Source organism: Pseudomonas reactans (assembly GCF_013385825.1).
Classification (GTDB): Bacteria; Pseudomonadota; Gammaproteobacteria; order Pseudomonadales; family Pseudomonadaceae; genus Aquipseudomonas; species Aquipseudomonas reactans.
Map to the genome: position 1 here is coordinate 196,864 of NZ_JACAPG010000005.1, position 54,497 is coordinate 251,360.

Here is a 54,497-nt window from a genome sequence, read left to right on the forward strand (position 1 = left end):
CCGAGTTTATCGGTACTTTCTGGCTGACGTTTGGCGGCTGTGGCAGCGCCATCCTGGCGGCGGCTTTTCCGGAATTGGGCATTGGGTTTGTCGGCGTTTCGCTGGCGTTCGGGCTCACGGTGCTGACCATGGCCTATGCGGTGGGCGGTATTTCCGGTGGGCATTTCAACCCAGCGGTGACCCTGGGTTTATGGGCGGGGCGTCGTGTGGCCGGTGGTGATGTGCTGCCGTATATCGCGGCGCAGGTGGCCGGTGCGCTTGGCGCTTCTGCGGCGTTGTACCTGATTGCCAATGGGCAGGCGGATTTCGCCGTAGGTGGTTTTGCCGCCAACGGTTATGGCCCATTGAGCCCTGGCCTCTTTGATATGAAGGCCGCGTTGCTCGCGGAATTCATCGCCACGTTCTTTTTCTTGTTCATCATCATGCGCGTGACCGCAGCGGGCGCGGTGCCGGGCTTTGCGCCGATTGCGATTGGGCTGGCCTTGACCTTGATTCACCTTGTGTTGATTCCGGTAACCAATACCTCGGTGAACCCTGCGCGCAGCACCGGGCCCGCGTTGTTTGCCGGCGGCGAGTACCTGGCGCAGCTTTGGCTGTTCTGGCTCGCGCCGATGGTAGGCGGAGTGATGGGGGCCTTGGCGGCGTATTCGTTGGGTGCGTGCGCAAAAAAAACGCCCGCCTAACAATTATCGGCGGGCGCTCGGGAATGACCGGGTCAGCAAGGAGTGAGCTGGCCGATGTAGGGCGTACGGGGATCAGGCCACCGGAATCAACGGGTCTGCCGCCGCCAGCGCCACCGCACGATCAGCGGCCGGTGGGTAGATCCACACGGTGTTGATCTGGTGCTTGAGGTCCTTGGCTTCCTGGCCGACCAGTTTCAGCTGACGGTCCCAGCCTTCGGTGAACACGGCGCCCCAGGCGCCGAGGTCGAGGCAGGTCACGTACTTGGGCTGGCTATAGGTCATCGGCGCGACGCCGATCAGGTCGGCGGCCACGTTGTTGCCGGCATAGCGACCCAGGGCGATGGCGTGCTGGCAGGACATGCCGGCGAAGTTGCCCAAATCATCGGTGGCGGCGTAGGCCACGTCGCCAGCGGCGAACACGTCGGCCTGGCCCTTGACCTTGAGGGTGCCGTCCACATGCAGGCGGCCCTGAGGATCACGAGTGCCGCTGACCTGTTCGGTGAGCGGGTTGGCCCGGAAACCGATGGTCCAGATCACGGTGCTGGATTCGATCCGCTGCCCATTCGCCAGGGTCACGCCGCCCGCATCCACCGAGGCGACCGAGGTGTTGAGCACCCAATCCAGGCCCAATTCCGTGCTCGCTTCGATGATCGAGGGGCGAATGCCATCACCCATGGATGCGGCGATCTGCGGGCCACGGTCGACCACTACGACGCGAATGTCAGCCTGGTCACCCAGTGCTTCACGCAGGCGGGCCGGCATTTCGGTGGCGGTCTCGATACCGGTAAAACCACCCCCGGCGACCACCACGGTATTGCGCGCCGCGCTGTCAGGCAGGTTCTTCAAGGCCTTGATATGCGCTTCGAGGCGCGTGGCGTCTTCGATCTGGTCCACATCGAAGACATGCTCGATGCCTGGCATCTGCGGGCGATTCAGACGGCTGCCGGCGGCCAGCACCAGGCGGTCGTACTGGATGGTGTTGGAGGTGCCAGCTGCGTTGCGGTAGGTCACTTGCTTACCGTTTTCGTCGATGCTATCCGCTGCGCCTTCAATGAACTTCACGTTCACCGCGTCGAACAATGGGCCCAGCGGCGCCATCATGGTGTGCACGTCGGGCTCGTAGAAACGTGGGCGGATGCGCAGTTCCGGTTGCGGGGCGAGCAGGCTGATCTGCACGTCGTTGCGGTCATGTTTGTCCAGCAGGCGGGCCGCGCTCAATGCGCTCCAGACACCACCGAACCCTGCGCCAATAATAAGAATGTGCTGTTTCATGGTTTGCTCCTGGAGAGGCGTTGTTGCCTGAGTGGGACTGTGTGGAGCCAGACTACCCAGGCCGTCTGCCTTGAACACTTCTACCTAGGGTCAGTGCAGGCATGCATAGGTGTGAGGTGGCTATACCAAGGTATTAGCGGCCCAGCACATCGGCGAGGCAGGCCATCAGTTGGGCGCAGGAAAACGGCTTGGGAAAGAATGCAATCGGCGGCGGCAATGCCGGGTCGATGCTGGGCGGCGGGCCGGGGTAACCGGTGATGAAAATCACCGGCAGTGAGACGCCATCGGCGTGCAGGGTTTCGTAGAGCTGGATGCCGGTGAGGCCAGGCATCTGGATGTCGCTGATCAGGCAGGCGGTAGTGCGGGGGGCATCCGAGCCGAGAAAGGCTTCGGCATTCGCATAGAGCCGGACGCTGTAGTCGTTGGAGCGCAGCAGCCCATCCAGTGCCAGGCGAACGGACTCATCATCATCGACGATGGCAATTATCTTCGTGTCGGACATTTCGTTACCTGGAGGCTATCGGGCTGCACATGGAAGCAACCCGCCATCACCCCACGATACGCCGTCCACACCGGCAACATACTATACGTGCGTATACCCAGCCTGTTGCTTGACCGGGATGCCGAGGGCCTGGGCCATACGCACCAGATCGGCGAAAGAGCGTGCAAGCATCTTGCGCATCGCCTGGCCGCGATGGATCTTCACGGTGATTTCACTCAGGCCGATTTCGCTGGCAATCTGTTTGTTCATCAGGCCGGAAACCGCCAGCGCCATCACCGTTTGCTCGCGGGGGGTGAGGGTGGCGTAGCGGCTGCGCAGTTCATCATCGCCGCGCTCGGCTTCACGCCGCGCCTTGTCCTTGGCGTGGGCGGCGCACACCGCGTCGATCAGGTCCTGCTCGCGGAACGGCTTGGCCAGAAAGTCCACGGCACCGGCTTTCATCGCGCGCACGGTCATGGCGATGTCGCCGTGGCCGGTCATGAACACGATCGGCAGGTTGATCCGCGCCGCCACTAATTCATTCTGGAAATCCAGGCCGCTGGTGCCTTGCAGGCGTACGTCGAGCACCAGGCAGCTGGGCAGGTCGGGGCGTGGGAAATGCATGAACTCGGCGGCCGAAACAAACAACTGGACCTGCAGGCCCACCGAGCGCAACAGGCTGCCGAGGGATTCGCGCAGCGGCCGATCATCATCGACGATATACACCCAGGGTTCCTGGCTGATCACGCGGTTCATCGGGTGAAGGTCGTTCATGGCGCCTCCTTGGCCAAAAGTGGCAGTGAGCAGGTGAATGCGGTGCCCGCGCCGGGCGTGCTGGTCGCCCAGAGGCGGCCACCGTGAAAGTCGATGATCGAACGGCAGATCGACAGGCCCATGCCCAAGCCATCGGGTTTGGTGGTGAAGAAAGGTTGGAACAACGTGGGCAGGTCCTTGGCGTCAATGCCAATGCCCTGGTCGGCCACTTCGAGCAAGACGTTATCGCCGTCCACCCAGGTGCGCACCCGCAGCAGGCGCTGGCGCGGGGCGACGGTTTCCATGGCGTGGCAGGCATTGATGATCAAGTTGATCAGCACCTGTTGCAGCTGCACGCGGTCGGCGTTGATCTGTGCGTCGAGCACGCCCAGCTCCACGCGGCTGCGCACCTTATGGCGCGACAGTTCGTGCTGCACCAGGCCCAGGGTTTCATTGACGATGGCGTCCAGCGACTCGGGTTTGCGCAGCGGGTCGCACTTGCGTGACAGCGCGCGAATGCGGCTGATCACCTCGCTGGCGCGGCAGGCGCTGGAGACGATGCGGTCGAGGGATTGGCGGGCTTCATTGAGGTCGGGTTCGGCGCGGTCGAGCCAGCGCCGACAGGCTTCGCCACTGCTGGTGATGGCGGTCAGCGGCTGGTTCACCTCATGGGCAATCGAGGCGGCCAATTCTCCCAGGGAGGTGATACGGGTGACGTGAGCCAGTTGGCTCTGCGCATGGAACAACGCCTCTTCGGCGAGCTTGTCGGTGGTGACGTCCTTCACCGCGCCCAGGTACTCGAAATGCCCACGGCTTTCGACGGGGCTGGCGATCATATGCAGGTGCTTGACGCGCCCATCCGGCATCAGCAGGCGGTGCTTGACCTCAATCAGCGGCTCGCGGTTCAGGGCCTTGGCGAAAACCTCGCGGGCCAGGTGGCGGTCGTCAGGATGGGTGCGCTCCAGCACCATCGCTGCAGTGGGTGCCTGGTGGTGTGGGTATTCGAAGATCCGCGCCAATTCCTCGGACCAGGACATGGCATCGCTGTCGCCACGAAAGCTCACGCTGCCGGTCTGGCTCAGGCGCTGGGCGCCCACCAGGTAAGCCTCGTTGTGCCGCAGGCTGTCCGCCGCGTACTTGCTGCGCAGGGCAAGAAAGGTGATGGCGGACAGCGCCGTGAGGCAGCGGAAGAAACCGGTGATCGATTCCCAGCGCTCATAGTTGCCGTTGTAGAGAAACAGCGCAGTGAGCAGCGCGATGGAAAACAGCGCGACGCCAATCACCACATTGATTGAAAACAGGTTGGCCGCCATCAACAGCAGCGTGATGTACAGCAGCGTCGGCGCCCAGTCAGTATGGGTTTCGGAGTTGATCACGAAAATGCCGCAGGCCACGACCAGCCCGACCACCCAACCCAGGGCGTTGATCGCTGGGGTTGGGCTGATGCCAAACGCGGCGCGTGCTTGGGGCTGGCGGGGTGTGAACACCAGCCGATCCCAGAGGCCGGTCAACCATGACTGTTCGCGGCGCGCGCTCGCGGGAACGTTGATTTTCATGGTGTTCAGGCACTCCATTGGTGTGATCGAGGGTGGAGCAGGGGTCACTTACTTTAAAAGCATCCGTTCTCACCGAGTAGGACACAAAACCCTGAAATCCTGCCAAGCCCTATACCCAGGTATGAGCGCGCTGACCCCAGGTAGGAGAGACGCACCACCCGCGCCGCCATAACCTGAGGCCTCTCACTCCTCTCCAAGGCCCTGCGGCCGGGTGGCTAACATGATGAACAGAAATGACCTGCGTCGTGCTGACATCAATCTGCTGGTGGTGTTCGAGTCGATGATGCATGAGCGCAATGTCAGCCGGGTCGGCGAGAAATTGTTCCTCGGCCAGCCGACCATCAGCAGTGCCCTCGGCCGCTTGCGGTTGATGTTCGATGACCCGCTGTTCATTCGCGCTGGGCGGCTGATGCAACCCACGTCCCGTGCCGAGGAAATCTTCAGCAATCTCGGCCCGGCGCTGGACAGCATTGCGGCAGCGCTGAGTCGCTGCCAGGCGTTCAACCCGGCGACCAGCGAGGCCGCTTTTCATATCGGCCTGTCCGACGACGTGGAATACGCCTTGCTGCCCAGCCTGTTGCGGCGCCTGCGTATCGAGGCACCCAACATGACCCTGGTGGTGCGCCGTGCCGATCACTGGCAGATGTCGCAACTGCTCACCAGTGGTGAGATCTCCCTGGGCATCAGCCACACCCAGGAACTGCCGGCCAATGCGCGCCGCAAAAGCCTGCGGCCGATGCGTCCGATGCTGCTGCGCGCCGATCACCGGCCAGGGGACGTGGGACTGGACGAGTTCTGCCAGCGGCCCCACGCGGTGGTGTCGTCCATGGGCAATGTGATCGATGACTCCGACCGCGCCCTGGGCCTGATCGGGCGCCAGCGCAAAGTGGTGCTCACCGTGCCGCAGTTCAGCGCGTTGCCGGTGCTGCTGGCCGACAGCGACATGCTCGCCATCGTGCCCGACTATGTGGCGCGCGCCATGGCCGGAGTGGGTGGCCTTCGTGCGCAGTGTGCGCCGCTGGACTTGCCTGAGCAGGAGCTGGCGTTGGTGTGGCGCGGCACCACCCATAACGATCCGGGGGAGCGCTGGTTGCGGGCGCGCTGCAGTGTGTTCCTGGGTGAGCCGGTGATGCTTGCGGTAGCCAGCTGATGAACCTCTACACCCATCCCTTGCTGCTCGGCGGCGTGCTGATCTTGCTGGACCTGGTGCTGTGGCAAGGACTCGGCCCAGCGCGGCGCACCTTGCGCAGCGGAGTGCGGGTGCTGGTGTTCGCGCTGTTTTGCTGGGGCATGGTAGCGGCCGGCGTCAGCCCCTTACAGCCACCACTTTGGCCGGACGACGCGGTGCTCAACTTGATGGCCACCGTACTGGGTATCGGCTGGTGGTTGTTCGCCGCACGCACCCTGACCGTGATCCTCGGCCACGGCCTCACCACTCGTGTGGGGCAGAGCGCGCGCTTGCTGCATGACGTGCTGGGGGCGGTGATCTTCCTGGTCGCCATCGTCGGCGCGGCGGCCTATGTGCTGCAACTGCCGGTCAAGGGCCTGCTGGCGACCTCGGGCGCGATGGCAATCATCCTCGGCCTGGCGTTGCAAAGCACCTTGAGCGATGTGTTCAGCGGCATCGTGATCAATACCACCAAGCCCTATCAGATCGACGACTGGGTCAGCATCGATGGGGTGGAAGGCAAGGTGCTGGAAATCGACTGGCGTTCGACTCATCTGCAGACGGAAGCGGGCAGCACCGCTGTGCTGCCCAACTCCCTGGCAGCCAAGGCCAAGGTCCTCAATCACAGCCGTCCTGGCGGGGCGCACCGCGTCAGTGTCAGCCTGGCGGTGCCCAGTGGCATCGCGCCTCGCCTGGCATTGGAGGCGTTGGAAAAAGCCTTGCAGGGCACTCATGCATTGCTGCCGGGGCCCAAGGTCTCGATCAACAGTTCGCAACTGGAATTCAACGAGTACGAACTCAAGGGCTTCGTCGCCTCACGCTCGGCCCGCAGCGGCGTGCGTAACTTGATGTTTGACCTGGCCCATCGACACCTTGAAGCGGCTGGGCTGACCTGGGGCGAAGGCTCCAACACCAAGGCTTGGAGCCGCCAGCGGCAATTGCTGGAGGAAGTCCGGGTGATGCGTGCCCTCAGCCTTGAGGAGCGCGACCGCCTGGCCGACGCCATGACCCCCGTGGACTTCCAGGCCAACCAGGTGCTGCTGGCCTTCGATGAAGTCGCCGATAGCCTGATGATCATCGCCACGGGCGTGGTGTCGGCAGCGATCCATGATGGTGACCGCGTGGTCGAAGCCGGCCGCATGGGCCCCGGCGAAGTGATGGGCGAGGAGGGGATCCTGGCCGATGGACGTTCCCGAGGGCAGTTCCGCAGCCTCACCAGCGGGCGGTTGTTCCGCATCGAAAAATCACTGCTGGGCGCGCAGTTGCAGCACAGCAGTGATTTGTTGATGGCATTGGACCGGTTGCAGCATCAGCGCGAAGACATCCGTGATGCGGTGGTGCTGAAGAAACCTGCGCCAGTCAAGAGAAGTACTTTGCTGCGGTGGCTCCAAAAACACTGATCCAACTGTGGTGAGCGGGCAAGCGAGATGACTACAACAATTCAGATCACCTCAACAACCTAGCGGGAAAACCGCTCCCGATACTCCCGCGGCGAAATCGTCAGGTGGCGGTGAAAGGTATACCGCATCCGCTCCTCATCGCCGAACCCACACAGCCGGGCAATCTGGTCGATATTGCGGTCGGAATCCTCCAGCAGGCGGCGCGCCGCTTCCATGCGAAACAACTCGATGGCCTTGGCCGGTGTGCGCCCGGTGCGTTGTTTGTAGACCCGCGCAAAGTTGCGCGGGCTCATCTGGGCCTGGTGTGCCAGACGCTCCACTGACAGCTCCGAGTCCTGCAAGTTGTCGGCGATCCACAGGTGCAGCTCATCGAAACCCGCACTCTCGTCGGTCTGCGCCTGCAACAGTTGGCTGAATTGCGCCTGCCCGCCGGGGCGCTTGAGGAACACCACCAACTCCCGTGCCACTTGCAACGCCACATCGCGGCCGCAGTCGATCTCGACCAGGGCCAATGCCAGGTCGATCCCAGCCGTCACACCGGCCGAGGTCCATACATTGCCCTGTTGGATGAAGATTGCGTCCATGTCCACCACGATGGCCGGGAAGCCGTGCTTGAGCATGTCGCACATGGCCCAGTGAGTGGCGGCGCGGCGACCGTCGAGCAAACCGGCCATCGCCAGCAGAAAGGTGCCGCTGCACACCGAGGCGGTGCGGCCGGCAGTGGCGGAGGCTATGCGCAGCCATTCCACCAGCTCGGTATTGGCCGCCATTGCCTGTTGAATGGCCGGCGCGCCAGGCACGATCAGGGTGTCGATGGGCGTATCAGCCAATTGCCCGAGTGCCACCGTGTCTACGCTCAAGCCTTCGGCGGTCTGCATCAAGCCTCCAGCCAGGCTGGCGGTGTGCATCATGTAACCCGGCAAGCCGCGTTCGGCCATGGCCTTGGTGGCGGCCCAGAACACGGTCTGGGCACCGGTCAGGTCAAGAAGACCCATTTGCGGGTAGGCCAGGAATACCAGGGTGCGCGTTTGAGCGAGTGGAGCGATCGGTGACATGGGGGCGGTATCCTGGAGACGGGGAGCAAGGCTCAGCCGTTGTACCACTTACCGCACTCCTTGCTCACCCCCTCAAGGCTTCCAGGTTTGCACATCCTTGGCATCCACGGCCTTGGGCAGTAGTCCTGCCTTGAAGAACGCATCGGCGATTTTCTGCTGCTCGCCCAGTTGGTCGAGCGTCACCGGCTGCACCTGGTAACTGCGGTGTGCATTGGCGGCTTCAACGGTGGCCGCATCCAGGTTGCCCCACAGCGGGCCGAGAATCTTGGCCGCGCCCTGTGGGTTGGTTTTCACCCACTGGCCGGCCTTTTCCAGCTGTTCATACACCACCTTCAACACCTCAGGATGCGCCTTGGCGTAGGGCGTGCCCGTCAGGTAATAGCGCTTGTAACTGGCCAGGCCTGCGCCGTCGGCCAGGGTGCGCGTCGGCAGTTGGCGCTGCACGCTGGTGAGGAAGGGTTCCCAGGTGACCCAGGCATCGACCTTGTTGTTCTCGAACGCCGCGCGACCATCGGCGGGTGTCAGGTAAGCCGGTGTGATATCCGAAAATTCCAGGCCTGCCTTGGCCAGCGCGGCAATCAGCAAGTAGTGGGTGCCCGCCGCCTTGGTCACGGCGATTTTCTTGCCTTTGAGGTCGGCCAACTGCTGGATCGGCGAGTCTTTGCGCACCACGATGGCCTGGGCTGACGGCGAGGGCGCTTCCTGGGCAAAGTAGGTGAGTTTGGCCTGGGCGGCCTGGGCGAAGATCGGCACGGTGTCGGCCACGTCGGCACTGATGTCGACGTTGCCCACGTTGAGCGCTTCGAGCAGTGGCAGGCCGCTGGGGAACTCATGCCAGCTCACGTCGATGTTGTCGGCCTTGAGGGCTTTTTCCAGGGTGCCTTGGGTTTTCAGCAGGGTGATCAGGGTAGAGGACTTCTGGTAACCGATGCGCACGGTTTCCTGGGCCTCGGCGCTCGCGGCGACGGAAAAGGCCAGCAACCCGAGTACTGCGGCGAGGGGGCGACGTATGGACATGGCGAGCTCGATCTTCAACGAAATAGCGTCGAGCTTAAAGTTCTAAAAACCATTCGTTAAATACTCTTTCGATCTTAGCTTAGGGCGCTTTTTCCTGGATCCGACGAATTGGGCATAACCATAGAATTATAAGATTCTTTCATCATTTCTCGTCGTTAATATAATCGAATGAGTTTTTCTGCCAGGCCTTACGCGGTTTTTTGGCATATGCAGCTCCTTCTATTTCTCTCACGCCAAGGCCTTCCATGACGTTCAAGAAACTTATCGTTGCCGCCAGTCTGCTATTCGCTGCGGCGGCGGCCCATGCCGAGCAAACCCTGGACATCAGCTACCAGCGTTCGTCCACCTTGTGGATCCTGCTCAAGCAAAATGGCCATTTGGAACAGCGCCTCAAACCGCTGGGCTTTACCGTGAACTGGCATGAATTCAGCACTGGTTTGCTCAGTTCCTTGAACGCCGGCAGCGTCGACCTCCATGCCGATGTGGCCGATGCCTTTGCACTGTTCACCCAGGCCGCCGACGCGCCGTTGACCTACTACGCCCAGGAAAACGCATCGCCGGGCGCCCAGGCGATCATCGTGCAGGACCAATCGCCGATCCACAGCATCGCAGACCTCAAGGGCAAGACCGTCGCCGTGTCCAAGGGATCGGGCAGCAATTACCTGCTGATCTCCGCGCTGAAGAAAGCCGGCCTGACCCTGGCCGATATCACCCCACGCTACCTGGAAGCACCAGACGGCGGTGCCGCCTTCGCCAATGGCAGCGTGGACGCGTGGGTAATCTGGGACCCGTTCCTCGCCACCCAGCAACTGGATCACCACGTGCGGGTGATTGCCGATGGCAAGGACGGCCTGGCCGACTACAACCGTTTCTACCTGGCGACCACTAAATTCGCCAACGCTCACCCGGACGTGTTGCAGGTGACCTTCGACACCCTGCGCGAGACCGGCCAATTGGTGAAGGCCCACCCCAAGGAAGCTGCCGAAATCCTCGGCCCGCTGTGGGGCAACATCGCTCCGGCTACGGTCGAGCGCGCCAATAGCCGTCGCAGCTACGACATTATCCCGGTCAAGCTGGAAAACCTCGCCGAGCAACAGCGCATCGCCGACACCTACTACGCCGCCAAGCTGATTCCCAAGCCGTTGAAGGTCAGTGCAATCACCCTGTGGACACCCAAACCATGAGCCGCCAAATTCATTTGTCCGCGTTCCTGTTGAGCGGGCCGGTAGTACACAGCCACGCGGTGTGGCGCCATCCGGAAACCGTCGGCAATTACCTCGACCCCGAATATTACGCGCGCGTGGCCAAGGTGGTAGAAGAGGGGTTGTTCGACTTCCTGTTCTTCGCCGATCGCCTGGCCGTGGGTGACCAGATGGGCGGCTCCCGCGAGTTCGCCCTGCGCTACGGCGCCCAGGACGCCACGCGATTGGACCCGTTGCCGATCCTCTCTTACCTGGTCGGCAAGACCTCCAAGCTGGGGCTCGGAGCGACCCGTTCCACCACTTATTACGAACCGGCGCACATCGCCCGTGAATTCGCCACGCTCGACCACCTGTCCAAGGGCCGTGCAGCCTGGAATATCGTCACCTCGATGAACGACAGCGAAGGGCGCCTGTTCGGCAAGGACAAGCACCTGGAGCACGACCTGCGTTACGACCGCGCCGATGAGTTTGTCGAAGTCGCGCTGAAGCTCTGGAACAGCTGGGGCAAGGACGCGCTGAAGCTGGATCGAGAAAGCGGCGTGCTGGCGGACCCCGAGTTGATCCGTTCGGTGCAGCATCAGGGCGAGTGGTTCCGGGTTGAAGGCCCGTTGAATATTCCGCGCACGCCCCAGGGACGACCGGTGCTGATCCAGGCCGGTTCGTCCGGGCGGGGCCGGCGCTTCGGCGCGCGGTGGGCCGAGGCGATTTTCACCATTCACCCGCATTTGGCGGCCATGCGTGCGTTTCGCGATGACGTGCGTGCGCAGGTGGTGCAGCAAGGCCGTGAGGCTGACAGTTGCAAGGTGCTGACGGCGGTGATGCCGTTTATTGGGGGCAGCGAGGCCGAAGCCCGGGCCAAGCGCGACAAACACAACGCTTTGGCGCGACCTGAATTGGGGCTGGTGACATTGGCTTCACAGTTGAATGTGGACCTGTCGCCATTCCCGCTTACGGCGACGCTGGCTGAGATCGCCCAGTCGCCGCTGATCCACCCGGCAGCCGCCGAAAAGCTGTTGATGCAGGGGCCGGAAACCACCCTGGAACAACTCGGGCGCATCTTCGCCAGCAGCGTGCGGGTGCCGCAGTTGGTGGGCACGGGGGCACAGGTTGCCGATCAATTGGCCGAACTGTTTGAGCAGGGTGGGTGCGATGGGTTTGTGATTTCACCGGGGTATCTGCCGGGCTCGTTCACCGAGTTTGTCGAGAGCGTGATTCCACATTTGCAGCGCAAGGGATTGTTTCGCACGGCGTACGAAGGGGCGACGTTGCGCGAGCATTTGGGATTGGCTGATCTCAACAACAGAATTGATAAAAAGGATATTTCGCATGGCTGATTTCGATCATTTAACCCGCCGCCGCCTACTCGGCCTGGCCGGTATCACCCTGGCCAGCCTGTCGCTGCCACGCCTGGGGTTCGCCGCTGACGAACACGCTGGCCATAACACTTCACAGGAACCCGCCGGCACCGGCGAGTTCATTCGCCTCGACGCGCCACGCAAGTTGAAACTGGCAGTCAACCTCAACGCCGTGTGCCTGGCGCCCGTAGTAATCGCCCACGGCCAGGGCTTTTTTACCAAGCACAATCTGGACGTGGAGTTGGTCAACTTCGGCAACTCCACCGAGGTGCTGCTGGAGGCCATCGCCACCGGTAAAGCCGACGCGGGCGTGGGCATGGCGCTGCGTTGGCTCAAGGCGCTGGAGCAGGGGTTCGACGTGAAACTCACGGCGGGCACCCACGGCGGTTGCCTGCGTCTGCTCAGTGCGGTGAATGGCGGCGTGACCAAACTCGAAGACCTCAAGGGCAAGGCCATCGGCGTGACCGACATGGCCAGTCCGGATCGCAATTTCTTCTCGATCCTGCTGAAGAAACACGGCGTGGACCCGGTGCGCGACGTCGAGTGGCGCCTGTACCCGGCCGACCTGCTCGGCACTGCCCTTGAGCGCGGCGAAGTGCAGGCGGTGAGTGGCAGTGACCCGTTCATGTACCGCCTGATCAAATCCGGCGTGGCCCGTGAACTGTCCACCAACCTGGTGGAGGAGTACGCCAACCTCAGTTGCTGCGTGGTCGGCGTCACCGGCAAACTGGTGCGCGAAGACAAACGCGTGGTCGCGGCCTTGACCCAGGCAATTCTGGAGGCCCACGACTATTCCGTGCAGCACCCCGAAGAAGTTGCCAAAGGCTTCCAGGCCCATGCGTTGAATACGTCGGTAGAGGAAGTGCAGGCAATCCTCCACGACCACACCCACGGGCACCATGCGGTAGGCGCGGCGCTGACCCAGGAAATCCTCACCTACGTGACCGACCTGAAAACCGTCGAAGTGATCAGCAAGAGCACCGACCCGGTGGAGTTTGCCAAGGAGATCACCGCCGATGTCTTCAGTTGATGCGGCAACCCTCAACCCGTCCCTGGCGTTTAAGGTCTGGTGGCAGGGCGTGGCGGTGGTGGGGGCCTGGTTGGCCGTCGCGCTGCTGATCAGCTACTGGCCCAACGCGACGCGCAACTGGCCGATGACCCAAGGCCTGGCCAATCTGTGCGTGGGCATCGCGGCGCTGTTCATCGTATTGAGCCTGCTGGGGCGCAAGATAGTGAGGTTGGGCCAGCGCCTGCGCAACGCAGGTCCCTGGCTGATCGCCTTGCCGGTGCTGCTGGGTGTCTGGGAGCTACTTACCGCCAAACTCGCGCTGTTGCCGGTGCCGTTTTTTGCACCGCCACAGGCGTTGTTGGCCGTGTATATCGAAGACTACCCACGGCTGGCCGACAGCCTGTTGCACTCGGCGTTGCTGCTGGGCTCGGGCGTGGCGCTGGGCGCGATCACCGGGTTTATCGCGGGGGTGGCGATCGGTTGGTCCACGCGCATCGGCTACTGGCTGCACCCGGTGTTGCGCATTCTCGGTCCGGTGCCGTCGACGGCGTTGTTGCCGCTGTGCTTCTTTCTGTTTCCCAGCAGTTGGAGCGCCAGTGTATTTCTGATCGCCCTGGCTACCTGGTTCCCGGTCACGGTGCTCACGTGGTCCGGCGTGGCGAGTGTGGACAAAGCCTATTACGACGTAGCCCGTACCCTCGGTGCCAAGCAAGGCTTTCTGATTTTCAAGGTAGCGATTCCCGCTGCATTGCCTCACGTATTTGTCGGCCTGTTCATGGGCCTGGGCGCCTCGTTTTCGACCCTGGTGGTGGCGGAGATGATGGGCGTCAAATCCGGTATCGGGTGGTACCTGCAATGGGCCCAGGGCTGGGCCGCCTACGCGAATATGTACGCTGCCTTGCTGATCATGGCGCTCGCGTGTTCGGGGTTGATCACCGGATTGTTCCTGGTGCGTGACCGGTTGTTGGCCTGGCAGAAAGGATCGATGAAATGGTAGCCCTGGCACACGCAGTATCGGCGTCGGAAGGTTTGGCGCTGCGCATAGAAAACCTCAGCCATGGCTTTGCCCTGGATGGCCAGCACCTGCCGGTGTTGGAGCGTGTGTCGTTGGACGTGGCGCCCGGCGAGTTCGTGGCCTTGCTCGGGCCTTCAGGATGCGGCAAGTCGACCTTGCTGCGCTTGGTGGCCGGCCTGGAACCGGCGGACGCTGGCCGCTTGCTGGCGGACGGTGACGCGATCATCGGCCCGGACCCTAGCCGCGTGGTGGTGTTCCAGGACCCGACGCTCTACCCGTGGCGCCGCGTGTGGGACAACGTCGCCGTTGGCCTGGAAGCGCAGGGGCTGCTCAAGACGCATTCGGCCAAGGTCGACGAAGCCCTGGAAAAAGTCGGCCTCAGCCAGTTCGCTCGCGCTTTTCCACGGCAGTTGTCCGGTGGCATGGCGCAACGGGTGGCGCTGGCCCGCGCACTGGTCAATCAACCCCGCCTGCTGATCCTCGACGAGCCGTTGGGCAAGCTCGACTCCCTGACCCGTATCACTATGCAAAAGGAACTGATCGACTTGTGGCAGCGCCAGGGCTATACGGCCTTGCTGGTGACCCACGATGTGGAAGAAGCCTTGTTGCTGGCCAATCGGGTGGTGGTGTTCAGCGACCGCCCGGCGAACATCCTCGCGCAGTTGACGATTGACCGGCCGTACCCCCGACACCGGGATGATCCTTATCTGGTGGACTTACGACGACAGATTCTGGGCCTGCTGGGGCTGGGGGAAAGCTGGTAGCCAGATACGTTCGTGCGCCGGCGTTTGCCTACCCGGCATGATTCATCGGCGTAGCTGCACTTCGCCCTCGATGCAGGCCACCAGAAATTCCATCACCACTTTTACCAAGGGCGACCGGCGCATATCCGGGTATACCGTGAGCCAGATGTCCCGTAACGGGCCGTCGGTTGCGGTGGGTAGACGGGCCAGCAGCGGGTCGTGATCGCCCACCAGGGTCGGCAATACCACGGCGCCTACCTGGGCGCGTGCCGCCATCTGTTGGGTGATCAGGTCGCTGGCGGCAAAGGCGATTTCGCGGTGGCCGCGCAGCTGATGCATCCAGACCTGCTGAGGCAGGTGATCGCGGCTGCTGTCGTAGGCGATAAATGTCCATCGTTCGGCGGGCTTTTGCAGGAAATCTGGCGGCCCATACAGCCCGAATCGCACCACACCGACCTTCCTGCGCACCAATGCCTCTTCATCGGGACGCACGGTACGCAGGGCAATATCCGCCTCGCCTTTGTCCAGTGCGGCCAATTGCGTGGAGGGCATCAACACCAGATTCAATTGTGGGTAGTCGGCGCGCAAGCGTGCCACATGGGGCGCGATGCAGTGGTTGGCAATGGACGGTGGGCAACTGACCCGAACGGTGCCGGCCATTTGGATGGACGCCACCCGCGACAAACGCATGACCTGTGTGGCCAGGTCACCCATGCCCGCCGCCCGTTCAGCCAGGGCGATGCCCTGTGCGGTGAGAGGGCGGCTGCGCGGCAGACGGTCCACCAGTTTTACGCCCAGGGATTTTTCCAGGGCATCTACGCGGCGGCCGACCGTGGCGTGCTCCACCTGCAATTCACGGGCGGCGGCCGACAGCGACTGAGTGCGTGCCAGTACGGTGAAGTAATACAGATCCTGCCAGTCGAACATCGGGTTATTTCCGCACAGAGGCTGGGATAGTTTGGGGGATTTTCACGCTGATGCTGTCCTTTTACCATGGCCGCTTTCCAGTGCAAACGGAGTTGTTCCCAATGAAAGCCATCACCCTGCAAACCTACGGCGGCCCGCAAGTCGCGCAATTACAGCTGGATGTGCCCAAACCGCAGTTGTTGGCGGGCCACGTGCTGATCAAAGTGGCGTGCGCCGGGATCAATTTCATGGACATTCATACGCGCCAGGGCAAATACGCCCAGTCGACGACCTACCCAGTGCGTCTGCCTTGCACCTTGGGCATGGAGGGCGCGGGCGTGGTGGTGGAAGTGGGCGAAGGTGTCGATCATCTGGCTATGGGTGACCGGGTCGCCTGGTGCATCGCCTGGGGTGCCTACGCCGAATATGCGCTGGTTCCCGCCGACAAGGTCGCGCAGATTCCTAATGCCATCGCCTTCGATCAGGCGGCTGCGGCGATGTTCCAGGGCTGCACCGCGCATTATCTGATAGATGATGTGGCCCGTCTTGGCGCTGGCAGCACCTGCCTGGTGCACGCCGCCTCCGGCAGCATCGGCCAACTGTTGGTGCAGATGGCCCGGCACTTGGGCGCTACGGTGTTCGCCACCGCAAGCACCGCCGAAAAGTGTGCGATTGCCCGTGAACGTGGCGCCCATCAAGCCTGGCTGTACGACGACGGTCGCTTCGCCGACCGGGCATTGCAGGTCACGAATGGGCGGGGCGTGGATGTGGTCTTTGATTCCCTGGGCAAAAGTACGTTACGCGGCAGTTTTCGCGCTTGCCGCACACGTGGTTTGATCGTCAATTACGGCAATGTATCGGGTTCACTGACGGATCTGGACCCGATTGAACTGGGCGAAGCCGGTTCATTGTTTCTGACGCGCCCCCGGTTGGCGGACCACATGGCCGATGGCGCTACCGTGCAGCGACGGGCCAATGCCGTGTTTGCGGCGATGCTCGAAGGCGCGTTGACGGTGGAGATCGAGGGGCACTACACGTTGGAAACCGTTCAGCAGGTGCACGCACGCATCGAAGCGCGGCAACAGATTGGCAAGGCGGTGCTGTGGGTCGACCGCGACCTGCATTAATCGAGGGCAAAAAAAACCGGCTGATCAGGCCGGTTTGGGGTTCCCGCCAGCAGCGCGGGGTTAAACGTTGTTGCCTTGCAGGCGATCAGCGCCACCTTCGGCTAGACCACGTTCTTGCAGGCGATCAGCACCACCTTCGGCCAGACCACGTTCTTGCAGGCGATCAGCACCGCCTTCGGCCAGACCACGTTCTTGCAGGCGATCAGCGCCGCCTTCAGCCAGACCGCGTTCTTGCAGGCGATCAGCACCACCTTCGGCGACACGACGTTCCAGCAAGCGGTCCGAACCGTTTTCGGCAACGCGGTTACCTTGCAGGCGGTCTGAGCCACCTTCTGCAACACGGCTTTCGATCAGGCGATCCGAGCCGCCTTCAGCGACAACTGGGTGAGCAAATGCGTTTGCAGCAAGTACCGAGAAAGCGAGGCTAAGCAAGATTTGGCGTTTCATGTTGGTGTGCTCCGAGTGTTTTAGTTGGGGTGTTGCTGGTATGGAGTTGATGTTACGCGTTGCATTTTTTAAGAGAACTTCATTGGGCTGATGGTGACTATCGACGCCAGCGATGGCTCGTTGCGACGAGCCATCGCACGCCTGGTCATGGCATCTGCGGCAGCTCTTGCGGGCGCAGATCGAACACCAGCACTTCGGCGTCCTCACCGTGGCCCAGGCGGATCTGCCGTTCATCCCGCACGCGGGCGCCGTCGCCTTCCTGCAAGCGCTGGCCGTTGACTTCAGCGCTGCCTCGGGCCACATGGATGTACACATGACGATCCGGCGCCAGGTCCAGGGTGGCGGCTTCGTCGCCGTTGAACAGCCCGGCATACACCCGTGCGTCCTGGCGCACGCTGAGGGAACCGTCGTTGCCGTCCGGCGAGATGATCAACTGCAAGCGCCCACGTTTCTGCGCCTCGCTGAAGTGCTCCTGCTGATAACGCGGTTCGGCGCCGGCTTCATTCGGCACGATCCAGATCTGCAGGAAGTGCACGCCACGGGTCTGGCTGTGGTTGAACTCGCTGTGGGCCACGCCGCTGCCGGCGCTCATCAGTTGCACATCGCCGGGGCGGATCACCGAGCCGGTGCCCAGGGTGTCTTTGTGTTCCAGCGCGCCTTCCAGCACATAGGAGAAAATCTCCATGTCGCGGTGGGGGTGTTGGCCAAAGCCTTTACCGGCTGCAACACGGTCATCGTTGATCACCAGCAGGTCGGAAAAGCCTTGTTCTTTCGGGTTCCAGTAGTTGGCGAACGAGAAGGTGTGAAACGACTTCAACCAACCGTGATTGGCGGCGCCGCGTTCGGAAGCTTTGCGAAGGGTCAGCATGGTCTTGTCCTCAAGTGGGAGCGGGCTGCGGCATGCAGGGCTCCGGCGTTGAGAAGAAGGTTAATAGTTATTGTAGGATTCATTAAGAAGCTGAAATATGAATAACTGTCTCCTTTAGGTTGACAGTTATGAACGTGCAATAATGGCGGCCGCATTCCTTCTCGATGGACTTTTCTCGCTATGAAAACCGTGGCCATGGCGCTGTTTCCGGACTTCCTCCTGCTCGACATGGCCGGGCCGCTCGAAGTGTTTTCCATTGCCAACCGCTACCTCCCAGCGGCGGATCACTATCAGATCCTTACCCTCGGTACCGAGCCTGGCCGGTTGCGCGCCTCCAATGGTGTCGCGGTACACACCGACTTGCTGCTGGACCAGGCCCAGGATGCCTACGATCTGCTGCTGGTGCCCGGCGGTCCTGGTGCCTACAACGAATGCCACCCGGCGTTGTTACCCTGGCTCAGGGCCGCCGCGCCACGGGCACGGCGCTTCGGCTCCATTTGCACCGGCGCCTTTGTACTCGGGCATGCAGGGCTTTTGGATGGTCACCGCGTGACCACCCACTGGCACTACACCGATCGGCTGATCAAGGCGTTCCCCAAGGCTGTTGTGGAAACCGACCGTATCTATTTGCAGGACGGGCGCCTGATCACCTCGGGTGGCGTCACCGCGGGTATCGACCTGGCGCTGTCGGTGGTGGCCCAGGACCACGGCAAGCATGTCGCCGTGGAAGTGGCCAAGGTGTTGCTGGTGGTGATGAAACGCCAGGGCGGCCAGGCCCAATTCAGTCCGATGACGGCGGCGGTGGCGCCTCAGGAAACGGCGATCACCCGCGTGCAGAAGCATGTGCTGGAGCATCTCGATCAACCGTTCACCATCGAGTCCATGGCCGAACTGGCCGGCATGAGCGCGCGCCACTTTGCGCGGTTGTTTGCCAAGGAGGTGCAGATGACCCCCATGGCATTCCTGCAGGGCGCGCGCATCGACCGCGCCCGGCAATTGCTGGAAACCACCGACTTGCCGCTCAAGACCGTGGCGTTCCACGCGGGCTTTGGCAGCGTGCGGCACATGCGCTTTCTGTTCAGCGAAAAACTGGGCCTCAACCCGACCCAATACCGACAGCAGTTCAGTTAACGACAAAATGTCCGTCTGGCGCACCCGAATGTCCGTATCGCTCCCCGTGCCAGCATTGTCCTGTTATCGCCAACTGGCAAGATAGCGGCAAGCCCATGGAAAAGGATGCGCGAACGCCCAAGGCCGGGTGTTTCAGCGCTTTTACACAGATGAATACCCCTCAGGCGATTGAGGCTGAAGGCACGGTGCGCTTCGGCGCCTATGTCTTTCACCGGCAACAGCGTCTGGTCAGCAAGGCAGGCTGGCCGGTGCCTCTGGGCGGGCGGGCGCTGGATATCCTCACGGTGCTGCTTGAAGCGCCTGGTCAGTACATCAGCAAGGCCACCTTGATCGAGCGTGTCTGGCCGAACAGCGTGGTGGAAGAAAACAACCTGCGGGTGCACATCGCTGCACTGCGTCGCGCCCTTGACGGGCAGCGCTTCATTCTCAACGATCCGCAGCGTGGCTACTGTTTCGCCGCCGCCGTGCACGGCGTTGTGCCGGCCACGTTACCCCGGCATAACCTCGCCGTACGCCTTAGCCCGGTGATGGGCTGCGATGAACTGTTGGGTGTGCTGGTGCGACGCCTGTCCGGTCAACGCCTGATGACGCTCACTGGGTGTGCCGGCGTGGGCAAGAGCAGCCTGGCCCTGGCGTTGGCTGAGCGAGTGTTGCCGCGTTATCGGGACGGCGTGTGGTGGGTCGACCTGGCTACGGTGGAAGCGCCGATGAGCATGCTGCGCCACCTGGCTTCGGTGCTGCACCTTGAACCCTGCGCCAGTGCCGCTGAACTGGGGCGCCAATTGGCGGCCCGCCAGTTGCTGCTGGTGCTTGACGGCGCCGACCTGCTACTCGGTGCCTGCCGTCACCTGGTGCGCGTGCTACGCGAAGCGGCGCCTCAGGTCAGCGTGTTGGTCAGCAGTCGTGAAGCCCTGCAAGTCCCCGGCGAATGGGTGCAACGCGTGCCTCGGCTGGCGGTGCCTGCGCCATCGACGTTGAGCCGTGTCGAAGAAGCGATGGCTTACCCGGCGGTGCAAGTGTTCGTCGCCCGAGTACGTGCTGCTCAGCAAGGCTTTGTGCTGCGACCCCAAGACTTGGCCCCGCTGCGTGACATCTGTCGACGCCTGGATGGCATTCCCCTGGCCCTGGAGCTGGCGGCCGCTCAAGTGGATGCCCTTGGCGTGCGTGGATTGCAGCAGCAACTGTGCAAAGGCGTGCAAGTGCTGAGCCGGGGCCGGCGCACGGCGGTGGAACGTCATCAATCCCTGAACGCGGCCCTGGACTGGAGCTACCAGCGCCTGAGCCTGCCGGAGCGCTGGCTGTTCCTGCAATTGGGGTTGTTCAAGATGGCGGTCACCTTGCCCACCTTGAGTGAACTGGTCGCTGGTACCGAGCTGGAACATGCCGACTTGGCCTACCTGCTGGGGCGTCTGGTGAGCACTTCGTTGCTGACCCTCGAACCCGGCCCCGGCAATGCCCGTTACCGCCTGCTCAACTGCGTGCGCAGCTATGCACTCGCGCAGTTACGCGACCCGATGCAGGTCGCGCGCTTGCAGCAGGGCTATGGGCATTACCTGGGGCCGTTTTCAGGCCGGCCGTTTGTCCTGCAACTCGTCGAGCAGGCCGCGTACGCGGACTAGGTCCTGGGTGGCAAAGCCCTCCGTGAACCGCGTGTAGACCGAACTCAGCAGATCGCGGGCCGGCCGCACGCGGCCTTGCGCCTGCCACAGCCGTGCCAACGACGCCGCACAGCGCAGCTCCCAGGCCAGCGCGCCTTGCTGGTGAGCCAGGCCCAAAGCTTCCAGCAACAGCGCTTCGGCCGCACGGGCATCGGTCATGCTTTCGGCGCGTATCCGCAGGATCTCAGGGGTGCACCAACCCGCGTCGCCCGCGCGGGCGCGTTCGAACCCAGGCTCGTCCAGTGCATGGGAACCCAGCGTGACCAGGATATCCTCAATCAACCCCAGGCCTTGCAGGTCCTTGCGCCCAAGGATTCCTGCGTAGTGACCGGCCCACGTCTTGAACAACTGCACCGAATGCTTGTGGGCATGTTCCAACAGCAGTGCCTGCAGGGTCTGGGCGGTGTCTTCGTCACCGTTGTAACGGGCGATGACCACGCCTGCCAACGCCAGGGTGTAGCAGATGGAGGTGCCATGATTGATCTGCTGCGCCAGTTCCAACGCTTGGTTGGCGGTGCGCCAGGCTTGCTCGGGAAAGCCTTGCAACCACAGGATTCGCGCCAGCACCGTGAGTGAGGCAACGCTCTGGTCGTATTGCACACCGATGCCGTGGGCAAATCGGTTGAGGTGGCCGCTGTGCGCCATGCGTTGGATCACTTGCTCGGCATTGTGCCGGGCGAGTGCCTGGTTGCCGTTGTAATGCTGGGCCAGCACCCGCAGACGCTGGGCGCTGATATCCAGTTGCGGGTCGGTGCGTGGGTCGAGGCGATCAAACTGCACGCTTTGCACCAGCGCCTGACGATACTGGCCTGCGCACAGGTTCACCGCCATATGCCCGGAGACCGCGCGCAGTTGCCCCGCGACATCCTCGCGCGCTTCGGCCAGGTGCCGCGCATGGACGAACGCGGCAATGGTCTGCGGGGCCCCGCCCATGGCGTGATAGGACAGGCTGCCCAGCGCCAATTGCAGTTGCATCGACAAACGGGGGCAGGGCGATACGGCCTGGTCCATCAACGCCAGCGCTTTGTTCACGTACAAGCGGTGTTCCCTGAGCAACGACAACTCTTGCCACAATGGCATTGCGCTGACGGTCAAGCGGATTGCCAGCAGGTGTTCGCCCCCCTGCGCGAGCCCCCAGTCGAGGGCTGCGCGGATATCTTCACACAGCGGCGCGTAACGGTCGATCCAGGGCTGGGTGGCGACCGAATCCCAATCGTCGCGCGCCTGTTCCATCAGCGCCAGGCAACGCTCGGCATGGCGTTCGCGGGTGGCGTCAAGCTCTTGGGCGACGCTGAGCTTTTCCAGGGCGTAGGTACGGGTGATGTCCAGCAGGCGATACACCATCTCGTCATCACCGGCCTCGACATTGAGCAAGGATTTGGCGACCAGTTGAGTGATTGAGCCCAGCACTTCGGCGGGTGCTACCTGCTCCCCGGCAATCACCGCCGCCGCACTGGCCAGGCTGAAACCGCCGCGAAACACCGCCAGGCGACGCAGGCAGATCTGTTCGCAGGCGGTCAGCAGTTCAAAGCTCCAGTCCAGCGTGGCGCGCAAGGTTTGATGGCGGGGCAGGGCGTTGCGCCGACCACGGGTCAGCAGGCGGAAATTGTCCTCCATCTGCACCAATAGCCCTGGCAAGCCAAAGCGCTCGATCTGCGCAGCTACCAACTCGATCGCCAAGGGAATGCCGTCCAGGCGCTGGCAGATATCAATCGCCAGCGGCAGTTCGGTTTCGCTCAGCTCAAAGCTGTCCTGATGGGACATGGCCCGCTCGATCAACAATTGCAGGGCCGGGTAGCCCAACGCCTGGGCGCGATTGCCGGTGACGGGCGGGCAGGCCAGGGGCTCCAGGCGCTGCACGGATTCGCCTTCGGCGCGCAATGCCTCGCGACTGGTGGCCAGGATGTGCAGCCTGGGCGCATGGCGCAGCAGGGTTTCGCTGATCAGGGCGATGTCGTCGAGCAGGTGCTCACAGTTGTCGATCACCAGCAGCAACTGGCGTTCCTGCAGGCTGCGCGCAAAGGTCGCCAAGGGTTCGTGCTCGGCATGCGTGACGTCGAGCAGGCCAGCCAGGTTGGGCAGGATCATCGATGGCGCGCTCAACGGCGCCAGGTCGAACAGCCGGATGCCGTCGCGGTAATGCCCGATCAACAATTCCGCCACCCGCAGCGCGACAGTGGTCTTGCCGATGCCGCCGGCGCCGGTCAGGGTGATAAAGCGTTGTTCCGGCAGTTGCTGCACCAGGCTGTCGATCAAGGCCTGACGGCCGATCATCCGGGTACGCCGCAACGGCAGGTTGTGGCAGGGACGTTGTGGGGCACCTTCGGAAGGCGGTGTCATCGGTTCGATGCTCAGTGGCGCAACAAAACTGTAGCCGCGCTGGGCCACGGTCACGATATAGCGCTGCCCGGCCTGGCCATCGCCCAGAGCCTTGCGCAACGCCGCCATATGCACGCGCAGGTTGCCGTCTTCCACCACGCTTTTGGGCCAGACGCGGGCGATCAATTCCTGCTTGCTCACCACATTGCCGGCCTGCTCCAGCAGGATCAGCAGGATATCCACCGCGCGCCGTCCCAAGCGCAAAGGGCGACCCGCCTCCAGCACCAGGCGTTGGCGCGGGTGGATGCGATAGGGGCCGAAATGCACGGCCTGGTCGCCGGGGTCGCTCATGGGTGGCCGTGCTCGGAAAGGGGGGAGCGGCCAGCATATTCCAGGTACGCACCGACCACTAGGCTGCGATCACTTGAGGCTTGTGGCGCGAGTGGTGATTTCGCCAGGTCATCGGGTTGACGCCTTCGCTGCGGGTGAACATGTGGCAGAAGTGCGCCTGGTCGCAAAAACCGCATTCCAGGCTGATTTGCGTCAGGCTCAGGGACGAGCTGGTGATCAGCTCCTTGGCGCGCTGGATGCGCTGTTGACGGATCCACTCCTGCGGTGACAACCCGGTGGTGCACTTGAACGCCCGGGAGAAATGGCTGCGTGACAGCGCGCAGGCCTGGGCCAGGTCGGCAATGGCCAGGCTTTCGCCGAGGTTGGCCAGGATCAGTTGCTTGGCGATGCGCTCGCGCCGAGGGCACAGGCCGCCGGTGGCGGACAAACGAGGGGCATATTGCTCGAGTCGGGCCATGACAAATATCCGCAGTCGATGGGAGCGTTCCCGGTGGATGGATGCAGTGTAGACGCGGTCAATCTTGTTGCCGGACCGTCCGGCTGACGAGTTAATCGTTGTTAATTTCGCCAGGTGCCGAGGTGAAAAAGACAGCACAGACATGCAATGCCGGTCGGGTTTTGCATGCTTATCTGTGCGCTTGCCAACCGTTTGGATGTTTCCCATGAACCGCAACGACCTGCGCCGCGTCGACATGAACCTGCTGGTGATTTTCGAAGCACTGATGTTCGAGAAGAACCTGACCCGGGTCGCCGAAAAACTCTTCATGGGCCAACCGGCGGTGAGCGCGGCGTTGGGGCGTCTGCGCGACCTGTTCGACGACCCGTTACTGCTGCGCAACGGGCGGGGCATGGAGCCCACGCCACGCGCCGTGGCGATACTCAAGGAGTTGCAACCGGCCATGGACATCATTTCCGGTGCGGTCAGTCGTGCCAAGGATTTCGACCCTTCCAGCAGCTGTGCGGTGTTTCGCATTGGCCTCTCGGACGATGCCGAGTTTGGCCTGTTTCCGCCGTTGCTCAGTCAATTGCGTGAGGAGGCGCCGGGGATCATCGTGGTCGTACGCCGAGCCAATTACCTGTTGATGTCGTCGCTGCTGGCCAGTGGCGAGATTTCGGTGGGGGTGAGTTACACCACTGAGTTGCCGGCGAATGCCAAGCGCAAGAAGCTGCGAGACATTCCGTGCAAGGTCTTGCGCGGGGATGAGGGGACTGAGCCGCTGACGCTGGACGACTACTGTGAGCGGCCCCATGCGATGGTGTCGTTTTCCGGGGATTTGAGCGGCAATATCGATCTGGATTTGGCGCGGATCGGCCGGGCGCGGCGGGTGGTGCTGGCGGTACCGCAGTTCAGTGGGTTGCGGGCGTTGCTCGCCGGCACACAGATTATCGCGACGGTGCCGGATTATGCGGCGTGTGCGTTGACCGAAGGCACCTCTTTGCGGGCAGAGGATCCGCCGTTTGCGATCGAGGAGGCGCAGTTGTCGATGGTGTGGAGCGGTGTGCACGACAATGATCCCGCGGAGCGGTGGTTACGGGCACGGATTGGGGAGCATATGGCGCGGGTAGTTTGACTCGGTACATAGCGTTGGATGCGGCGCATCCAGGCTTGGGTTACCCGGTGCTCTATCTGGCACAAGGCGTTGCACCTCAGCGATAACTGCGCCAGTCTTGGGGCCTTATCTTTTGGTCTCAAGCACGCTGCAATGCACACCACTCGTTTGACACTCATTTGCCACGCCGTCACGCCTCTGCAAAAACAGGGGCGTTTTCCCGATGACGAGGCGGTGGCGATGGATTGGCGAGGCTCGGCGTTGTCGCTGGCTGAGCGCTACAAGAAAACCCGGCGACTATTGTGTGGGCCCGAGGTCAGGACGCGGCAGACGGCAGGCTTGTTCGGCGATGACGCGGTGATCGACGCTGCGTTGCGCGATGCTGATTTCGGGCAGTGGAAGGGCCAGGACATCGGTCAGTTGGAGCGTGACGCGTTGAATACGTGGCTCACCGACGCCACGTGCGCGCCCCACGGTGGCGAATCGGTGGAGCATATCTGCCTGCGGGTAGGTGAGTGGATGAAAACCCTTGAAACCCAGCCCGGTCATGTCGTGGCCATCACCCATCCCTTTGTGATCCGTGCCGCGATGTGGCACGTCATGCAGTTTCCGCTGTCGATGTTCTACCGGATCGATTTCGAACCGCTGTCCGCCACTGAGCTGCGTTTCAACAACGTATGGCGCCTGCGCCTGGAAACTCACGCCTAGCCGCCTGAACATGGCAAAATCCACGCCCCGCAATGAGAGCAACCCATGAAACGCATCCTGATCATCGGCATTGGCGCCGGCAACCCTGACTACATCACGATGCAGGCCGTGAAGGCGCTCAACCGCACTGACGTGTTTTTCCTGATGGACAAGGGCCAGAGCAAAGACAAGTTGATCGACCTGCGTCGTGAGATCTGCGAGACCTACATCACCGAGCCTGGCTACCGCTTCGTCGAAGCCGCCTGCCCCGAGCGTGTGCGCGGCGAGGTTGACTACACCACCGCCGTGCAGGACCTCAACCGCGACAAGCAGCAGACCTTCGAACGCATGATCAACGAAGAAATGGCTGACGGTGAAGTGGGTGCTTTCCTCGCCTGGGGCGACCCTGCGCTGTATGACAGCACCATTCGCATCCTGCACGCGATCCTCGCCAGCGGCCGCAGTGAGTTCGAGTTCGAAGTGATCCCTGGCATCACCAGCGTGCAGGCCCTGGCGGCCCAACACAAAGTGCCGCTCAATCGCATCGGCAAGTCTGTTGAGATCACCACCGGGCGCCGTTTGGCGGCGGGGCAGGCGAGTGATGCTGACACGTTGGTCGTAATGCTCGACGCCGAAGACTCCTACCGCAGCGTGGCGGACCAAGACTTGGAGATCTATTGGGGCGCCTACCTGGGCACACCGGATGAGATCCTGATCAGCGGCAACGTCAGCGAAGTCGCGGACGAAATCGAACGGGTGCGCAAGGCGGCACGCCTGGAAAATGGCTGGATCATGGACACTTATCTGTTACGCAAACCCTGAGGTGATGCCCCATGCTCAAACTGTTTGCCCTGGCGCTGACGCTGGTCGTCGGCACTGCCCATGCCGACGATAGGTTGCACACTGACTTGCCGCTGTCGTACCTGGAACAGACCCAAGGTGATGCGCGTAACCAGCCGCTGGTGATTTTCCTGCACGGCTTTGGCAGCAACGAGGAAGATCTGTTTGGCATCAAGGACGCGCTGCCCTCCACGTGGACTTACGTGTCGGCCCGTGCACCGATGCCAGTGGATCCCCACGGCTATCGCTGGTTTACCAAGACACCCGGCAACGGCGATTACGACGGCGAAACCGCCGACCTGCAACGCAGTGCGAAGCTGATCGAAGATTTTGTCGGCAAAGCCACCGCCAAGTACCACACCCAACCGGATCGGGTGTTTCTGGTGGGCTTCAGCCAGGGGGCGATCATGTCCTACGAGGTGGGCCTACGCCGACCGGAACTGCTGCGCGGCATTGCGGCGTTGAGCGGCAGCGTGCTGCCGGTGCTCAAGGCTGAACTGAAGCCGGATGCGTCATTGGGCAAATTGGCGATTTTTATCGGCCATGGCACCTTGGACCAGGCACTGCCCTATGTGTCGGCGACGCGGGCGAATGAGGTGTTGACGGGGTTGGGGTTGAAGCCGGAGTTTCATGGGTACCCTGGCATGCCGCACACTATTAATGAGGCAGAAGTGCAGGACCTGAAAGCCTGGTTGGAAAAGAGCCTGAACTGACCACCTCCCTTGTAGGAGCCGGCTTGCCGGCGATGGCGCCATTGGATATTAAGCTGACTTCAAGGACCCATCGCCGGCAAGCCGGCTCCTACAGGTGCGTGCGGGTTACTTGCCGCCGGTAATCTGCTTCACCAACGCCGCATGCCCCTTGGCATCATCCGCCCGCGAAATCGCCTGGATCACCAGCAGGTGATTACCCGAACCACCGAGGAACGTGGAGTTCAGCGTTTTGCCGCCGCCTTGGGTGGCGGTGCTGTCCACCTGGCGCAGGCCGAGGCCTTTGACCATCAGTTTCTTCTCGCTCTGTTTCTTGAAGTCAGGCAGGGCTGCGCTCTGGTCCTTCACGAACCCGGCCACGGCGCCGTCTAGGAATTGCGCGTCGTTGTCGCCGATGGTTACCCCGTCGTTACGTACGGTTTCGGCGACGATCACCACACTTTTTGTGGTCTGGTTGGCATACATCGTGCCCTGGGTATCGGCGGTGCCATCTTCAGCCTTGCCAGCCGGCAGGGTGTCGGCGGCGTAGGCCTTGGGCAGGTTGAAGGTGAACTTGCCACCCAGAGTGGAGATGGTTTGTGTGGTCGGCTTGGACGCGGCGAATGCACTGCCAGCGGCCAACGCGAGGGCCAGCAGGACGGCTGTCTGGGTGAAAGTGGCCATGAAGCGCTCCAGGGGTGAACGAAATTGCGCCGTATTCTGTCAGAATTTTCGCAAAATCGTTCATCCATAGCCTCACACCTTGTCGGACTCTTCCTCAAGTCGGTCCATCTCAAACAGCCGCGCCAGTTCTGCCCGGGCTTCCTGGGCGGTTTGCATCACTTTGGCGGCGTCGTCGTACACCGCGTGCTGCGCGGCCAGCACTTGCAGGTCGTGGTTCTTGAAGCGAGTGATGCGCGCATCGGCCTGGGCCTGGCTCAAACCCAGGCCTACCAAGGTGCGGCGGCTCATTTCCAGGCTGGAGTAGAAGGTCTCACGAATCGGCGACGCGTCCAGGTCCACCAGGCGGTGCACGTGTTGGCGGTTACGGGCGCGGGCGATGATTTTCATGTGCGGATAGAGGTTGCGCACCAGCTCGGCGGTCTTGATGTTGATCTCCGGGTCGTCCATGGCGATCACGAAGAACTCCGCCTGGTCGACTTTGGCTGCGTGCAGGATCTCGGGGCGTTGCGGGTCGCCGTAGAACACCGGCATGCCGCCGAAGCTGCGGGTCAGCTCGATGGTTTCCACCGAGGTGTCCAGGGCGATGAACGAGATGTTCTGCGCGCGCAGGATCCGCGCGACGATCTGGCCCATACGGCCCATGCCGGCGATGACCACGCGGGGCGCATCGCTTTCGATGGTGCGGTATTCCTCGGGGATTTCCACCGGCTTGGCCTTGGGCTTGAACAGCTTCGGGCACACCAACAGCAGCAGCGGCGTCACCGCCATGGAGAGGGTAATGGTCAGGACCAGGATGTCGTACAGGTGTGGTTCGAACAGGCCTTGGTCGCGGCCGATCTTGAATACCACGAAGGCGAATTCACCACCCGCCGCCAGCACCACGCCCAGGCGCAGGGCGCTTTCGCGATTGAGGTCGCCCACCAGCCGGCCTACGGCGTAGAGCAAGGGCAGCTTCAAGCCGATCAGCAGCAACGTCAGGCCGATCACCACCAGCGGCGAGCTGAGCAGCAGGCTGAGGTTGGCGCCCATGCCCACGCTGATAAAGAACAGGCCCAGCAGCAGGCCCTTGAACGGTTCAATTTGGGATTCCAGTTCGTGGCGGTATTCCGAGTCCGCCAGCAGCAGGCCGGCGAGGAAGGCGCCGAGGGCCATGGACACGCCCACCAGCTCCATCAACCAGGCCGTGCCAATCACCACCAGCAGTGCGGTGGCGGTGGACACTTCGCGCAGGCCGGTCTTGGCGACGATGCGGAACACCGGTCGCAACAGGTAGCGTCCGCCGATGATCACCACCGCGATGCTGCCGAGAATTTGCAATACATGCTGCAGGCCTTGGGCTTCGGTGGTCGGGTGATCGCTGCCGGCCAGCAGCGGCACCATGGCGATCAGCGGGATCGCGGCGATGTCCTGGAACAGCAGAATCGCAAAGGCCAGGCGGCCGTGGGGCTGGTTCAGTTCCTTGCGCTCGGCCAGACTTTGCAGGCCAAACGCGGTGGACGACAGCGCCAGCCCCAGACCGAGCACGATCGCGCTATTCCACGACTGGCCAAACAGCCACAACGCCACCACGCCCATCACCAGGCCCGTCAGCAGCACCTGCGCCAGGCCGACGCCGAACACCGCTTTGCGCATCACCCACAACCGCTTGGGCGACAGTTCCAGGCCGATGATGAACAGCAGCAACACCACGCCCAGCTCGGAAAATTGCGCGACGCTTTGCGGATTGCCCACCAAACCCAGCACCGACGGGCCGATAATCACACCAGCGAACAGATAGCCCAGCACTGCGCCCAGTTGCAGGCGTTTGGCCAGGGGCACGGTCAGCACGGCGGCGAGCAGGAACACCACAGCTGCTTGTAACAGGTTGCCTTCATGGGGCATTGCGAACTCCAGGATCTTTAAAGCCAATCAACAGGAGTGTATTAGAGCGCTTTTTACATTTCGAAAATTGTGTTTTTGAGCGGGGTGGGTAGAGACTCAGGTAAAGCGCTTTTTGACAGGTTGAATTTTTTATTCCTTTGGTGGAATATTTTGTCAGGTTGAATTCTGGTTGGGAGGGCCGTCACCATGGCTAAGAAGTTCGCTGAACTGCAAGCGTGCATGACGCCGCAATCCTGCGCCGAAGCCAAGCTGTTGTTCCAGCAGCATCTGCAGGAAATGCCGCTGCATGAGTTGCGCAAAGCTCAGCAGCTAAGCCAAGAGAGCCTGGCCAAGGCACTGAACATCAACCAGGCGGCCGTCTCCAAGATGGAGCGGCGCACCGACATGTACATCAGCACGTTGCGCGACTATATCCGCGCGATGGGCGGCGAACTGGAAATTATTGCGACGTTCCCCGATGGTCAGGTCAAGATCGACAATTTCGCCTGCTGAAAGCGGTAGCAGCTATCCAGAAGGTCATCCTTGTGAACCAACTTCTCGCCATGCGTGCCTTTGTTCGCGTCGTCGAAACCAGCTCATTCAGTCGTGCATCCGACCAGTTGGCGCTGCCGCGCTCCACCGTGAGCAAGCTGATCACCGACCTTGAGAAGCACCTCGGCATCAAGCTGATGCACCGCACCACACGGGCTCTGGCGCCAACGTCCGAGGGGTTGGAGTATTACCAGCATGCCCGGCGCCTGGTCGTAGAGTTGGACGAAGTGGATAGCGCCATCCGCGGGCAAGTCCTCAAGCCTGGCGGGCATCTGCGGGTGGATGCGCCGGCGTCGTTTGCCAATTGCCTGCTGATTCCGGCGCTGGTGGATTTTCATCGCGAGTATCCCGACATCACGGTCGCCTTGGGCATCAGTGATCGCGCGGTGAATATCGTGGGGGAGGGTGTGGATTGTGTGATCCGGGCCGGTCAGCTCGATGACATGGCGATGATCGGGCGCAAGGTGGCCGACCTGGAGTACCTGACCTGCGCCGCGCCCGACTACCTGGCGCGCCGAGGCATGCCGGTTTCCCCGGAGGACTTGGCACACAACCATCTCAAGGCCGGCTATTTTTTTGCCGGATCCGGTAAGGCGGAGCCACTGATTTTCGAGCAGGGTGACAGGCGCATCGAAGTGGGCGATTGCGCCTATTCCACCAATGAAGGCAACGGCCTCAAGGAAATGCTGCTCGCCGGCTTGGGCGTCGGGCAGCATTTCAAAGCCATCGTTCAGTACTACGTGGACAACGGCCAACTGGTCAATGTGCTGCCGCAGTGGTCGCGTCCGGCCACGCCGCTGCACATCCTCTATCCACCCAATCGTCACCAGAGCGCGCGGCTCAAGGTGTTTGTCGAGTGGGTGATTCGCAGGTTCGGGGTCAGGGAATAATCGCGGTCACGCGGATTTCCACGCGCATGGTCGGCAGGCCCAGGGCCTCGACGCCGACTTGCGTCCAGATCGGCGCATGGTGGGGCATGTACTGGCGGTAGTGTTTGACCATCGCTTCGTTGACCTCCGGCGGGAAACCGCCGACGTGGTAGGAGTTGACGTGAATCACGTGTTCCCAACTGGCGCCGGCAGTAGCGAGGGTGCGTTCCAGGTTGTGGAACGCCTGGGCGATCTCGTCGGCCAGGTCAGCGGGGATCTGGAACTCATCGTCCCAGCCCCCTTGGCCTGAGGTTTCCACGCGATTGCCGATTCTTACCGCCTGCGAGTAATGCAGGTGCTCGCGCATGTAATCGCCGTAGCCGGGAGTGACAAAAAATTCAGGCGTGCTCATGGTATTTCCTTCGGTTCAGTACAGGACTGGACCCAAGCTAAAGTACTCAATGCATGAACAAAATACCGAATTTATGTCATGACTATCTATCCATGTGGACAATCGGCTGCGGTTCCACGGGCGCGAGGTTCGCTGGCCTGCGGTACAGGCCCACCGCCAGCCCGACGATGATAATCCCGATCGAGATCAGGTTCGGCGTGGAAATGCGCTCATCCAGAATCAGCATCGAACTGGTGATACCGAACACCGGAATCAGCAACGACAGCGGCGCCACGGTGGACACCGGGTACAGCTTGAGCAACGAGTTCCAGCCCCAGTAGGCGAAGTGCGTGGCCAGGTACACCTGGAACAGAATCGACAACACTGCGGTCAGGTCGAGGCTGGCCTGCAAACCTTCGAACGCGGCGCTGCCGTGCATCAACCAGGCCGTGAGGAACAGCGGGATCGGCGGGATCAGGCTGGCCCACACCATGAACGAGAAGATCTCCTTGACCCCGGATTTCTTGATGATCACGTTGCCCACGCTCCAGGCCACCGCGCTGAGCACGATCAGCATGACGCCCAGCACCGCATGGTTGCCTTCCTGGGTGGAGATGATTCCCGCCAGGCCGATCAAGGCCAGCACGGCGCCGAGCATCTGCGCGCCACGGATCTTTTCCTTGAACAGCAAAAAGCCCCAGCCCATGGTGAAGAACACGCTGAGTTGGATGATCAATGAGGCAATACCAGGGCTCACGCCCACCTGGATGCCATAGTTGATCACGCCCCACATGCCCAGCCCGAAGATGAAGCCATAGGCGGCTACGTAGCTGAACTTGACGGCAGGGCGTTTGATAAAGAACACCAGCGGCAGCGCGGCGAGGGCAAAGCGGATACCCGTGAGTACAAACGGGTCGATGGCGCGCAGGCCGAGTTTGGTGATGGGGAAGTTGACCCCCCATACCAGGGTGACGAGCACGGCAAGAGACAGATGTTTTTTCAGCATGGACCCTCCTTGGGTCAGGCGGCACACCGCGATCGCGAGGTGCTGCCGGGAAGTCAGTTCAAGGCGAAGCGTTTTTGCATCAGGCACAGCCCGGCGATTTCCATCAGCAGGTTGTCTGCCGAAGCGCGTTGGGCGGTGGACAAGCTTGGCAGGGTTGCCAGCAAGGCGCGTACTTTACGCGGGTCGAAGAACGGCACGTTATTCAAGGCCGGGCCGCTCAACACGTCGTTGATCATTTCATACAGCTTCGATTGCGGGCTCTCGGATGCCGGCGGGGCGCGGAAGTACTGCTTCTTGCGATCCAGCACAGCCTGGGGCACGTAAGGGCGCATGGCTTCGCGCAACGCGTATTTCTCGGTGGCGCCGCGCACTTTCATGTTCACCGGCAGGCGGCACGCGGCCTCAATCACTTGGTGATCGAGCAGTGGTGGTCGACCTTCCAGGCTGCCGGCCATTTCCATGCGGTCGCCCAGGGAGGTGAGCACCACGTTGGGCAGGCTGGACTTGGCTACCATATACAGCGAACGGTTGACCGGCTCCCAGCCGTTGAGCGCCCGTGGGCTCAGGCGATCGTAGAACTCGCGATAGGCATCGGTGTTGCTGAAACGCTCACGGAAGTCATCGCTGTACAACTGCGCCAGGGGGCCGAACAACGCCGACTGGGTTTGCAGCCAGGACACGCCGTGGCCCAGTTCGTCCTGCACCCATTTCACATCATTTTTGCCGCCGGGCAGGTAGCGATCTTCGCTGGCATGCAGGCGTCGGGTGAGTTCGGCGATCGCCGTCGGGTCCTGGTTTTCGTGGTTGTACAACACCATGTCGCGACGATAGTGCGGGTAGCCGCCGAAGACTTCGTCGGCACCTTCACCCGTGAGTACGGCGCGCATGCCCTGATTCTGCACATATTTGCACAGCAGGTACTTGGCCACGCTGTGAGCGTTGGCGAAGGGCATTTCGGCGTGCCACAGGGCATTTTCGAAGTTATCCGCCATGTCGGAGGAGTTCACCGACAGCACGTTGAGGTGGGCGCGGTTATGTCGGGCGGCCACTTCGGCGTACTGGCGTTCGTCGTAGGCCTGCTCGCCTTCGAACGACAAGTGGAACGCCTGCAATGGCTGGCCGGTCAGCTCGGTGGCGATGCCGAGCATGGCCGAGGAGTCGAGGCCGCCACTCAGGCACACACCGACCGGTACATCGGCATGCAGGCGCAGGCGCACGGACTCTTCGATGGTGTTGCGCAGGGACTCGATCATCTCGGCTTCGCTGCGCTGCTCGGTCGCCTGGGCATCCGGGAAATCCCAGTCCCAGTACTGTTCGGTCTGCAGGCCGCTTTCGTCGGCGATGATCCAGCAACCCGGTTTCACGCTGCGAATGTTGTTGAAAACGGTACGGTCGCGCAGGATAAAACCACGATTGGCGTAGGCTTCGTGGTCCCACTGTGCGGGTACACCAGCGGCGAGCAAGGCTTTGATTTCGGACGCGAAGTACCAGGCACCTTCATGCTCGGTGTAGTACAGCGGCTTGACGCCCACCCGGTCACGCACGGCAAACAGCTTTTTGCGCAGGCGATCGAAGATCAGGATGGTGAATTCGCCGCGCAGTTGCTTGAGGCCGCGTACGCCATGGCGGCGGTACAGGTGCATGGCGATTTCGCTGTCGGACGAGGTCTTGAAGCGGCAACCATCGCTCTCCAGTTCGGCGCGGATGCGTTGATAGTCATAGAACTCGCCGTTGACCATCATCACCAGATCGCCTTCGTCGGCCACGATAGGCTGGGTGCCGTTACCCAGGCCGACCAGTCCCAGGCGCACATAGCCAAAGGCGGCCTGGCCTTGGGGGTCGAACCATTGGCTGGAGCTGTCCGGGCCGCGATGATGGATTGCACGCAGGGCTGCATCGAACATGTTCGGGTTGAACGCACGAGGTTGTTTGGCAAAGACGCCAATGTATCCACACATGACAATTACTCTATTGAATTTGTAGTGATCAGCAGCACGCTGGTTTCAAACGGTGATGGCCGGTTCGCTCATCATCTGCGGCTCGGGGAGCACCGCTTCAGGGTGTATGCCAATGGAGCTGAGGATCTCGGGCATGGCCGAGTAGTCTGCTTCGCCGGTCTCGGTAAATTGAGTCGGCAGCAGCAGCGATTGATCGCCGAACACTTCGAGCAGTTGCGGCAGGATGATTCGCCACGCCGAAATCTCGCGCATCGGGAAGATTCGGATGGAGTTGGCGATGCCGCGAGTAAACAAAGCGGTTTGCTGCGCGTTGAAGTCACCGACCACCTGCTGCACGAACAGCGGGAAGATGTGCTTGTGCACCAGCTCGTCTTTTTTGTGCAGGGCCACCACATGACGGAACACCGGCTGGATGTCTGGCGCGTCGCTGAGGTCGGCGAGGTAGTCGCTGATAAACGTCTCCGAGACCAGCGAGAAGGCCAGGCGGTAGATCTTGAAATCCGCCTCGGACAGGGTGGCCTGGGCCTGGTTCAGGTGGCGGGTCAATTCCAGCTCCGGCCATTTGATGCGCATGCCGCGCTGGGTAATCGCCAGCTCACACATGTTGATCGAAAACAGCGTGTGATAAGCCTCATCCGCCAGGGTTTCGGAAATCGTCGCGGCGCTGGCAGAGCTCAGGCGCGAGCCCAACTGCAGCAGGTCGATGCAGGACGGGCAGATAATTTCGGTTTCGATGGCGATGGTTTTCTGGTTGTAGATCACCCAGCCGGCCGACAGGATCAGCAGTTTCAGGGCATGGGGGTAGTGCTGGTAATGCGGATCATGGGCGAAAGGTAACAGGGCCTCGAGAAAGTCCGGCGCTTGCAGGTCAAGCTGGATATCCGGACGTTGGGAATCGAGCTTGATCTGTGCGCGTTTGTGCCAGCTGCGTTCGATTTTGATCAATCGTTCATCGGTCGCATCATTGCTGCGATAAAGATCGTCTTGAGTGCTGTGCTGAAACATGGTTTCACCAGGTTGATAGTGATTGTGAAGGCCATCCATGGTTTGCCGAGGTGCGCTCGGCAACGTTCACGACCGGGAGTTACACCGCTGGCGCGGTCTGGATCTTGTCCTTCTTGCGATCCAGGAAGTCCGCCAGGCGATCCTGTGTGCGGATGTCCGAAGACACCACGGCAGCAATCAAGGCTTCCGTCATCAGGCCGTCCTGCTGGCTTTGATCGACAATGCGCGGCAGCACGTGGGTTACCGCGTAGTTGGTCATGGGCAGGTTGCCGGCGATCTTGTGCGCCAACTCGGTGGCCTTGAGTACCGCCTGGCCGACCGGCACCAGGTACTGGGCCACGCCGCGCTCATAGCTTTCCTTGGCGTAGAGCGTGCGGCCGGTGAGCATCATGTCGGTCATCAGGGCGATGCCGGCGATGCGTGGAAAACGCACCGAGGCGCCGACGCCGACATACAGGCCGCGCATGGCCTCGGGCAGTGAGAAGAAGGCGCTGTCATCCACCACGCGCAGGCTGCAGGCGGTGGCGATTTCCAGGCCACCACCGATGGCAGCGCCGGTAATGGCAGCGACGACGGGCACCTTGCCGAACTGGATCAGTTCAAAGGTTTTGTGCCATTCGCGGAAGGCCTGGACGTTATCGATCACCGATTGGTCGCGGATTTCCGACAAGTCCAACCCGGTGCAGAAATGCTGGCTGGTGCTGTAGAGCACGGCGGCACCAATGCCTTCAGGCATATTGGTAAAGGTATCGCGCAGTTCGTGCATGACTTCCAGAGACATGGCGTTTCGCTTCTGCGGGCGGTTGAGACCCACCATCAGAACGGCGCCGTCTACTCGTACGTCCAAGTAGTTTTTGACACTCATTTTCCGAATATCCCTTCGAGATGAACCCAACTTGGGGAGCGACGATTCTAGGTGGCAGAGTAGTGGCCCGCTTGCTATGTCAGGTCATACTTTGACAAAATCGGGCCATGCCGCCGACCTTCATCTATTCCCCTTACGAACCCGACAGCCCCGAAGCGGTGGTGACGCTGCGCGAGTACCCGTCTGGTACGGTGTTTCCACGGCATACCCACCGGCGCGGGCAGTTCGCTTATGCGTCCACCGGTGCGTTGAAAATGTTCACCGACCTCGGTAATTGGGTCGTGCCGCCTCAGCGGGCGATCTGGGTGCCAGGCGGGGTGTCCCACGAGATGCACATGCGCGGCGATGTGGTGATGCTCAATACTTACTTGGACGACGACGCGGCCCGGCGTGCTGGGTTGCAGGACTACTGCCAGGTGTTTGGCGTCTCGCCGCTGTTGCGCCATCTTCTGCAAGCGGCACTGGCGATCGGGCCATCGGCGTCGCCGAACGTGCGCGACTGCTGCGTGCTGACTCTGTTGATCGATGAAATCGGCGCCATGCCCGAGTTACCCCTCAGTGCGCCGTTGCCCTCCGAAGCACGCTTGGCCCGTTCTTGTCAGCGATTTCTAGAGGCGCCGACGCAGAAGATTTCCATCTGTGAGATGGCCGACTGGTCGAGCATGAGCCGGCGTACCTTTACCCGTAACTTTCGTGAATGCACGGGCATGACCTTTGTGTCCTGGCGCCAGCAGGTGTGCCTGTTGGAGGCGACGGCGCGGCTCAGTCATGGCTCGTCCATCACCGATGTGGCGTTCGAGTTGGGGTTCAGCAGCTCCAGCGCGTTCACCTCGGTATTCCGCCGCAACCTGGGTGATTCACCAGCGCGCTATTTGGCCAAGTCCAAGGCCGCCTCTCTGTTTTGAAAGGACGAAGAGGCCAATGCGGTGCCTTTTCCCCCAGCCGTACGACGTTGAACCCCGCCCTTTGTTACTATCGGCGTCCCTTATCACCAGGAGTCATTGCCCCATGCAGCACCAGTGGGATGAAATGCACCGCACCCGCAAGCCCACGTTCCTGATGTGCGGCGAGCCCCAGGGCGATGTGCTTAATCTCTATGTCCACGGTTATTCGGCGTTCTTCAACCGGCAACAGCTGGGCAGCTTCAAGGCGCAGTTGGCGGGCATCGAAGGCTCGACCAACCTGATGTTGTTCTGGCCGGCGGGGCATTTCCTGGAAAACCTGTTTGCGCCGTTCAAGGACGTGATCGGCGCGATGCTCGGCGGCGGTAGCCTGGGCGCAGCCACTGTGGGCGTGGGCAAGGCGATTGCCTACTTTCTCGACCACTATAAAAGCGTCGAGGCGCGGGTAGACGAAGTCGCCCGGAGCCTGCTGCCGGAGCTCGCCAGTTTCCTGCACGGTGAATCCCTGGAAGTTCGGCGCATCAACCTGATCGGCCATTCCCTCGGCGCGCGTATCCTGGTCAAAAGCCTGCTGGCCCGCCCCGATATCGCCCGCGAGCTGCCTTTGGACAACCTGTTGCTGATGGGCGGGGCGATCTGCACGTCGAGCCCGTGGGATGACGTGTCCGCACCGCTCAAGGGGCGCGTGATCAACTGCCACTCCAGCAAAGACTGGGCCTTGGCCCTGAAACCTGACACCGAACGATGTATTGGCCGTTACGCGATCCCCGTCACGCCGGCGCTCAAGGCCAAGGTCACCAACGTGCACCTTGCGACCTTCGATCACGCCGCCTACTGGCCGCAGTTGCAGACAGTGGTGCAGTACACCGACCTGCTGCACGAGCGGCGCGGCATGATCCGCTCCGACCAGCGCAGCGCCGACGTGCGTTTCGCCGAAGAGGATGCGGATCTGTTCCCGGCGCTGGTACTGGCGCGTCCCGAAGAGTTGAAATTCCTCGCCGAATTGATGGCACAAAAACGCAGTGCATCCATAGACGCCAACGCGCGTGAGCCGCTCAAGTTGGCCATCGAGTTGCAGCGCATGGGCGGCGATACCTTTATGAACCTGGCCCGAGGTCATGGCGTGAGTTACCGCCAGATTGCTGAGGATGTGGTGCAGCGGTTGGGGATCAAGTTCGATGAGCCGCTCGATACCGTCGAATTGGCTGACCTCGAAACCCAGGTCGCCGAAAAGCTTATCGAACAGTACAAAGATAAACTCAGCCATGCCGACCGGCAGGTGTTCGACGCAGAGCTCAGGGCCGCCGCGCAAAAAGAGCAAGGGCTGTTCAGTCGTTTTGACGTAGGTCGGTCGGCCACCACCGCCTTGAGCGGCACGGCATTGGCCGGGTTGACCGGATTTATTCTGCGACGCGGTGCGGCCACGGCGATTCCGGTGGTGGGGCAGGCGGTGGCTGCGGCGATGCTGGTGGTGAGCGGCGTGCGCGCGTTTTCCGGCCCTGCGTATTCGATCACCACCCTGGCGGTGCTGGTGATCGGCGTGATCCGCCAGCGCATGGAGCGTGAAGCGCTGAACCAGGAGATGGACCTGGTGGTGCAAGTGGTCGAAGCGTTCGACCTGCCGCGGGACACGGTGATGCGCACGGTTGCGTCCGACTGATAAGCTGCGGCTCTATCGAGTGTGTTTGCCTGGGATACCGCGTGAAATTCAGTCTGCCAAAAATCGCTACCGCCCCGTTCTGCCCGCCGGAAGTGGCCGGTTCTGTTGCCGTTGATCCCAAGGCTTCGTTCTTCAAGCGCGCGCTGATGTTCGCCGGCCCAGGCTTGCTGATCTCCATTGGCTACATGGACCCAGGCAACTGGGCCACGGCCATCGAGGCGGGCTCACGTTACGGTTACAACCTGCTGTTCGTGGTGTTGCTGGCCAGCCTGGCGGGAATGGCGGTGCAGTGCCTGTGCTCGCGGCTGGGTATCGCTACCGGCAAGGACCTGGCGCAACTGTGCCGTGAGCGCTATAGCCAGCGGTCTGCACGCACCCAATGGGTGCTGGCGGAAATCTCCATCATTGCCACCGACCTCGCCGAAGTACTCGGCTGTGCCCTGGCCTTCCACCTGTTGCTCGGGGTGTCGCTGACCACCGGCATTGTCATAACCGCCTTCGACACGCTGCTGATCCTGGCCCTGCAAAATCGAGGTTTCCGCCGCCTCGAGGCGATCATGCTAGCGCTGGTGGCAACTATCGGCGTGTGTTTCTTCATCGAACTGGTCCTGATCAAACCCTACTGGCCAGACGTGTTCAGCGGTTTCACCCCGTCACTGTCGGCCATCAGCGATGCCGCGCCGTTGTACCTGGCCATCGGCATCCTCGGTGCCACGGTAATGCCCCATAACCTCTACCTGCACAGTTCCATCGTGCAAACTCGCCTGATCGGCAAGGACCTGGCCAGCAAACAGGACGCGGTCAAGCTGGCGCGTATCGACACCATCGGCTCACTGGCCCTGGCGCTGTTGGTCAACGCTGCGATCCTGGTGCTCGCCGCCGCCGCCTTCCACAAGACCGGCCACACTGACGTGGTCGAGATTCAGGATGCCTATCACCTGCTGGATCCGCTGGTGGGTGGTGCCTTCGCCAGCATCCTGTTCGGCATTGCCTTGCTCGCCTCCGGGCAAAGCTCCACCTTTACCGGCACCATCGCCGGGCAGGTGATCATGGAGGGCTACCTCAACCTGCGCATTCCCTGCTGGCAGCGGCGTTTGATCACCCGTGGCCTGGCGCTGATCCCTGCGTTTTTGGGGGTATGGCTGATGGGCGACGATGCCATCGGCAAGTTGCTGATCCTCAGCCAGGTGGTGCTCAGCCTGCAGTTGCCGTTCGCGCTGTATCCGCTGATCCGCATGACGGGTGACAAGCAACTGATGGGGCCGTTCGTGAATCGGCTGCCGACACGCTTGCTGGCGTGGTTTCTGTTTGCGGTGATCAGTGGGGCGAATGCCTGGTTGATAGGGCAGTGGGTTTTTGGGTAGGCGCACCGAAGCAATTGGGACGACTCACACCAGGATTGCCAGGGACGTGTATTGGGCGACCTGCGGATCGGCGGTCAATAGCTTCATGGGCTCGCTGATGGCGGTCGCAACGATGAGCCGATCAAACGGATCCTTGTGATGGTGCTCAAGGTCCTTGACCGCGATCACATGTTCTGAGGTGATGGGCAGTTCGACGAATCCGCTTTCCAGGCAGTACTCGCGGATTTCATCCAGATCGACGGTGAGTTTCCCCAGGCCGACCTTGATCGAGATCTCCCAGAATGTTGCAGCGCTGATGTAAACCTCTGCTGCGTTCTCAATCAGCTTCTTGGCTTTGCTGGATAGCTTAGGATCTTCGCTCAGCGTCCAAAGCAGAATATGGGTATCCAGCAATACTCTCATAAGCGGTTGCCTTCGAAGGCATCGAGTAGGTCGTCAGGCAAGGGTGCATCGAAGTCTTCAGGAATGATGAGCTTGCCTTTCATTGCACCGATTCTCCGACCCTTGGATTTGCCGACGGGCACAAGTTGAGCCATCGCACGTCCATGCTTGGCAATAGTAAAGACCTTGCCTGCGGCAGCCTCATCAACCAGCTTCGACAGATTATTTTTCGCTTCACCCAGAGGTACGGTAGTCATGTGGTTATCTCCGTATTTTGGCCAAATATAGCCAAAACTACGGGCGCTATCAAAGACGGCCAGACCGCTGGCTGAAGCGGCTCGCGCAGCGCGCGATATTTTGGGGTAAGTGAATTCCATGGCAGCGCTCTCAAAAAGATATCGTCAGAGTCTGCCGCAGCCTGCAGAGACCAAAAATACTGGCCCGGAAAATCAGAACGGACCTACCTTTTGCTGTAAGGAAATTTCCTTCATGGCGACGTTCTTCTCGACTTGGAAAGGTTACCGATCCCAATACGGCACCGCTCCAAAACACTCCACAAAATAATCAATCACCGTGCGCACCTTCAACGACAAGCGCCGGCTTCCCGGCCACAGTGCTGCAATTTGCTGGGGCTCCAATGTCGTCGCCACGTCGTACTCTGTCAGCACCGCCTGCAGAGTGCCCGCACGCAGACTGTCGCCGATCAACCAAGAGGGAAACACCACCAGCCCCAGCCCTTGTTCGGCGGCGTAGGTGAGCGTGTCGGCATGATTGCCGGTGATCGGGCCCTTGACGCTATAAGGTGTCCAGTCGCCCTGGCCCTTGCGGAAGAACCAGCGTTGCTGGCCGGTAATGCCTTTGTAGGCCAGGCACTGGTGGTTGATCAGTTCGTCAGGATGTTGCGGTGTGCCGTGTCGGGCCAGGTAGGCCGGGCTGGCGGCGATGCGGAAGCGTTGGGGCGCGAAGATCCGTGCCTGCATGCTGGAGTCGTTGAGCACGCCGATCCGGAAAAGTAGATCGGTGCCGTCCTGCAGTGGGTCGACATAGGTGTCGGTTTGCTGGATATCCAGTTGCAGCTTCGGGTAACGCCGGCACAACTCGCCCAGCCAAGGCGAGAGATGGCGCTGGCCGAACACCATTGGCGCATTGATGCGCACCAGGCCGCTGGGTTCGCTTTCCTGTTCCTGCAGCGCCTGGCCGGCGGCTTCCAGTTGTTCCAGCATCAAGCGCGCATGTCGTCCGAGCAAGCGCCCGGCCTCGGTGGGGCTGACGGCGCGGGTGTGACGGTAGAGCAATTGCTGGCCGAGGGCCTGTTCCATCAGCTGGATCTGCCGGGAGATGGAAGAGGGCGCCAGGCCCTCTCGGCGCGCCACTTCGGAAAAGCTGCCCAAGTCCAGCACGGCGACGAACAGGCGCAGCGCCTTGAAGCTCAGTTCATTCAAGCCTTGCATCATGCCTCCAGGCTGTGCGTTTTGCGCAAAGGTGTTGTCGGCATGCTCCCATTTATTGCACAGGACGGCCACCGGATAATGCGCGCCATCCAATCCTTTGTTGATGTGCAGGTGGTGTATGCAAGCAAGTTCCATCGAGGGCGGGGCGTTAGCCAAGCCGAAAAAAAACGTCCTGCGGCTACTGCTTTTGCCGCTGGTGATCCTGGCTGGCATGGGCCTGTCGGTTGAAGCGGGCCTGCTCGGGCCATTGGGTGTGCAGGTCGGGCATTTGTGGGCGACGCTGAGCATCTTTGGTGTGGGCTCGGCCATCCTGTTTCTACTGCTGTTGTTCAGTGGCCCGCGAAAAGGCCCGGCGTTGTCCGAGCTGCCGCGCTGGCAGTTGATCGGCGGTTTCCTGGGGCCGATCTACGTGGTGGTACTGACCCTGGCCACGCCGCATATCGGCATTGCGATGACCATGATCGCGATTCTTTCGGGGCAAGTCGGCAAGAGCGTGCTGATCGATCATTTCGGTTGGTTCGGGGCGGCGCGCAAGCGGGTCAATGGCGAACGCTGGATCGCCCTGGCGTTGATTGTGGTGGCACTTGTTTTGATTGCGCGAGGTTAAGGCGATGAACCTGATTCTGTTACTGGTAGTGGTGGTCGCCGCAGGTGCGGTGTTGAGTGTGCAGGCCGCCATCAATGGTCGCCTGGGCCAGGCGGTGGGTGTATTGCGCGGCAGCCTGGTGACCTTTGGGGTGGGCGCGATTGTCACCGCATTGTTGATCCTGTTCTTTGAGCCCGCGCAGGCGGTGAGCTTGTTGGATGTGCCGAAATGGCAACTCACGGGGGCTTTGTTCGGTGTGGTGTACATGATGGTGATGGTCGGCGCGGTGCCTGTCGTCGGCACGGCGGTGGCGACGGTGGCGGTGATCGTCGGGCAATTGGGCATGGGCATGCTGATCGACAACTTCGGTTGGCTGGGCAATCCGGCGATTGAATTGTCGGGTGCGCGGATTGTGGCGATGGTCTGCCTGGCCCTGGCGCTGGTGTTCATGTACCGCAGCAATACCCGCGCCGACTGACGGTTTGAACCATCGCCGACGGGCCGCAGTCCCTCATTAAGGTGCCGGCGCCCGCCGCACCGGGACGACCAAGATAAAGGAGTCTGACCATGCCAGATAAGACCTGTGCCTGCCCACACTGCAAGTGTGTGCTGGGAGCTGACGCGGTAATGAAGGACGGCAAGGGCTATTGCTGTCAGGGCTGTGCGGAGCACCATGCGCATGGTGAGCCGTGTGCGGCGGCAACTGGGTGCGAGTGCGCTAAATCCTCCAAAGGCTGACGCCACTGTAGGAGCCGGCTTGCCGGCGATGGCGGCCTCAAGATCAGCGTAAGATTTGAGGGCCAATCGCCGGCAAGCCGGCTCCTACAGTGGTTTGGGGGTTACTGACGTTCGAGTTCGAGCCGCAGGCTATGGTCGGCCAGGTGTTGGCGATCCTTTACTACACCATGGGTGCGACGTCCCTCCAGTGCAAAGACCACCGTTTGTGCATCGCGCAAATCGTCCGGCAGCGGTTGGAACACGTTGAGTACCGTCCAGCCAGCTTGGTACTGCAAGCTCACTTGGCATTCCACATGCCGGGTAATCGGCCCGAACAGGGTGTCCTGGGTGTAATCGATCCGCGCCTTGCCGTTGATCGATGGTGTTGAATTCATCGTCTCTCTCCTTGATCAAGCCTGTAGCGCATGCTTCCGAGCTGCGCCGGTATAAGCCAATGATCCCCGTAGCCCGTAAAAATTCACTCGGATTGTCGAACGGTGGTCATTACCATGGCGGCTCACCCTTGATTGATGTGTACATCATGGCCCTGGCTGCGCCTCCCGATCTCAGTGATCACGCCGTCCCTGTACAACCCCTGGCGCGTACCTATCCGCGTGGGCTGTACGTTGAGCCCCATAGCCATGACTGGGGCCAATTGCTCTATGCCATGAGCGGCGTGATGTGGGTCGAGACCCCGCGCGAAGCCCTGGTGGTGCCGCCGCAGCGTGCCGTCTGGCTGCCGCCCGGGGTGGAACACGGGATTCGCGTGGTGTCGGATTTGCAGATGCGCAACATCTACCTGCGTCCGGCCCTGGCGGCCACCTTGGACAGCCAGGTGCAGGTGATCGAAGTCGGAGGGTTGCTGCGTGAGCTGATCGTCACGCTGGTGGATGAAGGCGATAACGGCGATGCGGCGTATTACGATGCGCTGGTCAGCCTGGCCTTGCTGGAGTTGCAACGGGCACACCGCTCGCAGATCCGCATCGCGATGCCGGTGGACGCCGATCGACGGCTGATCAGCGCGTGCCAGGCGGTCATGGCCGCGCCGTCGCTGGAGGTTGCTTTCGAACAGCATGCCGAAGCTGCCGGTGCCAGTGTGCGTACCTTGTCGCGGCTGTTCCAGAACAACCTGGGCATGGGCTTTGCCGAATGGCGCCGCCAGGTGCAACTAGCCACGGCGGTGGCGGAGTTGATCCAAGGCCAGCCGGTCAGTGCCATCGCACGTTCCCTCGGCTATTCCCCCAGCAGCTTCAGCGACATGTTCCGCCGCGAACTCGGTATAGCGCCTTCGCAGTACGTCGGCTGAGGAGTTGGCCGAGATCCTGAAGCACTTGGCCGATGCTTCAGGATTCAGCGCTCTAGACTGAGCGCATCCACCCACAAGGCGCTGCCCCATGAACTACCTCGTTTCCCTCGCCATCGGCCTGTTTGTCGGCGTGATCTACGGCGCCTTGGATTTCCGTTCGCCCGCACCGCCGGCCATCGCCCTGGTGGGCCTGATGGGCATGCTGCTGGGCGAAAAGCTCTGGCCCATGGGCCGGCATCTGGTGGGCACTTGGTTCTCCTGATCTCTTTTTTCACTTCGATGGATATTGGCCATGAAAGCACTGCAATTTTCCGCCACCGGCGACCTCGCCGCCCTGCGCTTCGTTGACGTCGCCACCCCGGTGCCGGCCGCCGGTGAAGTGCTGGTTCAGGTCAAGGCCGCCGGCCTCAATCCCAGCGACGTCAAAAACGTGCTTGGTCGCTTTCCCTACACCACGTTGCCGCGTATTCCCGGTCGCGATTTTGCCGGTGTGGTGGTGGAAGGGCCGCAGGCACTGCTGGGCCAGGAAGTCTGGGGCACCGGCCGCGACCTGGGTTTTTTTGCCGACGGTTCCCACGCCGAGTACCTCACTGTGCCCGCCAAGGGCGTGGCGCATAAGCCCAGCCATTTGAGTTTTGCCCAGGCCGCCAGCCTCGGTGTGCCCTATACCACCGCCTGGGACGCCCTCGAGCGCAGTGGTGTGACCCAAGGCACGCGCCTGTTGGTGATTGGTGCCAATGGCGCGGTGGGCAGCGCCACCCTGGCCCTGGCAAAAATCCGTGGCGCCCAGGTGCTGGCCGCTGTACGTCGGCCAGAGCAGGTCGAGGTATTGCAGGCGCAAGGTTGTGAAGCGATTACCTTAGGCAAACCGGAAGAGCTCGGTGCGCAGGTCAATGCGGTATTCAAGGGCGGCGCCGATGTGATCTTCGACACCACCGGTTTCTGGCTGCCGGCAGCCGTAGCAGGGTTGGCGCCGTTCGGCCGCATCGCGATCATCGCCGCGCCGGTGGACGGTCATGTACAACTGCCGGCCCTGGCGCTGTATCGCAAAGGCGGCTCGGTGGTGGGGATCAACTCGTTGCTCTACAACTGCGAGCAATGCGCGGTGATGCTGGAGCAGTTCGGGCGTTTCTTTGATGAAGGTTTGCTACCGCTGCCTACCGGCCTGCGTGAGGTGGCGCTGGCCGATGGCCTGCTGTGCTTTGAAGAAGTGAACCAGGGCAGCGCAGACAAAATCATCTTCCTGCCCTGACACAAACCTGTAGGAGCCGGCTTGCCGGCGATGGCGCCCTTGAGGCCAATCGCCAGCAAGCCGGCTCCTACAGAGGGATTATTACGCTTCGGGAATACCCTTTTCCCACGCCGACCAGTTCTTGAGGATCGCCTGTACCAGCGGGTTGCCCGTGCGGTACAGGTTCTCCAGTGCCGGCACAAAACCGCCCTGATCCGCGTACTTCAGCAGGTTGTCCACTTCGCTGTAGCCAGGGTACGGGCGGTCGAAGTCCGAGCCTGCACGAACCACCGCCAGGCGCTGGATATCCACCAGGCCTTCGCGGCTGGCGCGCAGCAGGGCTTCGTAGGTGGAGTTGTCTTCCTGTTGGGTGGTGCAGTATTCGCCTTTGTTGTCGGTCAGCAACTTGGTCCAGACTTCGGCGCGTTCGCTCAGGCGTGTGCCGGAGAACCAGGTGTTGCCCGCCAGGGTGTCGCAGCGGGTGACTTGCGGCGGCTGGTTGGCCGGGGCGGCGGGGTAGTGTTTGCGCCAGGCAGCGGACTCCTTGCTTTCGGTCAGCTCCACTTTTTGTGACAAGGCAAACGCCTTGGCCTGCAATTTGGGGTTCAGCTCAAACACTTCGGTCTTGTAGTCCAACGGTGGTTTTTCGTTGGGACCTTTGGTGTTGATGCCGATATAGCCCGTCGGCCAATCCTTGGGCGCGTCCCGCGAATCCAGCTCCCACTGGGTGCCGAATTCCACCAGGTAGTGCGCCCAGGCGGCGGTGCCGATGGTGCCGTGCTTGGGGCTGATGCCGGCGATCCCGGCGATCAGGAAATAGCTCTGGCGCAGGTCGAATTTGGGCGACAAGGCCAAGGCCAGGGTGGACGCGGCGGCGTTGGTCTGGCCCATGCCGGTGACCAGCAGGCACACGTCCTGGGTGTTGCAGCGGATCACCGGGTATTCGGCCGACAACCCTGGCACGCGGACTTCCTGCTTGAGCTCCAGGCGATCGATCCAGGTTTGCGCCTCAGGGGCGAACATGGTGATCAGCATGACCTTGGGTTTGATCGGTGCGGTATCGGCCAGCACCACGTGGGGCAGCAGCGCCAGGCCGACAGCCATGGAGAGACGGGTAAACGCGTTCATCTAAAGCTCCTCTATCAGAATTGGTAGCCCACGCCGGCGTAGTAACCCCAGCCATCGGAACGGGCGCGGAAGTTGCCTTCGCCGAAATTCAACTCACTGCCGTCTTCCCAGTTGCCACCGTTATGGAAGTAACGGCCGACCAATGTGAAGCGCAGGTGGGTGAACGAGTACAGCAGCACATTGGTCGCGACCAGGGAGTTGGCGGTGCGCGCCGGGTTGTCCTTGTGCAGGTCGGAGCCGAAATCGTAGTTGGTGAAGCCGATGTAGGTCAGCGAAGCACCGTTATCGAATTTGCCAATGGGCACGATGTACTTCATCTGCGCACGGTAGCCATCCCATGAATATTCATTGCTGGCGCCGTAGTTTTCCCACTGGTAGCGCCCGTAGAAGTTGGCCGAGAGGTTCACCCGCGAGTGGGTGTCGATGTCGGTGCCGAGGCCGCTGTACAGGGTGTTGGCGCGGTTTTCCTTGCGGCTGCCATGGTCGTAGATCCAGTCGAACGCCACGTACCATTCTTTGAACGGTCCGATGGCCAGGCTACGACCCGCCAGGTAGTCGATGGAGATACGCGGCTCATGTTCCATGAACACCGGCGAGCCATGGTCCCACACGCCTTTGTCATTACTGTTACCGATGGTGAGGATCTTCGGCACGTCGATGTAGCCGTACAGCTCAAAAGGCCCTTTGCGGCCGAAGTACTCGTATTCCAGGTAGACATCATCCTGTGGCTTGGGGCCGAAGCTGATGTCTTTACTGCCGATCAATGTCAGGTCCTGGTTGAACCAGTCCGACAGGTACACGCCTTTTTTCGCCGGGCTGGCTTCAGGGCTGAGGGTTTCGCCCTGTGCTGAGTCATCCACGGGTTTTTCCTGCGCCAAAATGGGGGCGCTGAGTACTCCCGTAACGGCGGCCAGTAGCAAGGAAACACCAAAGGAGGCAGGACGCCTTGAGGTGAAGTGCATTGAAAATCCCTATTCGTACGCGGTTTGAACCCGATTCTTCGGGTAAGGGTGAACTTGGCTGGCAAGTTCGTACCGCAAACGTTTGCACAGGCTGTACCAAGTTTGCTCAATCGGTTGATCAAATTGAAAAAAACCGGATTTAGTCGACCTTTTGGTCAGAATTGACTGGGTGTCATTTTTTCAATGTGCTGGAACAAATGCATCGCGGTTTCCCGTCGATAGTCGCTCGGCGTCTGGTGCATTTCGATACGGAAGTGCCGGTTGAAATTCGACAGATTGGCGTAGCCCACTTCAAAGCAGATGTCCGCCACCGACATGTCGCTTTGCAACAGCAGCCGGCAGGCGCGCTGTACGCGAAATTTGCGCATCAGGTCAATAAAGCCGTGGCCGGTGTTGCGCTTGAAAAAGCGTGAGAAGCCCGGTTCGCTCATCTCCAACTGTTGCGCAATCACCGACAAGCGCACATCGCCGGTCAGCTCGCGCATCAGATAATCGAACGCCTTGTTGATGCGTTCGGCGCTGCGTGCATCCAACGTCGGCGCATAACACGGGCTGGCCAGTGCCTTGGCCTGTTGTGGCGGGGCGTTCTTCAGGGTGTCGAGCAACTGTAGAAACAGGATCAAGCGTTGCAGGCCGTGGGCGCTGCCGATGGCTTCCATCAAGTGCGCAGCCTGCAACGCGGTGTCGCCGCTGAATTCCAGCCCGCGCCGGGCACGCTCGAACAGCGGTTGCAGGTCACCGAGTTCCGGCAGGGTCTTGCGCAGGGCGAGGAGGGCGGCACCGTCGAATTGCAACACCACGTCGCGCCCGCTCAGGTATTCGCCGGGCGCCAGTTCACCGATCCAGTCATGGGGCAGGTCGGGGCCGATCAGGGCCACATGGCCGGCGCTGAACGCACCGATATAGTCGCCCGCTACCAGTTTGCCGCTGCCTTGTCGGATCAGATGGATTTCAAATTCGGGATGGTGGTTCCAGCGCGCCAGGTCGTAGGGGTAGTCATGTTCGAACCAGCGGAAGCAGTGGTCCGGCTCGGGCAGGATCACTTCGAGTTCGGCGGGGCGGTGCTCGAACAGCTTGGCGCGGCTGATGGGCATGGCGGGGTTCTTATGATGCTTGGAATCGCTCCAAAATACGCGCCTCAGTCATGAGCGCGCTACCCCTGGTTTTGCCTGGCACTGATACTTTTTTAACGTTCATATCCAGGTTAAAAAAGTATCAGTCGCCCATCCTCCAGGCGTTTGTGGGGTCTTGGCCAAGCTGCTGTAATCGGCCCTCAACAACAAAAACAACAGGTAGAAACCGCTATGTCCAAGCTCCCGCAAGCGTTGTTCCTGCTTTCCGGCCTGGCGCTGGCCATGCCCAGCCACGCCGCCAACACCGTGACCATCGCCACGGTCAACAACAGCGACATGATCCGCATGCAGCGCCTGTCCAAGGTGTTCGAAGCGCAGCACCCGGACATCAAGCTCAACTGGGTGGTGCTGGAAGAAAACGTGCTGCGCCAGCGCCTCACCACCGATATCGCCACCCAAGGCGGGCAGTTTGACGTGCTGACCATCGGCACCTACGAAACCCCACTCTGGGGCGCCAAGCACTGGCTGGAACCCCTGACCCAGCTGCCGGCGGATTATGACGCCGACGATATCTTCCCCTCGGTGCGCCAGGGCCTGTCGGTCAACAACACCCTGTACGCCTTGCCGTTCTACGGCGAAAGCACCGTCACCTACTACCGCACCGACCTGTTCAAGCAGGCCGGGTTGAGCATGCCCGCGCATCCTACCTGGACGCAGCTCGGCGAGTTCGCGGCCAAGCTCACCGTCAAGGACAAGGGCCAATACGGCATGTGCCTGCGCGGCAAGGCTGGTTGGGGAGAGAACATCGCCTTGCTGAGCACCATGGCCAATGCCTTTGGTGCACGCTGGTTCGACGAGCAGTGGAAGCCCGAGCTGACCAGCCCCGAGTGGACGGCGGCCGCCAACTTCTATGTCAACACCCTCAAGCAATACGGCCCGCCGGGTGTATCCAGCAATGGTTTCAACGAAACCCTGGCGCTGTTCAACAGCGGTAAATGCGCGATCTGGGTCGATGCCAGCGTCGCCGGCTCCTTCACCACCGACAAGAGCCAGAGCAAGGTCGCCGACAGCGTCGGTTTCGCTGCCGCGCCCACCGAAGTTACCGATAAAGGTTCTTCGTGGCTGTATGCCTGGTCCCTGGCAATTCCGGCCACGTCCAAGCACAAGGACGCTGCCAAGGCCTTCATTAGTTGGGCGACGTCCAAGGATTACATCCAGTTGGTTGCTGATAAAGAAGGCATCACCAACGTACCGCCGGGCACCCGACAATCTACCTACAGCGAGGCGTACTTGAAGGCTGCCCCGTTCGCCCAGGTAACCCTGGAGATGATGAAGCACGCCGATCCCGCGCACCCTTCGGCCAAGCCCGTGCCGTACGTGGGCATCCAGTACGTGACCATTCCCGAGTTCCAGGCCATTGGTACCTCGGTCGGCAAGCTGTTCTCTGCGGCGCTGACCGGTGGCATGTCGGTTGACCAGGCCCTGCTAGAAGCCCAGTCCACCACCGAGCGCGAAATGAAACGCGCCGGCTACCCGAAATAACTTCAACAGGACTTTTTCATGAAACGACTTGAAGGCAAGAGCGCGCTGATCACCGGTTCGGCGCGTGGCATCGGCCGCGCCTTTGCCCAGGCCTACATCGCCGAAGGCGCCACCGTGGCCATCGCCGACATCAACCTGCAACGGGCCCAGGCCACGGCGGCTGAGCTGGGCCCACAGGCCTATGCCGTTGCCATGGATGTCACCGACCAGGCGTCCATCGACAGCGCGATTGCCGCTGTGGTGGCCCAGGCGGGCAAGCTGGATATCCTTATCAACAACGCCGCGCTGTTCGACCTGGCGCCCATCGTCGACATCACCCGCGACAGCTACGAACGGCTGTTCTCGATTAATGTCGCCGGCACGCTGTTCACCTTGCAGGCCGCTGCGCGGCAGATGATCAGCCAGGGCCACGGCGGCAAGATCATCAACATGGCCAGCCAGGCCGGGCGCCGCGGCGAGCCGTTGGTGGCGATCTACTGCGCGACCAAGGCGGCGGTGATCAGTTTGACGCAATCTGCGGGGTTGAATTTGATCAAGCAGGGGATCAACGTCAACGCCATCGCACCGGGTGTGGTGGATGGCGAGCATTGGGATGGGGTGGATGCATTGTTTGCCAAACATGAGGGGTTGGCGCCGGGCGAGAAGAAAAAGCGGGTAGGGGGCGAAGTACCGTTTGGGCGGATGGGCACGGCGGAGGATTTGACCGGGATGGCGGTGTTCCTGGCCTCGAAAGAGTCCGACTACGTGGTGGCCCAGACTTACAACGTCGATGGCGGCAACTGGATGAGCTGACCCAAAAAACCTTGTAGGAGCCGGCTTGCCGGCGATGAGGCCCTTGAAAACTGCGCAATGCCCAAGGCCGCCATCGCCGGCAAGCCGGCTCCTACAGGGGGTGGTTCACTCGGCAAAACTGCGATCAAAGAAATAAATGTCCCCAGGCTTCAGTTTCTCCACCGTCGCCTGGGGCCTGCCGCCCTCACCATTCTTCTTGCGCCCCGTCTCGCGCAGGTACCCCGCCTCAGTCAGCTTCAGCAAGCGCTGGCGAATACTGGTCTTCAATACCGGCCGCGCCAGCACCAGGGAAAAGATCGTGGTCGCTTCCGGCGCGCTGAATTCATCGCCCAGGAACATCAGCGGCAAGCTGCTGTACAGCGATTTGGAAAACAAGCGTTCCTGCACGGCGGCCACGATGCTGTTGTGATCGAACGGCAGCTTGATGCTGCCATCCGCCACCCCCGCCAGTGAAAACCAGGCCTGATGCTCACCCAGCTCCACCTCATCCGCCACGATCGCCAGGTAGTAAGTGGACGATGACCAGCAGCGCGGATCACGAAACGCATCCCCCACCGTGCCCACTTGCTCGCTCCAGGCCAGATCAAGTCCGACCTTGTCACTCGCGCGCAAGCGCTCCACCGCGTCCTTGAGGCTCAGATCTTGCACGCCGCCATTCACCACCACGCCCGGCAGCGCCCAGTGCCCGGCGAAGGGCTCGGCGTCGCGTTTGTTCAGCAGCAATTTCAGTTCCCCGGAGGCGCGGCAGTAAAACAATACGCACAGGTCGACGGTGTGGAGGTAGGGGCTCAGGGGCATGTTGACGTCCTTCTAGACAGCGATGACGCACAGTCTAACCAATCGAGCAGATATGTCATGTACTTGAGCCTGCATAGATAACCAAATGTTTCTTGCAATGAAAGTACATGACGTGTACTTTTGTTTTCAGGCCACAGGAGAATCGCCATGACCCTCGCGAAAACTGCCATTGCTTCATTCGATGTCGACGCCCAGAAGAGCTTCACGCCGCTGTGCCCCAACGAATTGCCTGTGGCCGGCGGCGACCAGATCGGTGCCGAGCTCAACTACATGGCGAGTCTGGCCGGCCATCGTGTCGGCAGCAAAGACGCCCATACCCCGCACGCGCCCTGGGTGGTGTCGCAGCACAGCGAGATGCTGCAAGCCACCGGCCTGGCCCACGCCGATGTGACCTGGGTGAGCCATTGCGTGCCGGGCACCGAGGGCTTCACCTTGCTCGACGAGTTGCCCACGCCTTATGACTACGACTACTTCATCTGGAAAGGCGTCGAACCCGACCTGCACCCCTACGGCGCCTGCTACCACGACCTGCACGACAAACTCTCTACCGGCGTGATCGAGTACCTGAAAGCCCAGGGCGTGACCCGCGTCATCGTCGGCGGCCTGGCTTTGGACTACTGCGTCAAGACCACCGCCTTGCAACTGCTCAAGGCTGGCCTGGAAGTGGTTCTGCACTTGCCGGCGTGCCGGGGCATTACGCAGGAGGGCGGTGTACAGGCGGTCAACGAGTTACTCAAGGCCGGTGCCGTCATCAGCAGCACCCGCGAAGAACTGGCCGCGATGGCCGCGCGTTAAGGAGACACACCATGGAAAGTGCCTACGACTACGAAACGCCCGTTATCCAGGGGTTGCTCGACACCGACTACTACACCTTCACCATGATGCAGGCCGTGTTGCACCAGTACCCCAATGTCGATGTGGAGTACAACTTCATCGTGCGGTCCAAGGAAAAGCTCGGCCACCTGATTCCCGAAATCCGTGCCGAGTTGGAGCAACTCGCCAGCCTGCGTATGCGCGAAGGTGAGCTGCGCTTTCTGTTCAATCCACGCTTTCGCGAATACCTCACACCGGACTACGAGCGTTTCCTCGGCCTGTTCCGCTTCAATCTGCGCTACATCCATGTCAGCGAAATCGACGGCCAACTGAACATCCGCGTGGTCGGCCCGATGCTGCACTGCATCATGTTCGAACAGCCGGTCCTGGCCCTGGTCAGTGAGCTGCGCAACCGCAACAAATACCCCGACGTGATCCTGGAAGACGTCACTCGCAAGCTCTACCAGAAGTTCGACTGGCTGCAGAAAAACCTCAGCCGCGAAGAACTCGCCGACCTGCGTGTGTCCGACTTTTCCACCCGTCGCCGCCTGTCGTTCAAGGCCCAGCGTGAAGTGGTCGACATCATGCGCCGCGACTTCCCCGGCCAGTTTGTTGGCACCAGCAATGCGCACCTGGCCTACGAATTCGACCTACCGCTGATCGGCACCATGGCGCACCAATGGCTGATGGTGCACCAGCAACTGGGCCGCCTGCGCGAAAGCCAGAACGCCGCCCTGGAAAACTGGGTGCGCGAATACCGTGGCCGCCTGGGTATCGCCCTGACTGACTGCATCAGCACCGACTTTTTCCTCAAGGACTTCGACCTTTACTTCGCCAAGCTGTATGACGGCCTGCGCCAGGACTCCGGCGACCCGATCATCTGGGCCGACAAAGTGCTGGCCCGCTACCAGCAACTGGGCATCGATCCGATGACCAAGGACCTGATGTTCTCTGACGGCCTGAATTTCGAAAAATGCCTGCCGATCCTGCGGCACGTGCGCGGCAAGGCCAAGTTCGGCTTCGGCATGGGCACCAGCCTGGCCTGCGACGTGGAGGGCGTCGAACCGCTGAGCATCGTGATGAAACTGGTGCGGGTGCACGGCGAACCGGTGGTGAAATTTTCGGATGACCCGATCAAGAACGTCTGCGAAGACGCCTCGTTTTTGCAGTACGCAGCACAAGTGTTCAATGTCGGCAGCGTGGAGGTGTGACATGCAAGCACGTATCGCACAGGAACTGAACATCAATCGGCAACTGGTCGAAGGCGGTGAGGCCAGGGAAATCCAACGGCGCATCGACTTTATCAAGACTACCTTGCT

57 protein-coding genes (2 of these 57 only partly in view) are annotated in these 54,497 nt (G+C 61.5%); 31 read left to right on the forward strand and 26 right to left on the reverse strand.

Annotated features, from left to right (window positions below; genetic code table 11):
• Positions 1–683, forward strand: the 3' portion of a protein-coding gene (aqpZ, locus tag HX868_RS05670; protein ID WP_425504215.1) for an aquaporin Z. Its footprint begins 19 nt before the window's first position; the window shows 683 of its 702 coding nt (coding positions 20–702); its start codon lies off the left edge, out of view; it ends in the stop codon at positions 681–683.
• Positions 684–755: 72 nt separating this feature from the next.
• Here aqpZ and HX868_RS05675 read toward each other — a convergent pair whose 3' ends face one another.
• The 4 genes from HX868_RS05675 to HX868_RS05690 form a co-directional block, all read right to left on the reverse strand.
• Positions 756–1,955, reverse strand: a complete 1,200-nt coding sequence (locus tag HX868_RS05675; protein WP_177002193.1) for an NAD(P)/FAD-dependent oxidoreductase — start codon at positions 1,953–1,955, stop codon at positions 756–758.
• Positions 1,956–2,088: 133 nt separating this feature from the next.
• Positions 2,089–2,457 (reverse strand): response regulator transcription factor, encoded by a 369-nt coding sequence (locus HX868_RS05680; protein WP_177002194.1) that lies wholly within the window; start codon positions 2,455–2,457, stop codon positions 2,089–2,091.
• A gap of 81 nt (positions 2,458–2,538) precedes the next feature.
• Positions 2,539–3,210, reverse strand: a complete 672-nt coding sequence (locus HX868_RS05685; RefSeq protein ID WP_177002195.1) for a response regulator transcription factor — start codon at positions 3,208–3,210, stop codon at positions 2,539–2,541.
• A complete protein-coding gene (locus HX868_RS05690) occupies positions 3,207–4,745 on the reverse strand; it encodes a sensor histidine kinase (RefSeq protein WP_177002196.1) in 1,539 nt (512 codons plus the stop codon). Before HX868_RS05690 ends, HX868_RS05685 begins: the two co-directional genes overlap by 4 nt.
• Before the next feature lie 220 nt (positions 4,746–4,965).
• Here HX868_RS05690 and HX868_RS05695 point away from each other — a divergent pair, with 220 nt between their 5' ends.
• Together HX868_RS05695 and HX868_RS05700 are read left to right on the forward strand one after the other, a co-directional pair.
• Positions 4,966–5,895, forward strand: a complete 930-nt coding sequence (locus HX868_RS05695) for a LysR family transcriptional regulator (protein ID WP_281364974.1) — start codon at positions 4,966–4,968, stop codon at positions 5,893–5,895.
• On the forward strand, positions 5,895–7,313 hold the full coding sequence (locus HX868_RS05700) for a mechanosensitive ion channel family protein (RefSeq protein WP_177002197.1): 1,419 nt from the start codon (positions 5,895–5,897) through the stop codon (positions 7,311–7,313). The genes HX868_RS05695 and HX868_RS05700 overlap by 1 nt, the downstream gene beginning before the upstream one ends.
• A 59-nt stretch (positions 7,314–7,372) precedes the next feature.
• Here the strand turns inward: HX868_RS05700 and HX868_RS05705 are convergent, their stop codons facing one another.
• Entirely contained in the window at positions 7,373–8,368 is a 996-nt protein-coding gene (locus HX868_RS05705; RefSeq protein WP_177002198.1) for a GlxA family transcriptional regulator, read from the reverse strand.
• A gap of 72 nt (positions 8,369–8,440) precedes the next feature.
• On the reverse strand, positions 8,441–9,385 hold the full coding sequence (locus tag HX868_RS05710; protein WP_177002199.1) for an aliphatic sulfonate ABC transporter substrate-binding protein: 945 nt from the start codon (positions 9,383–9,385) through the stop codon (positions 8,441–8,443).
• Between the two features lie 245 nt (positions 9,386–9,630).
• On the opposite strand from HX868_RS05710, the gene HX868_RS05715 reads away from it, so the two are divergent.
• Genes HX868_RS05715 through HX868_RS05735 form a run of 5 tightly spaced genes read left to right on the forward strand, consistent with a single transcriptional unit; the run spans position 9,631 to position 14,730 of the window.
• Positions 9,631–10,569, forward strand: coding sequence for an aliphatic sulfonate ABC transporter substrate-binding protein (locus tag HX868_RS05715; protein ID WP_177002200.1), 939 nt, complete (start codon positions 9,631–9,633; stop codon positions 10,567–10,569).
• Positions 10,566–11,921, forward strand: coding sequence for an LLM class flavin-dependent oxidoreductase (locus HX868_RS05720; RefSeq protein WP_177002201.1), 1,356 nt, complete (start codon positions 10,566–10,568; stop codon positions 11,919–11,921). Before HX868_RS05715 ends, HX868_RS05720 begins: the two co-directional genes overlap by 4 nt.
• Positions 11,914–12,972: an ABC transporter substrate-binding protein gene (locus tag HX868_RS05725; protein WP_177002202.1), complete on the forward strand. Its 1,059-nt coding sequence runs from the start codon at positions 11,914–11,916 to the stop codon at positions 12,970–12,972. The genes HX868_RS05720 and HX868_RS05725 overlap by 8 nt, the downstream gene beginning before the upstream one ends.
• Positions 12,959–13,948 (forward strand): ABC transporter permease, encoded by a 990-nt coding sequence (locus HX868_RS05730; RefSeq protein ID WP_177002203.1) that lies wholly within the window; start codon positions 12,959–12,961, stop codon positions 13,946–13,948. Before HX868_RS05725 ends, HX868_RS05730 begins: the two co-directional genes overlap by 14 nt.
• The gene (locus tag HX868_RS05735; RefSeq protein ID WP_177002204.1) at positions 13,942–14,730 is read left to right on the forward strand and encodes an ABC transporter ATP-binding protein; all 789 of its coding nucleotides are present in this window, start codon (positions 13,942–13,944) and stop codon (positions 14,728–14,730) included. Before HX868_RS05730 ends, HX868_RS05735 begins: the two co-directional genes overlap by 7 nt.
• Before the next feature lie 42 nt (positions 14,731–14,772).
• Here the strand turns inward: HX868_RS05735 and HX868_RS05740 are convergent, their stop codons facing one another.
• Positions 14,773–15,636 carry a LysR family transcriptional regulator gene (locus tag HX868_RS05740; protein WP_177002205.1) on the reverse strand — a complete coding sequence of 288 codons (864 nt, stop codon included), beginning with the start codon at positions 15,634–15,636 and terminating at the stop codon, positions 14,773–14,775.
• Between the two features lie 101 nt (positions 15,637–15,737).
• Between HX868_RS05740 and HX868_RS05745 the strand changes: the two genes are divergently transcribed.
• Positions 15,738–16,742, forward strand: a complete 1,005-nt coding sequence (locus HX868_RS05745; RefSeq protein ID WP_177002206.1) for a quinone oxidoreductase family protein — start codon at positions 15,738–15,740, stop codon at positions 16,740–16,742.
• A 60-nt stretch (positions 16,743–16,802) separates the two neighbouring features.
• Here the strand turns inward: HX868_RS05745 and HX868_RS05750 are convergent, their stop codons facing one another.
• Together HX868_RS05750 and HX868_RS05755 are read right to left on the reverse strand one after the other, a co-directional pair.
• Positions 16,803–17,189, reverse strand: coding sequence for a hypothetical protein (locus HX868_RS05750; protein ID WP_028616658.1), 387 nt, complete (start codon positions 17,187–17,189; stop codon positions 16,803–16,805).
• A gap of 145 nt (positions 17,190–17,334) precedes the next feature.
• Complete coding sequence (locus HX868_RS05755; protein WP_177002207.1) at positions 17,335–18,057, reverse strand: pirin family protein; 723 nt, start codon at positions 18,055–18,057, stop codon at positions 17,335–17,337.
• A 180-nt stretch (positions 18,058–18,237) separates the two neighbouring features.
• On the opposite strand from HX868_RS05755, the gene HX868_RS05760 reads away from it, so the two are divergent.
• Both HX868_RS05760 and HX868_RS05765 read left to right on the forward strand, forming a co-directional pair.
• Complete coding sequence (locus tag HX868_RS05760; protein WP_177002208.1) at positions 18,238–19,188, forward strand: GlxA family transcriptional regulator; 951 nt, start codon at positions 18,238–18,240, stop codon at positions 19,186–19,188.
• A 95-nt stretch (positions 19,189–19,283) separates the two neighbouring features.
• A complete protein-coding gene (locus HX868_RS05765; RefSeq protein ID WP_177002209.1) occupies positions 19,284–20,807 on the forward strand; it encodes an ATP-binding protein in 1,524 nt (507 codons plus the stop codon).
• Here the strand turns inward: HX868_RS05765 and HX868_RS05770 are convergent.
• Together HX868_RS05770 and HX868_RS05775 are read right to left on the reverse strand one after the other, a co-directional pair.
• On the reverse strand, positions 20,754–23,516 hold the full coding sequence (locus HX868_RS05770) for an ATP-binding protein (RefSeq protein ID WP_177002210.1): 2,763 nt from the start codon (positions 23,514–23,516) through the stop codon (positions 20,754–20,756). The two genes, HX868_RS05765 and HX868_RS05770, sit on opposite strands and share 54 nt — an antisense overlap.
• Positions 23,517–23,574: 58 nt before the next feature.
• The gene (locus HX868_RS05775) at positions 23,575–23,973 is read right to left on the reverse strand and encodes a helix-turn-helix domain-containing protein (RefSeq protein ID WP_033898180.1); all 399 of its coding nucleotides are present in this window, start codon (positions 23,971–23,973) and stop codon (positions 23,575–23,577) included.
• A gap of 205 nt (positions 23,974–24,178) precedes the next feature.
• On the opposite strand from HX868_RS05775, the gene HX868_RS05780 reads away from it, so the two are divergent.
• From HX868_RS05780 to HX868_RS05795, 4 genes are all read left to right on the forward strand, one after another.
• The gene (locus tag HX868_RS05780) at positions 24,179–25,087 is read left to right on the forward strand and encodes a LysR family transcriptional regulator (protein ID WP_177002211.1); all 909 of its coding nucleotides are present in this window, start codon (positions 24,179–24,181) and stop codon (positions 25,085–25,087) included.
• 132 nt (positions 25,088–25,219) lie between these two features.
• Positions 25,220–25,774 carry a histidine phosphatase family protein gene (locus tag HX868_RS05785; RefSeq protein WP_177002212.1) on the forward strand — a complete coding sequence of 185 codons (555 nt, stop codon included), beginning with the start codon at positions 25,220–25,222 and terminating at the stop codon, positions 25,772–25,774.
• 45 nt (positions 25,775–25,819) lie between these two features.
• Positions 25,820–26,575 carry a precorrin-6A synthase (deacetylating) gene (gene cobF, locus HX868_RS05790; RefSeq protein ID WP_177002213.1) on the forward strand — a complete coding sequence of 252 codons (756 nt, stop codon included), beginning with the start codon at positions 25,820–25,822 and terminating at the stop codon, positions 26,573–26,575.
• 11 nt (positions 26,576–26,586) lie between these two features.
• Entirely contained in the window at positions 26,587–27,306 is a 720-nt protein-coding gene (locus HX868_RS05795; protein ID WP_177002214.1) for an alpha/beta hydrolase, read from the forward strand.
• Positions 27,307–27,411: 105 nt separating this feature from the next.
• On the opposite strand, the gene HX868_RS05800 is transcribed toward HX868_RS05795, so the two are convergent.
• Both HX868_RS05800 and HX868_RS05805 read right to left on the reverse strand, forming a co-directional pair.
• Positions 27,412–27,966: a DcrB/PsbP domain-containing protein gene (locus HX868_RS05800; protein ID WP_177002215.1), complete on the reverse strand. Its 555-nt coding sequence runs from the start codon at positions 27,964–27,966 to the stop codon at positions 27,412–27,414.
• Between the two features lie 72 nt (positions 27,967–28,038).
• A complete protein-coding gene (locus HX868_RS05805; RefSeq protein ID WP_095015716.1) occupies positions 28,039–29,847 on the reverse strand; it encodes a monovalent cation:proton antiporter-2 (CPA2) family protein in 1,809 nt (602 codons plus the stop codon).
• A gap of 186 nt (positions 29,848–30,033) precedes the next feature.
• Between HX868_RS05805 and HX868_RS05810 the strand changes: the two genes are divergently transcribed.
• Together HX868_RS05810 and HX868_RS05815 are read left to right on the forward strand one after the other, a co-directional pair.
• A complete protein-coding gene (locus HX868_RS05810) occupies positions 30,034–30,339 on the forward strand; it encodes a helix-turn-helix domain-containing protein (protein ID WP_177002216.1) in 306 nt (101 codons plus the stop codon).
• A gap of 32 nt (positions 30,340–30,371) precedes the next feature.
• Positions 30,372–31,268 carry a LysR family transcriptional regulator gene (locus HX868_RS05815; protein ID WP_343048007.1) on the forward strand — a complete coding sequence of 299 codons (897 nt, stop codon included), beginning with the start codon at positions 30,372–30,374 and terminating at the stop codon, positions 31,266–31,268.
• On the opposite strand, the gene HX868_RS05820 is transcribed toward HX868_RS05815, so the two are convergent.
• From HX868_RS05820 to HX868_RS05840, 5 genes are all read right to left on the reverse strand, one after another.
• Complete coding sequence (locus HX868_RS05820) at positions 31,258–31,659, reverse strand: RidA family protein (RefSeq protein ID WP_177002217.1); 402 nt, start codon at positions 31,657–31,659, stop codon at positions 31,258–31,260. The two genes, HX868_RS05815 and HX868_RS05820, sit on opposite strands and share 11 nt — an antisense overlap.
• A gap of 82 nt (positions 31,660–31,741) precedes the next feature.
• Positions 31,742–32,644: an EamA family transporter gene (locus HX868_RS05825; RefSeq protein ID WP_028619795.1), complete on the reverse strand. Its 903-nt coding sequence runs from the start codon at positions 32,642–32,644 to the stop codon at positions 31,742–31,744.
• A 53-nt stretch (positions 32,645–32,697) separates the two neighbouring features.
• The gene (gene asnB / locus HX868_RS05830) at positions 32,698–34,602 is read right to left on the reverse strand and encodes an asparagine synthase (glutamine-hydrolyzing) (RefSeq protein ID WP_016977258.1); all 1,905 of its coding nucleotides are present in this window, start codon (positions 34,600–34,602) and stop codon (positions 32,698–32,700) included.
• A gap of 45 nt (positions 34,603–34,647) precedes the next feature.
• Positions 34,648–35,607, reverse strand: coding sequence for a diiron oxygenase (locus tag HX868_RS05835; protein WP_177002218.1), 960 nt, complete (start codon positions 35,605–35,607; stop codon positions 34,648–34,650).
• Between the two features lie 79 nt (positions 35,608–35,686).
• Positions 35,687–36,472, reverse strand: coding sequence for a crotonase/enoyl-CoA hydratase family protein (locus tag HX868_RS05840; protein ID WP_016977256.1), 786 nt, complete (start codon positions 36,470–36,472; stop codon positions 35,687–35,689).
• Positions 36,473–36,579: 107 nt separating this feature from the next.
• On the opposite strand from HX868_RS05840, the gene HX868_RS05845 reads away from it, so the two are divergent.
• The 3 genes from HX868_RS05845 (at position 36,580) to HX868_RS05855 (ending at position 40,398) form a co-directional block, all read left to right on the forward strand.
• On the forward strand, positions 36,580–37,377 hold the full coding sequence (locus HX868_RS05845; RefSeq protein ID WP_177002219.1) for an AraC family transcriptional regulator: 798 nt from the start codon (positions 36,580–36,582) through the stop codon (positions 37,375–37,377).
• Positions 37,378–37,480: 103 nt separating this feature from the next.
• Positions 37,481–39,034, forward strand: a complete 1,554-nt coding sequence (locus HX868_RS05850; protein ID WP_177002220.1) for a DUF726 domain-containing protein — start codon at positions 37,481–37,483, stop codon at positions 39,032–39,034.
• A 41-nt stretch (positions 39,035–39,075) separates the two neighbouring features.
• Positions 39,076–40,398, forward strand: a complete 1,323-nt coding sequence (locus HX868_RS05855) for an Nramp family divalent metal transporter (protein ID WP_177002221.1) — start codon at positions 39,076–39,078, stop codon at positions 40,396–40,398.
• Between the two features lie 24 nt (positions 40,399–40,422).
• Here the strand turns inward: HX868_RS05855 and HX868_RS05860 are convergent, their stop codons facing one another.
• The 3 genes from HX868_RS05860 to HX868_RS05870 form a co-directional block, all read right to left on the reverse strand.
• On the reverse strand, positions 40,423–40,800 hold the full coding sequence (locus HX868_RS05860) for a type II toxin-antitoxin system VapC family toxin (protein WP_177002222.1): 378 nt from the start codon (positions 40,798–40,800) through the stop codon (positions 40,423–40,425).
• Positions 40,797–41,156 carry a type II toxin-antitoxin system Phd/YefM family antitoxin gene (locus tag HX868_RS05865; protein ID WP_246355485.1) on the reverse strand — a complete coding sequence of 120 codons (360 nt, stop codon included), beginning with the start codon at positions 41,154–41,156 and terminating at the stop codon, positions 40,797–40,799. The genes HX868_RS05860 and HX868_RS05865 overlap by 4 nt, the downstream gene beginning before the upstream one ends.
• A gap of 141 nt (positions 41,157–41,297) precedes the next feature.
• Positions 41,298–42,230, reverse strand: coding sequence for a LysR family transcriptional regulator (locus HX868_RS05870; protein WP_061449448.1), 933 nt, complete (start codon positions 42,228–42,230; stop codon positions 41,298–41,300).
• Between the two features lie 118 nt (positions 42,231–42,348).
• Between HX868_RS05870 and HX868_RS05875 the strand changes: the two genes are divergently transcribed.
• The 3 genes from HX868_RS05875 (at position 42,349) to HX868_RS05885 (ending at position 43,554) form a co-directional block, all read left to right on the forward strand.
• Complete coding sequence (locus HX868_RS05875) at positions 42,349–42,837, forward strand: DMT family transporter (RefSeq protein WP_177002223.1); 489 nt, start codon at positions 42,349–42,351, stop codon at positions 42,835–42,837.
• Positions 42,838–42,841: 4 nt separating this feature from the next.
• A complete protein-coding gene (locus tag HX868_RS05880) occupies positions 42,842–43,294 on the forward strand; it encodes a DMT family transporter (protein WP_068936175.1) in 453 nt (150 codons plus the stop codon).
• An 89-nt stretch (positions 43,295–43,383) separates the two neighbouring features.
• On the forward strand, positions 43,384–43,554 hold the full coding sequence (locus tag HX868_RS05885) for a metallothionein (RefSeq protein ID WP_177002224.1): 171 nt from the start codon (positions 43,384–43,386) through the stop codon (positions 43,552–43,554).
• A gap of 101 nt (positions 43,555–43,655) precedes the next feature.
• On the opposite strand, the gene HX868_RS05890 is transcribed toward HX868_RS05885, so the two are convergent.
• The gene (locus HX868_RS05890; protein ID WP_177002225.1) at positions 43,656–43,928 is read right to left on the reverse strand and encodes a hypothetical protein; all 273 of its coding nucleotides are present in this window, start codon (positions 43,926–43,928) and stop codon (positions 43,656–43,658) included.
• A 146-nt stretch (positions 43,929–44,074) separates the two neighbouring features.
• Here HX868_RS05890 and HX868_RS05895 point away from each other — a divergent pair, with 146 nt between their 5' ends.
• The 3 genes from HX868_RS05895 (at position 44,075) to HX868_RS05905 (ending at position 46,091) form a co-directional block, all read left to right on the forward strand.
• Entirely contained in the window at positions 44,075–44,839 is a 765-nt protein-coding gene (locus HX868_RS05895) for an AraC family transcriptional regulator (RefSeq protein WP_177002258.1), read from the forward strand.
• A gap of 88 nt (positions 44,840–44,927) precedes the next feature.
• Positions 44,928–45,101, forward strand: a complete 174-nt coding sequence (locus HX868_RS05900) for a DUF1427 family protein (protein WP_016977244.1) — start codon at positions 44,928–44,930, stop codon at positions 45,099–45,101.
• A gap of 30 nt (positions 45,102–45,131) precedes the next feature.
• Positions 45,132–46,091 carry a quinone oxidoreductase family protein gene (locus tag HX868_RS05905; protein ID WP_177002226.1) on the forward strand — a complete coding sequence of 320 codons (960 nt, stop codon included), beginning with the start codon at positions 45,132–45,134 and terminating at the stop codon, positions 46,089–46,091.
• Positions 46,092–46,172: 81 nt separating this feature from the next.
• On the opposite strand, the gene HX868_RS05910 is transcribed toward HX868_RS05905, so the two are convergent.
• The 3 genes from HX868_RS05910 to HX868_RS05920 all read right to left on the reverse strand — a co-directional run bounded on the left by HX868_RS05910 (position 46,173) and on the right by HX868_RS05920 (position 49,254).
• Positions 46,173–47,198 carry a purine-nucleoside phosphorylase gene (locus HX868_RS05910; protein ID WP_177002227.1) on the reverse strand — a complete coding sequence of 342 codons (1,026 nt, stop codon included), beginning with the start codon at positions 47,196–47,198 and terminating at the stop codon, positions 46,173–46,175.
• 14 nt (positions 47,199–47,212) lie between these two features.
• Complete coding sequence (locus tag HX868_RS05915) at positions 47,213–48,160, reverse strand: nucleoside-specific channel-forming protein Tsx (RefSeq protein ID WP_016977241.1); 948 nt, start codon at positions 48,158–48,160, stop codon at positions 47,213–47,215.
• Between the two features lie 155 nt (positions 48,161–48,315).
• On the reverse strand, positions 48,316–49,254 hold the full coding sequence (locus HX868_RS05920; RefSeq protein ID WP_177002228.1) for an AraC family transcriptional regulator: 939 nt from the start codon (positions 49,252–49,254) through the stop codon (positions 48,316–48,318).
• A 261-nt stretch (positions 49,255–49,515) separates the two neighbouring features.
• Here HX868_RS05920 and HX868_RS05925 point away from each other — a divergent pair, with 261 nt between their 5' ends.
• Both HX868_RS05925 and HX868_RS05930 read left to right on the forward strand, forming a co-directional pair.
• Positions 49,516–50,775, forward strand: coding sequence for an ABC transporter substrate-binding protein (locus HX868_RS05925; protein WP_425504216.1), 1,260 nt, complete (start codon positions 49,516–49,518; stop codon positions 50,773–50,775).
• An 18-nt stretch (positions 50,776–50,793) separates the two neighbouring features.
• Positions 50,794–51,567, forward strand: a complete 774-nt coding sequence (locus HX868_RS05930; RefSeq protein ID WP_177002230.1) for an L-iditol 2-dehydrogenase — start codon at positions 50,794–50,796, stop codon at positions 51,565–51,567.
• 105 nt (positions 51,568–51,672) lie between these two features.
• On the opposite strand, the gene HX868_RS05935 is transcribed toward HX868_RS05930, so the two are convergent.
• Positions 51,673–52,365 carry an NUDIX hydrolase gene (locus tag HX868_RS05935; protein ID WP_028619814.1) on the reverse strand — a complete coding sequence of 231 codons (693 nt, stop codon included), beginning with the start codon at positions 52,363–52,365 and terminating at the stop codon, positions 51,673–51,675.
• Between the two features lie 147 nt (positions 52,366–52,512).
• Here HX868_RS05935 and HX868_RS05940 point away from each other — a divergent pair, with 147 nt between their 5' ends.
• The 3 genes in view from HX868_RS05940 to nadE are tightly spaced (at most 11 nt apart) and all read left to right on the forward strand, a layout consistent with a single transcriptional unit that may run on beyond the window.
• The gene (locus tag HX868_RS05940; RefSeq protein ID WP_177002231.1) at positions 52,513–53,160 is read left to right on the forward strand and encodes a nicotinamidase; all 648 of its coding nucleotides are present in this window, start codon (positions 52,513–52,515) and stop codon (positions 53,158–53,160) included.
• An 11-nt stretch (positions 53,161–53,171) separates the two neighbouring features.
• Positions 53,172–54,389, forward strand: coding sequence for a nicotinate phosphoribosyltransferase (gene pncB / locus HX868_RS05945; protein ID WP_177002232.1), 1,218 nt, complete (start codon positions 53,172–53,174; stop codon positions 54,387–54,389).
• 1 nt (position 54,390) lies between these two features.
• Positions 54,391–54,497, forward strand: partial view of an ammonia-dependent NAD(+) synthetase gene (gene nadE, locus HX868_RS05950; RefSeq protein WP_177002233.1) — the beginning only. Its footprint extends 703 nt past the window's final position; the window shows 107 of its 810 coding nt (coding positions 1–107); it begins with the start codon at positions 54,391–54,393; the stop codon falls past the right edge of the window.

Excerpts from the sequence above, each read along its gene's own strand:
- HX868_RS05675 (WP_177002193.1), bottom strand. The coding sequence starts at position 1,955 with ATGAAACAGCACATTCTTATTATTGGCGCAGGGTTCGGTGGTGTCTGG.
- HX868_RS05680 (WP_177002194.1), bottom strand. The coding sequence starts at position 2,457 with ATGTCCGACACGAAGATAATTGCCATCGTCGATGATGATGAGTCCGTT.
- HX868_RS05685 (WP_177002195.1), bottom strand. The coding sequence starts at position 3,210 with ATGAACGACCTTCACCCGATGAACCGCGTGATCAGCCAGGAACCCTGG.
- HX868_RS05690 (WP_177002196.1), bottom strand. The coding sequence starts at position 4,745 with ATGAAAATCAACGTTCCCGCGAGCGCGCGCCGCGAACAGTCATGGTTG.
- HX868_RS05695 (WP_281364974.1), top strand. The coding sequence starts at position 4,966 with ATGATGAACAGAAATGACCTGCGTCGTGCTGACATCAATCTGCTGGTG.
- HX868_RS05700 (WP_177002197.1), top strand. The coding sequence starts at position 5,895 with ATGAACCTCTACACCCATCCCTTGCTGCTCGGCGGCGTGCTGATCTTG.
- HX868_RS05705 (WP_177002198.1), bottom strand. The coding sequence starts at position 8,368 with ATGTCACCGATCGCTCCACTCGCTCAAACGCGCACCCTGGTATTCCTG.
- HX868_RS05710 (WP_177002199.1), bottom strand. The coding sequence starts at position 9,385 with ATGTCCATACGTCGCCCCCTCGCCGCAGTACTCGGGTTGCTGGCCTTT.
- HX868_RS05715 (WP_177002200.1), top strand. The coding sequence starts at position 9,631 with ATGACGTTCAAGAAACTTATCGTTGCCGCCAGTCTGCTATTCGCTGCG.
- HX868_RS05720 (WP_177002201.1), top strand. The coding sequence starts at position 10,566 with ATGAGCCGCCAAATTCATTTGTCCGCGTTCCTGTTGAGCGGGCCGGTA.
- HX868_RS05725 (WP_177002202.1), top strand. The coding sequence starts at position 11,914 with ATGGCTGATTTCGATCATTTAACCCGCCGCCGCCTACTCGGCCTGGCC.
- HX868_RS05730 (WP_177002203.1), top strand. The coding sequence starts at position 12,959 with ATGTCTTCAGTTGATGCGGCAACCCTCAACCCGTCCCTGGCGTTTAAG.
- HX868_RS05735 (WP_177002204.1), top strand. The coding sequence starts at position 13,942 with ATGGTAGCCCTGGCACACGCAGTATCGGCGTCGGAAGGTTTGGCGCTG.
- HX868_RS05740 (WP_177002205.1), bottom strand. The coding sequence starts at position 15,636 with ATGTTCGACTGGCAGGATCTGTATTACTTCACCGTACTGGCACGCACT.
- HX868_RS05745 (WP_177002206.1), top strand. The coding sequence starts at position 15,738 with ATGAAAGCCATCACCCTGCAAACCTACGGCGGCCCGCAAGTCGCGCAA.
- HX868_RS05750 (WP_028616658.1), bottom strand. The coding sequence starts at position 17,189 with ATGAAACGCCAAATCTTGCTTAGCCTCGCTTTCTCGGTACTTGCTGCA.
- HX868_RS05755 (WP_177002207.1), bottom strand. The coding sequence starts at position 18,057 with ATGCTGACCCTTCGCAAAGCTTCCGAACGCGGCGCCGCCAATCACGGT.
- HX868_RS05760 (WP_177002208.1), top strand. The coding sequence starts at position 18,238 with ATGAAAACCGTGGCCATGGCGCTGTTTCCGGACTTCCTCCTGCTCGAC.
- HX868_RS05765 (WP_177002209.1), top strand. The coding sequence starts at position 19,284 with ATGGAAAAGGATGCGCGAACGCCCAAGGCCGGGTGTTTCAGCGCTTTT.
- HX868_RS05770 (WP_177002210.1), bottom strand. The coding sequence starts at position 23,516 with ATGAGCGACCCCGGCGACCAGGCCGTGCATTTCGGCCCCTATCGCATC.
- HX868_RS05775 (WP_033898180.1), bottom strand. The coding sequence starts at position 23,973 with ATGGCCCGACTCGAGCAATATGCCCCTCGTTTGTCCGCCACCGGCGGC.
- HX868_RS05780 (WP_177002211.1), top strand. The coding sequence starts at position 24,179 with ATGAACCGCAACGACCTGCGCCGCGTCGACATGAACCTGCTGGTGATT.
- HX868_RS05785 (WP_177002212.1), top strand. The coding sequence starts at position 25,220 with ATGCACACCACTCGTTTGACACTCATTTGCCACGCCGTCACGCCTCTG.
- cobF (WP_177002213.1), top strand. The coding sequence starts at position 25,820 with ATGAAACGCATCCTGATCATCGGCATTGGCGCCGGCAACCCTGACTAC.
- HX868_RS05795 (WP_177002214.1), top strand. The coding sequence starts at position 26,587 with ATGCTCAAACTGTTTGCCCTGGCGCTGACGCTGGTCGTCGGCACTGCC.
- HX868_RS05800 (WP_177002215.1), bottom strand. The coding sequence starts at position 27,966 with ATGGCCACTTTCACCCAGACAGCCGTCCTGCTGGCCCTCGCGTTGGCC.
- HX868_RS05805 (WP_095015716.1), bottom strand. The coding sequence starts at position 29,847 with ATGCCCCATGAAGGCAACCTGTTACAAGCAGCTGTGGTGTTCCTGCTC.
- HX868_RS05810 (WP_177002216.1), top strand. The coding sequence starts at position 30,034 with ATGGCTAAGAAGTTCGCTGAACTGCAAGCGTGCATGACGCCGCAATCC.
- HX868_RS05820 (WP_177002217.1), bottom strand. The coding sequence starts at position 31,659 with ATGAGCACGCCTGAATTTTTTGTCACTCCCGGCTACGGCGATTACATG.
- HX868_RS05825 (WP_028619795.1), bottom strand. The coding sequence starts at position 32,644 with ATGCTGAAAAAACATCTGTCTCTTGCCGTGCTCGTCACCCTGGTATGG.
- asnB (WP_016977258.1), bottom strand. The coding sequence starts at position 34,602 with ATGTGTGGATACATTGGCGTCTTTGCCAAACAACCTCGTGCGTTCAAC.
- HX868_RS05835 (WP_177002218.1), bottom strand. The coding sequence starts at position 35,607 with ATGTTTCAGCACAGCACTCAAGACGATCTTTATCGCAGCAATGATGCG.
- HX868_RS05840 (WP_016977256.1), bottom strand. The coding sequence starts at position 36,472 with ATGAGTGTCAAAAACTACTTGGACGTACGAGTAGACGGCGCCGTTCTG.
- HX868_RS05845 (WP_177002219.1), top strand. The coding sequence starts at position 36,580 with ATGCCGCCGACCTTCATCTATTCCCCTTACGAACCCGACAGCCCCGAA.
- HX868_RS05850 (WP_177002220.1), top strand. The coding sequence starts at position 37,481 with ATGCAGCACCAGTGGGATGAAATGCACCGCACCCGCAAGCCCACGTTC.
- HX868_RS05860 (WP_177002222.1), bottom strand. The coding sequence starts at position 40,800 with ATGAGAGTATTGCTGGATACCCATATTCTGCTTTGGACGCTGAGCGAA.
- HX868_RS05865 (WP_246355485.1), bottom strand. The coding sequence starts at position 41,156 with ATGGAATTCACTTACCCCAAAATATCGCGCGCTGCGCGAGCCGCTTCA.
- HX868_RS05870 (WP_061449448.1), bottom strand. The coding sequence starts at position 42,230 with ATGCAAGGCTTGAATGAACTGAGCTTCAAGGCGCTGCGCCTGTTCGTC.
- HX868_RS05875 (WP_177002223.1), top strand. The coding sequence starts at position 42,349 with ATGCAAGCAAGTTCCATCGAGGGCGGGGCGTTAGCCAAGCCGAAAAAA.
- HX868_RS05880 (WP_068936175.1), top strand. The coding sequence starts at position 42,842 with ATGAACCTGATTCTGTTACTGGTAGTGGTGGTCGCCGCAGGTGCGGTG.
- HX868_RS05885 (WP_177002224.1), top strand. The coding sequence starts at position 43,384 with ATGCCAGATAAGACCTGTGCCTGCCCACACTGCAAGTGTGTGCTGGGA.
- HX868_RS05890 (WP_177002225.1), bottom strand. The coding sequence starts at position 43,928 with ATGAATTCAACACCATCGATCAACGGCAAGGCGCGGATCGATTACACC.
- HX868_RS05895 (WP_177002258.1), top strand. The coding sequence starts at position 44,075 with ATGGCCCTGGCTGCGCCTCCCGATCTCAGTGATCACGCCGTCCCTGTA.
- HX868_RS05900 (WP_016977244.1), top strand. The coding sequence starts at position 44,928 with ATGAACTACCTCGTTTCCCTCGCCATCGGCCTGTTTGTCGGCGTGATC.
- HX868_RS05905 (WP_177002226.1), top strand. The coding sequence starts at position 45,132 with ATGAAAGCACTGCAATTTTCCGCCACCGGCGACCTCGCCGCCCTGCGC.
- HX868_RS05910 (WP_177002227.1), bottom strand. The coding sequence starts at position 47,198 with ATGAACGCGTTTACCCGTCTCTCCATGGCTGTCGGCCTGGCGCTGCTG.
- HX868_RS05915 (WP_016977241.1), bottom strand. The coding sequence starts at position 48,160 with ATGCACTTCACCTCAAGGCGTCCTGCCTCCTTTGGTGTTTCCTTGCTA.
- HX868_RS05920 (WP_177002228.1), bottom strand. The coding sequence starts at position 49,254 with ATGCCCATCAGCCGCGCCAAGCTGTTCGAGCACCGCCCCGCCGAACTC.
- HX868_RS05925 (WP_425504216.1), top strand. The coding sequence starts at position 49,516 with ATGCCCAGCCACGCCGCCAACACCGTGACCATCGCCACGGTCAACAAC.
- HX868_RS05930 (WP_177002230.1), top strand. The coding sequence starts at position 50,794 with ATGAAACGACTTGAAGGCAAGAGCGCGCTGATCACCGGTTCGGCGCGT.
- HX868_RS05935 (WP_028619814.1), bottom strand. The coding sequence starts at position 52,365 with ATGCCCCTGAGCCCCTACCTCCACACCGTCGACCTGTGCGTATTGTTT.
- HX868_RS05940 (WP_177002231.1), top strand. The coding sequence starts at position 52,513 with ATGACCCTCGCGAAAACTGCCATTGCTTCATTCGATGTCGACGCCCAG.
- pncB (WP_177002232.1), top strand. The coding sequence starts at position 53,172 with ATGGAAAGTGCCTACGACTACGAAACGCCCGTTATCCAGGGGTTGCTC.